We start from the raw sequence: 57,671 nt of genomic DNA on the forward strand, positions 1-57,671 counted from the left end.
CAACGGCGGTGGAGAGCCGACCGGCAAACTGGCCGAAGCCATTAGCCAGAAGTTTGGCTCGTTCGATGCCTTCAAAGAAGAATTTGCCAAAGCCGCTACGACCCGTTTTGGTTCAGGCTGGGCCTGGCTGATCGTTACGTCAACTGGTGAACTGGCCATTACGTCAACTCCAAACCAGGATAACCCGCTGATGGATGTTGCCGACCAAAAAGGAACGCCGATTCTCGGTCTGGACGTTTGGGAACACGCTTATTACCTGAAATACCAGAACAAACGGCCGGATTATGTGTCGGCCTGGTGGAACGTTGTTGACTGGAAAGGCGCCGACGAGCGGTATCAGCAAGCCGTTTAAGAATTAAGGAATTATGAACGATAAGCGAACTTCGTGAATAAAATTTCACTGTTTATCGTTCATAATTCACCATTCTTTATTACTTTTGCAATCCATACACGGAGGATGTAGCTCAGTTGGTTAGAGCGCCAGATTGTGGTTCTGGAGGTCGCGGGTTCGAGACCCGTCTTTCTCCCTCCCGATTGGCCCTGTCAAAAACAGGGCTTTTTTATTTTATCTCCTGCACCTTTTACTTCTCGCGTCATGCCCGACCGATTGTACCGCCCCGCGCTGACGATTCTGACGCTGGCTTATCTGGCCGGACTAATAGGTTTACAGGTACCGGCGTTGGCTCCGCTCTTTAAAAGTCTGGTGCCGTTCAATCTGCTGGCGTCTCTGGCCATCCTGTTGCTGTTTCATACCGACTGGAAACCTTCTTTTCTTTTCTACTGCCTTCTGGCGATTCTGCTGGGTTTTCTGGTCGAAGTGCTGGGCGTTCATACCGGTTTTGTCTTTGGCGTGTATGAATATGGCGCTACGCTCGGCTGGAAACTCTGGGATGTACCCATCATCATTGGCGTCAACTGGCTGATGCTGACGTACTGCTGTGGGGTAATTTGTGATCGGTTAAACGTACCGGTTTATCTCAAAACCATCCTGGCGGCCTTCCTGATGGTTTTGCTGGATTTATGGATTGAACCCGTTGCCATTCAACTCGACTTCTGGAACTGGCTGGAACCCGAGATTCCCATTCGAAATTACCTGGGCTGGTGGGTCGTTTCCCTGGTTATTCTGTCAATCTGGTACGGTCTGCCATTCCGCAAGCAGAACCGTCTGGCCATTCCGCTCCTCTTGCTTCAATTTGTATTTTTCATTCTTAACAATCTGGTATTCTTCTTCCTCACTAAACCATAACATTTTGGTTTAATAACTGTTAAAGTGGTTTAACCCTGCCTGAATGTTCTGAACTTAAATTGCCAGACATTCTCAGGTACCATCAGTGCCCTGTTCGGTAGCTTGTTCGCCTAGTTTTAATTGCCTAAAATTGTATGCAGAAGCCGTTTTACGTCTTTTTAACGTACCTGGCTCGGGACAAGTATACGTTTCAATATTCCCATGAGTACCTACTCGATTAGAGATCTTGAGCAACTTTCTGGAATCAAGGCGCATACGCTTCGAATCTGGGAGCAGCGGTACAACATTATTTCTCCCAAGCGGACAGATACAAACATTCGTACCTATGACGACCTGGATCTGAAGCTCGTCCTTAATATTTCCCTCCTGAAAGATCACGGCTTTAAAATATCGGAAATTTCGAAGATGTCGTTGGGCGAAATGGCGCAGGAAGTCATAAACCTATCCGACCGTAAACTAAATTATCCGGACCAGATTCATGCCCTGACAATTGCGATGATTGATTTGGACGAAGACCGCTTCGAAAAAATTATCAGTACCAACATTTTGCAGTTCGGCTTCGAATCTACCATGATTAACATCATTTATCCGTTTCTCAGCCGCATTGGTACGCTATGGGTAACGGGCTCCGTCGGCCCCGCTCAGGAGCATTTCATGTCCAATTTGATTCGCCAGAAAGTTATTGTCGCCATTGATGGGCAACTCAACAAACAGCGACCCACGGCTAAAAAATTCATGCTGTTTTTACCGGAAGGGGAATTACACGAAATTGGGTTGCTGTTTGCTAACTACGTCATTCGGGCGCGGCACCATAAGGTAATTTATCTGGGACAAAGCCTGCCCCTGAAAGAGCTGGAGTTTGCGTATGAGACTCATAAGCCGGATTATCTGTTTACGTCCATCACCTCCTCGCCCAGTAATCATGAGGTGCAGCCTTTTGTGGATAAACTGGCGAAACGGTTTCCAGATTCGCAATTATTATTAACGGGCTACCAGGTTGTGGGGCAGGACATTCAACTACCCGACAACGGCTTGATTATCAACACAACAGATGATCTGATCCGCGTAGCAACGTCATAAAACCAGGCCATTCGGCATTGAATGGCCTGGTTTTATGATAACTGACTCAACGATTCATCAACTCATCAAACGTCAGCGAAACATAATACATCCCGCCGACGCTTGGATTGCCCCACGCCTGGGTATAGAGTTTACCCAATACATTGGTCCCGCCTACTTTCAGAATCGATTTGATGCCCGGAATGCGCTTGCTCACCTGCGCATCCAGGGTGCTGAAAGCCGGAATGGTGGTTTGCTTTCGCAGCGTAGCCTCCGTATTTGCAAAACTTGATTCCCACAAGAACGCATCCTGATGCCGGAAAATGACGTTGAAGCCAAAACCGCTTCCGCGAATGTTGCGGTTGCTGAACGATAGGTTATAACGGTATTTGGGCGAATTGAAGAACGTCACAAATTCGCTCGGCAGCGAACCGCGATTAGCCAGATCATTATACGATACATTACCGCCGACAATAAAATTACCCGGCAGCAAATAGTCGGCGCTAACGGCCCAACCGTGGTTTTTAACCTGAACGGGCGCATTGACGTAGAAGCTATAAATGTTGCGGGTGGTACCGCTGATCAATTGCAGCAGCGACGCCGGGTTGGCGGGGGTTGCGGGCTGTGCACCCTGCACAACGACCTGAGCCCCTTCAAAATTCAGAAAACGGTTGTAATAGTAGTAGGCGTCGATAAACAGCTTATTGTTAATCAGCCCTTTGTAGCCCACTTCGTAGGTTTCAACCCGTTCGGGGTTCCATTGCTGGGGCTGGTATTGTTGCAGCGCCTGAGCCGCCTGAGGCAAAGCCGTACCGCCCTGTAACGCAGCCCCAAACGCCCGCACGGATTCGAGGGTATACACCGGGCTTCCGGAAAAATTAAACCGCTCCCGGAACAACGGCAAGCCACCGATCAGCCGGGCGCTCGGCGTATTCAGGTTAATATACTGCGCCTGCGTGGTCGGAATCCGGAAACCGCGCTGAAACGACGCCCGGATGTTGTGAACTTTGGCCAGCGTTAAAACCGCCGACAACCGGGGGCTGAATTGGCCCTTGAAGTTGTTGTTTTTATCGTACCGAACCGAACCCGTCAGTTTCAGAATGTCGGCCAGTGTTTTGGCAGCCTGAGCGTAGCCCCCGAACTCATTGATTTTAAACTCTTTGTTGTTTTCGTCCAGCGCAAAGATGGTTCCGCCGGAGTTCAGGGCGTATTGGCGCACATTCCCCCCTACGATAAGCTCCACAGTAGCGGGATCAATCAGCTTACTGAAGTTGTACATAAACTCGCCATGATACAGGTTCGTCCGATCCAGAAATTTGGCTCCCAGATTAGGCAGCGTTCCGGGCAGCGGCCGCCCCGTCACGGTAGCCAGCGCCTGATCGAATTGCGGGGTTCCCGGTAAAAACCGTCCCTGATCGGCGGCCGCGCGGGCGGCTGTGTGCAGATTACCGGCCATGGCATTTACCGCACCAAGCGCGGTCTGGTATGCCGTGGCCGGATTGGATGCTGCGGCCTGGGTAAAGGCCGTACCAAAGGTTTGCAAAGCCCCACCGGCATAGGTAAAGGCGTATTGCGGAAACCACGATCCCGTCAGGTTACTTTGATCGAGGCTGGGTTTCCAGGCTTCGTTGATTCCCTGCCCCAAAATTCCAATGGCGTACGAATCGCCGGAGCGTTCCTGCGTTGTGTAGGCCCGCACAAAGAAGTTGGAACCGCGTAGTTCGGCCTTGTACTGACCGATGCTGAAGCCTTTGATGTAGTAACGGTCCTGACCGGTGTAAGCCGTCGTACCCGTTCCCCAGTTGGCTTGCAGAATAGCTTCCAGATTATCGTTGATGCGGTAATGCAGCGCACCGTTCAGTTTCAGACTGCTGACTTTGTAGTCCACCAGTTCATTTTCGGCATAACCCGTCCGGGATACCGTTACGTTGGGCAGCAGAACATCGTTGATGATTTGCGTGGCCGGAATGTTGGTAGCCGCCGACAGTTGATTAATCCCCCCAATGATCTCGGCTAAAGGTGGCGAAATCAGGGCAATCTGAGCGGGAGGAACCGGTAAAAATTGCGCAACTGTACTTTGAAACGCACTTAAGTTTGCACTGGCATCCCCGTAAATGTTAATACCGTCGTAACCAGGATTGGCCGGGCGGGTGCCGTTAGCCATCGTAAAGCCGTTGGCAAAACCCTGATCCCGGTAATCGGTGGCCTGCCAGTCGGTGGCACTCAGGTAGGAAGCACTGGCTTTAAACGCCAGTCGGTTGTTGAAGGCTTTGGCGTACCGAATACCGGCGTCGTAGAACGGCGTGGTGGCCGTACTCCGGTTGCTGGCCGACATAATGCCGGTTTTGGCGTATGCACTCAGCCCCTGGTACTGAAACGGATTTTTGCTCGTCATCAGCAGCAGCCCGTTGATGGCGTTGGGGCCGTAGAGCGCCGAAGCAGCACCGGGCAGCAGTTCAACGCTTTCAACGTCCAGTTCCGAAATACCGGCAATATTGCCCACCGAAAAGTTAAGCCCGGGCGCCTGGTTGTCCATTCCATCGACCAGTTGCACCACCCGCGTATTACCGTTGGCGCTGAATCCGCGCACGTTGACCGACCGGAACGTCAGACTCTGCGTGCTCATGTCAACGCCTTTCAGGTTCAGCAGGGCGTCATAAAACGTAGCAGCCGGAGCCGACTGAATGGAACGAATGTCCATTTTTTCGACCGTAACCGGCGACTTCATAACGTTCTCTTCCACGCGCGATGCCGATACAACCACTTCCTGGCCCAGCATCACCTGTTCCCGTAATTCAATTGTCAAACCAGACGGATTTTCAACGGGGATTTCGCGGGTCTGAAAACCTACGGATGAAACCACAACGGTAAGGGGTGTGGGAACGGTAGTGGTCAGAGAAAACTGGCCTTTGTTGTCGGTAATGGTTCCGGCTACGGTTCCTTTTACGGTGATACTAACGCCCACTAGCGGATTTTGTGAGGTTTCTTCCGTAACCGTTCCGGTGATTCTTGTTTGGGCAAGGCACCATGTGGTTGTCATAAGCCAGAACCCAACGAACAGGGATAACCGCTTGTTGCTTTTTTTCATGAGCCAGTAATTATTTTAACATAGGGAATAGGTTAGCATTAAACTGCAAGAAAATTACAGCATTTACAATAAATTATTACCAAACGAGAAGTAAGTCTCAAAGTCCTGGGTCACCAACTCATAATTTGTTAATCGATAGCCCTCTCCGCCCACATTAATGGTTATAACCCGGAAGTTGGCCCGTAAGGATTTCCTTGCTGCGCTGCTTTTGCTGAATTTTGAATTAATCAAACCGTAATGTGCATTTATTCTTCTTCTTCAACACCGTTCCGTACTTTTGATACGGTCTCCCGTAGTTGGTGGCAGGGCAGTTGTCACTCCAATTTTTACGTGAGATTTTGAACCGACCAGTAACTATAAATCTGTTTCGTTATTAAAATCCTGTTTTAACCAAGCATTTTCAAAGAAAACGCAGACTTCACTAACTTTTTGACGCATTCCTTGTAGTTTAGAAGCCCCTTCTTCAATTTAAGGGATTAAATGTATATCCAGAGTTTTAAATTGCTATGAATCATACGTATGTAATTATTATGGCCGGAGGAGTCGGAACCCGTTTCTGGCCATTTAGCCGCACCAACTACCCCAAGCAGTTTCACGATGTTCTCGGAACCGGGAAATCGCTGCTCCAACAAACGGCGGAGCGTTTTGACGGTATTTGCCCGAACGAAAATATCTATATTGTAACCAGTGCCGAATACCATCAACTGGTCAAAGAACAACTTCCGTACCTCAGCGACGATCAGATTCTATGCGAACCCGTTCGTCGGAATACCGCTCCCTGCATCGCCTACGCTGCCTATAAAATCGCTCAGAAAGACCCGCAGGCCAACATGGTTGTGGCCCCTGCCGATCACATTATTCTGAAAGAAGAGGAATTTAAAAATACAATCCGCACGGCTCTGGAAGCCACGGCCAATCAGGACATTCTGGTTACGCTCGGCATTCAGCCCAGCCGCCCGGATACGGGTTACGGTTACATTCAGTATATTCCGGATGCGGATAGCCAGTCCATTAAGAAAGTAAAAACGTTCACTGAAAAACCGCATCTGGAGCTGGCCCAGCAGTTTCTGGAAAGTGGCGAATTTGTGTGGAACGCCGGTATTTTTGTCTGGAACGCCCAGGCCATCCGGAAAGCGTTTGAAGCCTATATGCACGAAACGGCTGAGATTTTTGCGGAAGGAGACGAGTGGTATTTTACCGAAAAGGAAGATGCCTTTATCAACAAGGCTTATTCGCTCTGCAAAAACATTTCCATTGACAACGGTATCATGGAAAAAGCCAAGAACGTTTATGTGGTGCTCAGTGACTTCGGCTGGTCAGATCTGGGAACGTGGAAATCGCTGTACGAAGTATCGGGAAAAGACGAAAACCAGAACGTTACCGACGGTACGCACCTCCTCTATAATACCAGCAACAACATCATCAAAACGCCCAAGAACAAGCTCGTCGTTATCAGCGGCCTGGAAGGTTTTATTGTGGCCGAATTCGACGGTGTACTCCTGATCTGCCCCAAAGAAGAAGAGCAGAAAGTGAAGGAATTCGTGGCTGACGCCAAAAACCACGGAACTCACTTCGTTTAAACATGATGTGATCTAACGGATAAACGATGAATCAGTAGCCGCAAAGCATGGGTTCATCGTTTATCCGTTTATTTTAAAAGTGTTTCCAGCCCTGCGCCTTGATGGGTGTATACTGTCCGGCTTTGGTTCCCAGCAGAATGGAATCCGGTTTGTCGGTCAGGTAGCCGATGGGCGTGATGCGGGCGTGATTTTTCAGCTTCTCAAATTCGTGCGGACGGATCGTAAACAGCAGTTCATAATCTTCTCCGCCATTCAGAGCCGCCGTCAGGGGGCTCAAATTCAACTCCGTTGCCACCAGATAGCTCACGTCGTCAATCGGGATGTTTTCGTCGAAAATAACGGCTCCCGTGCCCGACTGGGTGCAAATGTGCATGAGTTCGGAAGCCAGGCCGTCCGAAACGTCGATCATGGCCGCTGGTACCACGCCCAGATCCTGAAGTTCGTAGACAATGTCGGTGCGGGCCGATGGGCGGAGCTGCCGTTCGAGCACATACGACTTATCTTCGCTGATCTCCGGCTGCATATTGGGGTTTGCCATATACACCTGCTTTTCCCGCTCCAATAGCTGCAATCCCAGAAATGCCGCTCCCAGGTCGCCCGTTACACAGACCACGTCATTGGGCTTGGCGGTATTGCGGTACGTAATTTTATCCTTCGCTACCTTGCCAAATACCGTTACCGAAATAACCAGCCCGGACCGCGACGAGGTGGTATCTCCCCCGATCAGATCGACGCGGTACGCTTCACAGGCGGCTTTGATTCCGCTGTATAACTCTTCAACGGCTTCGACCGAAAACCGATTACTGAGGGCAATACTGACCGTAATTTGCAGCGGTGTTCCATTCATGGCCGCAATGTCTGAGACATTCACGGCAACGGCTTTAAAACCCAGGTGTTTCAGGGGCGAGTAGGCCAGGTCGAAATGGACGCCTTCGAGCAACATATCCGTCGAAATCAACCCGTAATCGGGTCCGCCGGTATCAATCACAGCCGCATCATCCCCGATACCGCGAACGGTTTCGGCGTGGGAGGTCGCGGCAAAACCCTGGCTAATGCGTTGAATCAGGGCGATTTCGCCAACCGATTCCAGTTCCGTGCGTGTATTCATACAGTTCTAAAGCAAAAAAGCCGCTTTCGGTTCGAAAACGGCAAAATAAAAAACAAACGGCTCCTGTCAGTATCCGCAACCTGATTCATTACGGATTTGACAGGGTATACTTGTTTGTTGTACCACCGGTTTTACGGTCTGCCGTTGTGCGGGTAATTTCCAATGAATTATCGGTTACCGCGCCAATATTAAATTCGATGGTCGGGCCGTCGGTTGGCGCCGGACTCAGGTTCTTCAGGATCAGTCGGGTGTCGCCCTGCAATTCGTACTGGCCCGTTGAGGTAAAGCCGTCCACCTGCTTGATCACTACGGTTGGCGGGTTGCTCAAATCCAGCGAATACTGCGAATAACCGGGTCTGACGTTGCTTGATGCGCCTTTGGTATAAACCACCACGTTGTTTTCTTCCACTTTCTGCGCCGACCAGTTTTTGGCAATCCGCTCCGAGAGTGGCTCGGTTTTGTTCTTACTGCAACCGGTCAGAACCGCAAACAAACCCAACACGGCCACAAAGGCGATAATAGCTGTTCTTTTCATAAAAAATTCAAAAATTAAAGTCTTTTCAGTGTTCATTAGTAGCGTTAAAGTTACGTGTTTTTAAGAAATCCTGCTCTAAACTTATCTGTAAAGTTGCATTTTTGCTGCCTGAACTGTCAGTATCCCTATGAACACTGGTCAACAGGATTCTTTGAAAGAATATACCCGCTCGCAACTGGCGCTCCGCAACGGCTCCGACCGCGACGAAGTCTGGTGTGCTTACCGGGGCATTATCTACGACGTTTCATCCAGCCGACTCTGGCGCCAGGGCAAGCATTATGAGCACTGGGCCGGTCAGGATCTAACCGACGAACTGGCCGATGCACCCCACGGCGAGTGGGTTTTTGGCCGGTTTCAGCCCGTCGGAAAACTAATTCATTAATCAGCAAATATCAGTCCGAAATGATTCTCATTGCCGACAGTGGCTCCACAAAAACCGACTGGCGTACCATCGATCCGCGGGGTCAGGTAAGCCAGGCCCGCACCATTGGCTTCAACCCGTATTATCAGGATAGTGCCGCCATCGCGACCGAACTGCAAACCAATCTGTTACCAGCCGTTCAGGAAACGGTAACAGACGTTTTTTATTATGGCACCGGCTGCAACAGCGAGGAATCGTGCGGGGTGGTGGAAAAAGCCATCCGAACGGTTTTCCCCGCCGTTAAAACCGTTGAAGTGAGCAGCGATCTGCTCGGGGCTGCCCGCGCGCTCTGCGGTCATGAAACCGGCATTGCCTGCATTCTGGGAACGGGTTCCAACGCCTGCCTGTACGACGGCCGTGATATTGCGCAGCTAAGCGGCACGCTGGGCTTCTGGCTGGGCGACGAAGGCAGCGGTGGGTATCTGGGCAAAACGCTGGTGACGCGGTTTCTGCACGGTCAGTTGCCGCAGGAATTAGCCGATAAATTCCAGAAACGGTACCCCAAAGTGGATCGGCTGACGGTCTTGGATCATGCCTACAAACAGCCTTTTCCAAACCGCTATTTCGCGGGTTTTTCAAAATTTCTGTTTGATAACCGCAGCCATCCGGTAGCGTACCAGATTGTGTACGACGCTTTTAGTCTTTTTTTCGACACCTATATCCGGAAGTTTTCCGACTCGGAGCAGACGCCGATTCACTTCGTGGGTTCGGTTGCTTTTTATTACAGCGATATTCTGCGGCAGGTAGCCAATGACAAAGGACTGACCGTCCGGCGTATTCTGGAAACCCCCATTGCCGGGCTCACGCTCTATCACCAGGATGCGGAGTCACTGTCATCCGAAACGTAATGCGTTCACCTCCCGCAAAAAAAGCCCCTGATGATCAGGGGCTTTTTTGATTCGTGATAGGAAAATCAAAAATTATTGCTTCAGAATCTTGATGACTTTCTGAACTCCTTCGTTGTTCTGAATCCGCAGGAAATACAGGCCCGTCGGCAATTGCAGCGTTTTCACGTCCAGCGTCACTTTACGACGGTTATTTTCAACGGTATTTCCCTGCAATTCCCACTGCGCCCCGCCGGTGGATGTCAGCGAAAATGTATACGGTATTGTTCCGGATTGAGCTGGCAAACTGGCAGGTAAGGTCAGGTTAATAACCTCCCGAACCGGGTTCGGGTAAACCTGCCAGACTTCACCGGCGGCTTCGGCGCTACCCGCAATACGTCCCCCGCCCGACACCAACTTAAACGTAACGTTTTTGGTGGTAATCAGCTCACCTGTTCCATTGGCACCCGTGAAGGCCGCTACCCGCAGCATATACGACCCCGTGGTAGGTTTCATCCCGTTATCGTCGCCAAATAAGCCGTACGGCCCGTCGTTATCGACGTTATTTTTAGACGATGTGCCGGTCAGTTCGAAGGCGATGCTGCCCACGGGTACGTTTGCCGTCGAGAAGAAATCAATTTTGTCGGGCAGATTCCGGACGCCGACGGCGTCGTTGTCATTTAACACCTGAATTACCTGACGCGAGGATTCATTACCGGCTTTCATCAACTGCACCGTTAATTCCGGTTCGCGGACGGTCAATTTAAACCGGATGCTGTAGCTCTTCTGATCTTTCGTGCTTTTTACCGTCACGGTATATTCACCGGCTTTCTGGGGCTTGCCGCTCACTTTCCGGTCAGCCGCGTTAAATGCGATGCCTTCCGGCAGGCCGGTCACCTCAAGCCGGGCGCCCGCTTCTACCTCTTCCAGCGTCGTGCTGTAGGATACGCCTTTGATAAGCACCTGATCCTTAATGGGCGCATAACCGTCTGCGCAAACCGTGGTATAGCTGGCGGTAGCGATTTTCTGGCTTTGTCGGGCTTCAATCACCAGGGTGCTTCCCTCCCGCATGGTGAGGTTCAGCGTATGCGTAGCCTGAGTGGTCCAGTCCGTTACACCAGCAACCCGGTATTCAATCCTGGTTTTATCGCCACCCCGGGTCTGGAACGTAATCTGTCCGGTTTGACAATTGTAGTCGGGTGCCAGCACCGCCAGAGGAGAATCAACCGGCGTCGTCGGCTCGGTGGGTTTCGTCGGCGTTGTCGGATTCGAGGGGGTATCGCCGTTGCAAGTTAACGTTTTGGGCGACCCTTTGAGCAGGTAATCGCTGCCTTTCACCCGACCCCAGATCGAATACGTCTGGTTGTTCTTTAACTCTTCGGGCGTATCCCACCGATAGCCGTGGCTGCCGTTGCCCTTGCCGTTATCTTTCAAATCCTGCCGGAACAGGTTGGCCTCAATCGTGCCCACCACCCGAGCCGATGACAGGCTGCTGCCCACCAGAAACTCAATGGTTACCGGTGTGTTGGGCTGATCGCGGTTCCACACCCAACCCGCAACGTTCAGACAGCTTACTAGGTCCAGATAACCGTCAAAGTTACCGCTCACCGGATTGGTGGGCGTTTCAGGTGTTGTTGGCGTTGTTCCATCCGATACCGTCAATCTAACTTCGACGCTGGTTTTTGCCCCCTGCTTATCGGTCGCCGTATACGTCAGTTTGTAGCTTCCAAGCGTTGTAACCGTTCCAGTCAATACTCGGCTAACCCGATCAAAATCCACGCCTTTGGGCATGTTGCTCATGGAATAGGTCAATGCGCCGTTCTCGGGGTCGGTAAACGCTGGTAAAGCCGTCTGAAAAGCCGTATTAACCGTGGCCGTCAAATCCGCTACATTCGGGGCTACCGGTGGCTGGTTAGCCGGTATTGGATCGGTAGGTCTTCCAGGATTTGAGGGCGTATCGCCATTACAGGTTAACGTTTTGGGTGACCCCTTGAGTAGATAGCTGGTTCCCTGAACCCGGCCCCAGATCAGGTAGGTTTTATTATTTTTCAGTTCCTCGGGCGTATTCCAGCGATAACCGTGGCTGCCATTACCTTTGTCGTGGTCTTTCAAGTCCTGCCGGAACAGGTTGGCTTCGATCGTACCAACTACCTTCGCATCGGCCAGGCTGCTGCCCACCAGAAACTCAATGGTTACCGGTGTGTTGGGCTGATCGCGGTTCCACACCCAGCCCGCAATGTCCAGACAGCTTACCAGATCCAGAAAACCTTCATAATTGCCACTCACCGGATTGGTGGGGTTAGTCGGTTCGTTGGGTGTGCTTCCATCCGATACCGTCAATCTAACCTCAACGCTGGTTTTTGCACCCTGCTTATCGGTCGCCGTATACGTCAGTTTATAACTTCCCGGCGTCGTAACCGTTCCGGTCAACACCCGGCTGACCCGATCAAAATCCACGCCTTTGGGCATATTACTCATGGAATAGGTCAACGCGCCGTTCTCGGGGTCAGTAAAAGCTGGTAAAGCCGTCTGAAAAGCCGTATTGACCGTGGCTGTCAAATCCGCTACATTCGGTGCTACCGGCGGTTGATTAGCCGGTGCTGGATCGGTAGGTTTCCCCGGATTTGAGGGCGTATCGCCATTACAACTTAACGTTTTGGGCGACCCCTTGAGCAGGTAATCACTGCCTTTCACCCGACCCCAGATCGAATACGTCTGGTTGTTTTTCAATTCCTCAGGGGTGTCCCACCGATAGCCGTGGCTGCCATTGCCTTTGCCGTTATCTTTCAAATCCTGCCGGAACAGGTTGGCTTCGATCGTGCCCACCACCCGAGCCGATGACAGGCTGCTGCCCACCAGAAACTCAATGGTTACCGGCGTGTTGGGCTGATCGCGGTTCCACACCCAGCCCGCAACGTTCAGGCAGCTTACCAGGTCCAGAAAACCTTCGTAATTGCCACTCACCGGATTGGTTGATTTCTCTACAACAATGAGCCTGAAGCTCAATTCGCCAATATCGTTACCTTTATCATCCACCGCTTTGAGACTGAGCGTCGTCACTCCCGTCTCGGTGGGCGTTCCGGAGATGGTGCGGTTTTCGGTGTTATACGATAACCCGGCTGGCAAACCGCTCACTTTATAGGTGATGCCAGCGCCCGGGTCCAGCAAGGTATAACTGTAGTACTGCCCAACAACAATCGTCTGGTCGTCCAGCGTAGACGATGGCGAACAGCTCGTTTTGTAGACATAGCTCACCTCCCGGTCGCCCTGGCGGGCCAGCAAGCGGAGTTCGGCGCCGTTCCGTTTGTCAAGGTCGATCGTAAAGGCAGAGTTGCTCGTCCAGTCGGCAATACCCTGAATCGAGTAGGTGATGGCGCTGCCGTTACCGCCTTCGGTACGGATGGTCAACTTACCCGTCTGGCAATTAAACGTCGGCGAAAGCATGGCCAGCGGCTTGGTGGTGTTATCCCGAATTGTCAGCAGGAATCCGTCTTCGGCCTTAGTGCCCCGCTCATCGGTAGCCGTGAGCGTAATGGTTGTCTCACCGGCTTTGGTGGCGGTACCCGATATGGCCCGCGTTACTTTATCGTACCAGATTCCTTCCGGCAAGGCGCTGACCGTAATCTCGTATGAAGTGGAAGCCCGGAACGTCTCAGCCGGAATTCGCAGGATAAAAAATTCTCCCACCCGGTACGATTGATCGCTCATCGGGTTGGCTACCACCGGCGGTTCGTATCCTTTACAGGGCGACGTATAGGAATATTTTACCTCTTTGCCATTCTGCCGGGCCTGAATTTCAAACGTCGTTCCATTCCGCAGCCAGGGTGCCACCGTAAAACTTGTTTCCGTCGTCCAGTCCTCCACAATACCAACTGCCCGGAATTCAATTCTGGAACCGTCTCCTCCGCTCGTCCGGAATTTGATTTCCCCGGTATTGCAATCCATTGTAGGCTCCAGCAGCACCAGTTGTTCCGACGAACCTGCGTTCTTGATCGTCAGCCGGAATTCGGTGGTTACGCTGGCTCCTTTGTTATCAGTAGCCTTTACCTTGACGGTAACGGTTGCAGGCTGGGTAGGCATCCCGCTAATTTTCCGGCTACCGGAGTCATACCCAAAACCGTCTGGCAGGCCCTCTAACTCAATGCTGGCAACCTCACCGTCCGGATCGGAGAACGTTTCCCCTGCCAGTGTATAGGTAAAATCCTTTCCAACCGTAGCCGTCTGGTCGGGAATCGTTTTGCTCACAACGGGCGGCCGGTTAACTTCTTCCTGTCTGGTGACGGTCAGCCTGAAGCTGGTCGAAACGCTGGTTCCCTTGTCGTCGGTGGCTTTCAGCGTAATGGTTGAAACGCCCTCGCTGGTTGGTTTCCCACTGATCAGACGCTGATCGGCATTGTACGACAGACCGCCCGGCAAATCGGATACCTCGATGCTCACAATCCGGCCGTCGGGATCTTTAAACGTCTCAGCGGGAATGGTAAACGCGTAGTCCAGCCCCACATTGGCGGTACGGTCGTCAATTGGTTTCGACACAACGGGGGCCTCGTTGGCGTTCTGGCCCAATACCTTGATCTGAAACTGCGTTGTTACGGGTGTATTCTTGTTGTCGATGGCCTGAACCGTAATGGTCAGTGTACCCGTTGCGTTGGGCGTACCGGAAATGGTCACGCCGTTGGCCGAAAGACCCAGCGCGGGCAGACCGGAAGTGATTTCTACTTTGGTGATCGAACCGTCCGGGTCTTCGAACGTACCGGAGGGAATGTTGTATTCAAACGGTCTTTCAACGTAGGCCGTCTGGTTCGGAATGGGCCGACTCACCCGCGGGTCCTGGTTGGCATTGTCTTCCAGCCAGTCTTCATCAATCACAATGTTGACGGGCCGACGACCGTTCTGGACGTACTGCCGCGACCACTGATCACTGGCACGGTATTCCAAATTACTCACATCGTCGCGGACCATGGCCGACAGCTTGTACGAGGTGTTGCTGGCGGGCTGAACCTGCGTAACCGGCTGGCTGAGCAGACCCCGGCTAACCACCCGCTGAATCAACTGGTTGAGTTTATCGCGGGCATCCCAACTGCCGAAGTTAGCGAGTGTCACCAGCTGCGCTCCGTGCTCAAAACTCTCTTCCACCTGCTCATAAAACCGCTGAACGGGTACGGTGCTGTAAAACATCCCATCCACTTCGTTACAAACCCAGCCACCCGGCCGGACGTTACTCCGCACCACATCCATCGAAAACCGGTGGTTGTATTCCGGGCCGTCGTTGATCTTCACCCCGTCCGCATTCTGGGCCAGATTCCGGAAGGCAAACGTACCCCGCAAACCGCTCTGGCGATCCCAGACGGACCCGTGCTGGTTGACCACCTGAATGGCTCCGTTTATTTCTTTGATTGTCCGGTTGGTTTCGTCAAGAAACCGCTTCAGCATCAGATGCCGGAACACGTACCAGTCTTCACCCCAGCGGCCACGGTTAAATGAAATGTACGGATCAGCCTGGTTGTAGGGGGGCGGGTTAACGGCTTCCCAGCGACTAAAGTCACTGCCCCAGCGTTTATTTAAAGATTCAAGCGAAAACCGTCCCTGTAACCACTGCCGAAACCCCTGTTTCATGGGTTCACCGTAATCAAACGGAATTGGATATGAACCGTTGGCACCGCCGTTACGGGGTGAATATTCGGCTTCCTGAATGGGCGATACCGTCACCGAAAAAAACAGCAACTGGTCCTGCTGCTGCAAATATTGGTACCGATGGGTCACCTGACGGATAAAGTCCTTCGCCAGATCGAGGGTGGGCTGGTGGGCAAAACTGAACTGAACCCCACTCGCGAAATTCATCTGGGTATTATCAGCCGCTTTCATGGACTCTTCGGCATTCCAGAAGCCGTTGAGCCGGTTGGGGTCGCGGGCCAGGTGAATCCGGAGGGCTACTTTCATGCCCATCCGCAGGGCCGTGTTGATGTGGGAATCGACCACGTGCCAGTTCGGAGCACTATTACGGGTTGGATAAACGTGATCCCAGTGTACGGAAATCTCGGCTGCGTTACAACCCATACGGCCCGCATTCTCAATCCGTTCATCGTCAATCTGGGCATCGGTCTCGTAGTTGAAAATTACAATGGCCAGATAACGCTGCCCACCCGGAATTTTAGGGGCAACGGTATACGTTGCTGACGGTTTGGCGCCGACCAGCGGCAGCGGTGCGATCAGGGCGAAGAAGAAAAGGCAGAATAACGTTGAGAGTAGTGTTCTGATCATCAGTGCAAAGGCTAAATTGAACGTACGAATAGCCTGATAAAGTCACACAAACCCGTACAGGCGCGGAGACGGCTCGCACACCTTCTGTTCTGCGGTACTCATTCAAAGCTATTTTTGGTTGGTTGAATTCGCAGCAGGAACGTTCCTGCCCGAACCCCGATTGGTCAGATTGGCAGCAGTCAGACCATCGAATAACTGCTATATTCGGTTTCGCACGTTTTTGTGGACAAAAATCATTCCAATATATGATGCTTTTGGAATGAAAAGTAGCTTAAAACCAATCGGAGTACTGTTGTCACGACGCAAATGAATAGACGTAGCTTTTATAATTCATAGAGTACGGGATTAAGCTGGCATTTGCCAGACATGACAGGCTTAACTAAAACCTGTAGCGAAGAAAGGTGTAAAATATTGTGCTTATGGTTACGAAATTTATTGACTGGTGCCGGAAAATTGCAATAATCCAATGAAATCCCAGCATAAATTAGTACATTATAGTGCCAGGATCGCTTCCTGCCAGTGTTTTGTCTGGATTCCAGCGTCAAACTGATGGCTTTTTTCAATCAATAGCTCCTTGTGGTAGGCCGCCGGATTTTGCATCACGTTCAGCATCGCTTTCCGGAATTCTTCGGGGGTCGGGTAGTCGATAAGTTCGCCCATTCCCTGACTGATAAATTCTCTGGCTCCTCCCGCATTCGGTGCAACCAGCGGTTTTCCGAGCGAGGCTGCTTCGGTCATGATCTTACCAAACGGTTCCTCGCGGGAGGTCATGACCAATCCGTCCGCCAGTTGCAGGTAGTTATAATAGTCGTCAGTCTGCACATCAACGAAGCTCACGTTGGGCAGGTTCAGCGCCTTGACCTGGCTATCGACCAGGTAGTTCAGACCCGTGGGTTTGGAGTTTCCCATCCAGATAAAATGACAGGATTGATCGGCCAGCGCCTGGGCAATGAACGGAAACAGATCAACGCCCTTGCGGTAAATGCGCGTACCAACCATCGTCCAGACGAATGCCCCCGGTGCAATCTTCAGTTGTTTCCGCAGTTCTTCAACCCGCTGGCTGGAGATCGTCTTTCGGCTTAAATCGACCACCGGATACAGCAAAGCCGTCTTTTTGGCCCCCATCACCGTGGCCAGCTCACAAATCTGTCCCGTCACGCCAATGACCAGATCCGAGTACGTCATGGCGTGCGCCATCTCCTGATAGCCAATGGATTCAAACGAGGAATGCAGTTCATGAATGTGCGAAATTGTCCTGACGCCCATCTGCTCGGCTAGTGACGACAGCGGAAACATCAGCACGGTATTCAAATACCAGTAGTCAGCCTGATACTGTTCCTGAATCCGCCGGATGTTGTTTTTATACACTTCGACCCCCATCGCGTTAGTTACTTTGGAATAGATCCGCTGAAGCCTTCCGCGGTCAAACGGCGAGGTAAACAGCGGAATATCAGCGGGCAACTGCTGGGTCAACGGCCCCTGCTGCTCGCTGTACAAAGCCGCCCGCAACTGGCCCCGGTCGAAATTCTGCAAGTAAGTCCACAACACCACTTCGGAGCCGGTAAACGAGCCATATGGCGTGAAGAATAAGATTTTTTTCATGGCTGGAATCACACTTCGGCTGCGAATATCCGCCGAAATACGCAGAGTACCGTTATATCAACGGAAATTTGCCACCGTCATCGGCAAACCGGAAGGCTCGACAATTTGTTACCCGAACGATTGGCAATTCAATTGTATATTGCGGCTTCGTTGGCTTAACGGTTTCCTTTTACGGTTTCCCGCCCTGCATACTCACCGCCGACAGATAATAGATGACTGGATCGCTCCGGCGATCGTTGGAATTATGGCAAATCGTTATTTTCTGAAAATAAAAGAAGTCGTCCGGCACACCCCGGACGCTGTTACCATTCACTTCTGGCACCCCATTAATGAAGTTATCCGGTACCAGCCCGGCCAGTATCTGACCTTTATTTTACCCATCGACGGCCAGAAAGTGCGCCGGTCATACTCCATGTCCAGTTCTCCGCATACTGATGTATCGCTGGCCGTTACGATCAAGCGATTGCCGGGCGGTACGGTTTCCAATTACCTCTGCGACCATGCCAAACCCGGCGACGTTCTGGAGACCCTCGAACCGCTGGGTACGTTTGTTCCGAAACTGGACCCCAGAAACCAGCGCCGGATTGTGCTGATCGGAGCCGGAAGCGGTATTACGCCCCTGATCTCGATGATCAAATCCATTCTGTACGTAGAACCCCGGACCGAGCTCTGGCTGCTGTACGGTAACCGGACCAAAGAATCGACTCTTTTTGAAAAAGAACTGAACGAACTGGCCCGGCAGTCGGGCGGACGGTTCCGGATCACGTATATGCTGAGCCAACCCGAAGCGGGCTGGAACGGCCTGGAAGGGCGCTTAAACCAGTCGAACATTCTCAAGATTCTGGAAGCCCTGCCGGTAGACGAACTCCGGCGGGCCGATTATTACATCTGCGGTCCCGACGGTTTGATGGACGAAGCCCGTGGGGCGCTCCGCATCCTGAACATACCGAACGAGCAGGTCCATAAAGAAAGTTTTGCCACGGCGGCTTCGCACGAAACGCACGGGCAGGTCGTTGAAGAAGAAACGGCCTCTCCGGCTTCGTCAACCCCGGAAGTAACCATCCTGTACGAAGGCAGCGAGTACAAATTTACCGTTGAGCCGCACCAGACCATTCTGGAAGCCGCGCTCGAACTGGACATTGACCTGCCTTACTCGTGTCAGGCCGGTATGTGTACGGCCTGCATGGGTCGTTGCCTGTCGGGCAAAGTGCATCTGGATGAAGAAGACGGTCTGGCCGAGTCCGAACTGCAAGCCGGTTACATTCTGACCTGCGTAGCGCACCCGTTAACCAATGATGTCGTAATTGAAATTGAATAATGGAACCCACTTTAGTCATTCCAACCCGTCCGGCCCGCCCGTTCATTGGCGAAGATTTTGTTCTGAACACCTGGGACGAAGTAAAACCGTTGTACGACAATCTCGTTGAGCGCCCGATTCATAACGCCGACGAACTGCGCCAGTGGTTTGCCGATCGCAGCGAACTGGAATCGTTCCTGTCCGAAAACTTCGCCTGGCGGTACATCCGGATGACCTGCGACACCTCCGACCCGGAGTTGATCAACCAGTTCAATTTTTTCATTACCGAGATTCAGCCGCAGTTATCGGCCTACGAAAACCGACTGGATAAGCTGGCTGTTGAAAGCCCGTATCTGGCTGAACTGCGGGACAAGGGCTTCGACATTACCGTTCGCGGAATGAAAAAAGCCATCGAAATTTTCCGGGACGAAAATATTCCGCTGCAAACCGACATCCAGACCGAGCAACGCAAATACGGCGCAATCGTTGGAGCGATGACCATTGAGATGCCAAATGCGGAAGGCGTTGTGGAGGAAATCACGCTTCCGCAGGCCAGCACCCTGCTGCAATCACCCGACCGGGCCGTGCGTGAGGAGGTCTGGCGGAAAATTCAGGAACGACGGTACGAAGATGCGGACTCGCTGGACGAACTCTACGACCGGCTGGTTGATCTGCGTCATCGGGTGGCTGTCAACGCCGGGTTTGCCAATTTCCGCGATTATATGTTTGCGGCCATGGGCCGGTTTGATTACACCCCGCAGGACTGCTTCAATTTCCACGCATCGGTGGCCAAAGCCGTGGTGCCGCTGCTGGATCAACTCGCTCAGGAACGGAAACAAAAGCTGGCGAAAGCTGATCCCTCCTTTGAGACCTTGCGGCCCTGGGATGCCAAAGTGGACCCCGACGGTCTGCCCGCGCTGAAGCCGTTTGAGACCGGCGACGAATTGCTGAATAAAACGATTACCTGCTTTGGTCGGCTCGATGCTGCTGCTGGCGGCACCTATCTGAGCGATTGCCTGCGCATTATGAAGGCAATGGGGCACCTGGACCTCGAATCGCGCAAGGGCAAGGCACCGGGTGGTTACAATTATCCGCTGGAAGAAATTGGCGTTCCGTTTATTTTCATGAATGCCACGTCGAGCCTGCGCGATCTGGTGACGATGGTTCACGAGGGTGGTCATGCCGTGCATTCGTTTCTGACCCGTGACCTGCCCCTGAAACCGTTCCGCAACCCGCCGATGGAAGTGGCCGAACTGGCGTCGATGGCGATGGAACTGCTCACAATGGATTACTGGGATGCCTTTTTCGAAAATCCCGAGGACTTAAAACGCGCCAAAATTCAACACCTGGAATCCATCATCGAAACCCTGCCGTGGGTGGCTACGGTCGATAAGTTTCAGCACTGGGTGTACGAAACAGCAGCCACCCCAGCGGCTTCTGCGACCGACCGTCCGGCGGCCTGGCTGCGCATCTTCGAAGAATTTTCAGACACCGTTACGAACTGGCAGGGACTCGAAAAATACGAAGCCTATAGCTGGCAAAAGCAATTACATTTATACGAAGTACCGTTTTATTACATTGAATACGGTATTGCGCAACTGGGAGCCATCGGGGTCTGGATGAATTTCCGCCAGGATCCGCAAAAGGGCCTTCAGGGGTATATGAACGCCCTGAAACTCGGCTATACGGCTCCGATCAACGAAATTTACCGGGCGGCCCATGTTCCGTTCGACTTCTCGGAGGAGCATATCGGACGGCTCATTCAGTTTGTCTGGAGTGAAATCGAGCGGCTGAAAAGCTGAACGGCGGCTCTCGATAAAAATTAGAGGGACTATTGGCTAATTGGCCGGTAGTCTATAGTTTTGTACTAAATTTTTGCAAAATGATTTGTATGAAAGGGCTTTTGAATAAAGGAGTATTTTTACTGGTTGTTGGTTTGCTGGCATCCTGTGATTATCAGAAATATAATACGATTCGCCAACGAGATTACCGGCAGGGCGATAAGTATGTATACGGTCCGGGCCTGGATTCACCCGCTGTGCAGACGAAGCGTCAATATCCTGCCCGTCCGGAACTGGCCGATCGCACCAATAAGATTCGTCAGAAATTGTTTAGTCAAGGTTCTCAGGGCAATTAATTGCCCTTTTCCTTATCCCTTTTCCACACCGTGCCTTTAATTAGAAAACAAGCCTTTCAAAGGTTAGCCCTATCTCATAAGCCTTTAATGTTGTACAAGAAAACTATCGTTTCGGCTTATGTATAATGGCAAAAAAGCAATCGTCGTACTGCCCGCATACCGGGCAGCATTAACGCTTGAACGCACCTTTCGTGAAATACCGTTTGACCTCATCGACGAGGTAATTCTGGTAGATGACGCCAGCCCCGACAATACCGTTGAAGAAGCCCGGCGGCTGGGCATCCGGCATATCATTCGCCACGAAAAAAACCGGGGTTACGGCGGCAACCAGAAATCCTGCTACGCCAAGGCAATTGAACTGGGCGGGGATATTGTGGTCATGCTCCATCCGGATTACCAGTACACGCCGAAGCTCATTACGGCGATGGTCAGCATCATTGGCAATGAACTGTACCCGGTGGTTTTCGGCTCACGGATTCTGGGAAAAGGTGCCCTGAAAGGCGGTATGCCCATGTATAAGTATATTGCCAACCGCTTCCTGACGTTTACCCAGAATCTGCTTCTGAACCAGAAGCTGTCGGAATATCATACCGGCTACCGGGCGTTTTCGGGCGAAGTACTTCGGAGTCTGGATTTTACGCATAACTCCGACGACTTCATTTTCGACAATGAGATGATCGCCCAGATCTTCTACAAAGGGTATGAGATTGCCGAAGTAACCTGCCCCACCAAATATTTCGAAGAAGCCTCCTCCATCAATTTCCGACGGAGCAGCATTTACGGTTTGGGTGTATTGAAAGTATCCCTGTTGTACCGGCTTACCAAGTGGGGCCTTATGAACTGGAAAGTGCTAAAATAACTCTAATAATCTTTTAATATCTTACAAGTCAGTATTTTCCATATATTGTGCGATAACAAGACCGTTTTTAGCCAGCGGGTCTTGCGCTTAGTTAAAATATACTAATTTTGCGTATCATTTTATTGTAAATCAAGCATTGGAAGCACTTGTCTGCCTTCAGACTCACTCATTTCAAGACGTGCTTATATTTCAAAATCTTGTACTTTTCCGTAAACATCAGAATTTATGAACATAGCCTTAGTGACGGGTTCCGCCGGATTGATTGGTAGTGAGTCTGTAGCCTTCTTCGCCGATAAGTTTGATTTAGTGATTGGTGTGGATAACAACCTGCGCCAATATTTTTTTGGAGCGGACGGCTCGACCGAATGGAATCGCAACCGCCTGAAGGAAGCGTATCCGAATTATGAGCACTACACCGCCGACATTCGTAAGGTAGAAGAGCTGGAGCCGATCTTCAAAAAATACGGTACCGACATTACGCTGATCGTTCATACAGCGGCTCAACCCAGCCACGACTGGGCAGCCCGTGAGCCCTTTACCGACTTTTCGGTAAACGCCACCGGTACGCTGAATCTGCTGGAAATGACGCGGCAAAACTGCCCGGAAGCGGTTTTCATTTTCACTTCGACCAACAAAGTCTACGGCGACAATCCGAACTACCTGCCGCTGATCGAAACGGAAACCCGCTGGGAAATTGACGAAAACCACCCCTACTTCACCAACGGTATCGATGAGTATATGTCGATTGACCATACCAAGCACTCGCTGTTTGGTGCGTCGAAAGTGGCTGCGGACGTTCTGGTGCAGGAGTACGGACGGTATTTTGGCATGAAAACCGGTATTTTCCGGGGCGGCTGTCTGACAGGGCCGAACCACTCGGGCGCTCAGTTACACGGTTTTCTGTCGTATCTGATGAAGTGTGCGATTACCGGCAACCACTACACCATCTTCGGTTACAAAGGCAAGCAGGTTCGCGACAACATTCACAGCTACGACCTGGTGAATATGTTCTGGCATTACTACCAGAATCCGCGGGCGGGCGAAGTCTATAACGCGGGCGGTGGCCGACACGCCAACTGTTCAATGCTGGAAGCCATTGCCATTTGCGAAGAGATTTCGGGTAATAAAATGAGCTACAGCTATTCGGAAACCAACCGCATCGGTGACCACATCTGGTATATTTCGGACCTGTCGAAATTCAAGGCGCATTATCCCGACTGGAACTGGACGTATGACCTGAAACAAACGCTGGTACAAATCCACGACAGCATGGCTCAGCGGATTCTGCTCCAGAAATAAAATAATGTCCTTAAAGGCAAGTGTATCAGGCCATTTCGGTATCTGATGCACTTGCTTTTTTCTAGGTATTCCCTCCAACTTGCCTCAGAGGGCATTCGGCTTCGGCTTTAAATCTTTACTATGCTTGCCGCAAATTTGTTAAAAAACCCCGTTTTCTGGGAAGTAGCAGGTTGGCTCGCGTTTCTGATTGTCGGCGGTTTATTCATTGCAAGTGATTTTCGACACCGGTTGTCCCGCTGGCAACAACTTGGCCTGCTGGTAGTATTGGTCGGTCTGCTGGTGACCAATCGGCTGCTTCTGCTCTTCTTCAACCGCGAACTCAATCCTGACGAAAGTCAGATGCTCTCGCAGGCTATCACCCTCTGGCATCACCCCGTCTACTGGCGATCGACCGACGGCGCGACGATGGGACCACTGAGTTCGTATTTCGCTTCTATCCCGGCCTATTGGGGTTCTGCACTCGACTACCTGGCCATTCGCCGGACAGGCTTTTTATGCCTGCTGGTCAGCGTCATCACCGGCTATTTTACTCTGGAGAACTTCTTCAGGCCCCGTACGGCCCGGCTCGCCCTTCTTCCGGGCGTTGCATTTCTGGCGTTTGCCTACCAACTCGACTTTCTCCACGCCACCAACGAACAACTCTCTCTGGCACTGCTGGGACTGGCTTTCTGGCAGTATTCCCGGCTCTGGAAACGGCAGTCGTTCGATTCCGTTAGCGGTCTGTTCGTTCTTGGTTTTATCTGTAGCCTGGTTCCTTTTGCCAAATTGCAGGGTGCTCCTCCGGCGCTGGTCATTGCTGCGGCTGCCTTAATCGGCTTGCTGGGTCTGCGCAAGCGGCTGGACCCCGCCCAGTTCTGGGTAGCTTTCGGCGGGTTGCTGGCGGGTGGTCTGGCCTTTCCGCTGCTGGTCGTGTTCCTGACCTGGCAATTCGAGGTCTTCGACGATTTCCTGCAATTTTATCTCTTCGGCAATCTTAACTACAGCGCCGGAGCCAGTTTCTGGGACTATCTGCTGCGGTTTCCGGTTTACGTCTATCACAACCTTGATTTTTTGTTTTTTCTGATCCAATCGTTCGCCCTGCTTCTGGGCTGGGTACTTTTTTCCGAAGGCAGAAAAAAACACAACGGTCTGCTCATTTTTGCTCTGGCTTCCATCATAACGGCAGGTTATGCCGTCATCAAGCCAGGCAACGAATTCGGCCACTATCTGCTGTACCTGATCTTTCCAGTCTGTCTCCTCAATGCCTGGCTTATTGACAGCTTACAGGCTCCTTTTCACACGCTGGTCTGGGTACTGCTGATTCTGGTTTCGATTGGCATAAAATCTGCACTGCAACGGGGAGACCTGGCCAAAGAGCCATTGAATGCATTGCGTCAGCAACCGTTCGGATTTCGTACACTTTTTGTTTCAACCCCGGCGCGTGAAATACTGAAATACGCCCGGCCGGGTGAAGATTTGGTGGTATGGGGCTGGGCACCCACGTACAACATTCAGACCCAGATGCCGCAGGGTGTTGCCGATAATCATACGATCCGGTGTATGCTGGGCAGCCCGGAAGCGCAAAGTCGGCACCGTGCCCGGTATCTGCGCAACATTCAGACCTCCCGGCCGCCGGTTTTTGCGGACGCCGTCGGCCCCAATTCGTTCTGGCTTAATAACCGGGCGACGCAGGGGTACGAGAACTTTCCGGAATTAAAACGTTTTATTGATGCTAATTATCGATATATAGGCGATGTGGAAAACACCCGGATTTACGTCCGCACCGACCGTTATCAACAACCATAGCCAATCTATGTGGACAAAAAAAGGACTGATTTACAAAACCGACGGCCAACGGCCGTTTAGCCGCACACACGCACAGGTTCCGTTTGCTTTTCCGCTCAATGAGGAACGGCTGCGGGTTTATTTTGCCACCCGCGATGAAAACCGGGCTTCGTCCACGTCGTTCGTCGAACTGGATGCCAACGATTTGTCGAAGGTGCTGTATGTACATGATAAACCCTGTCTGACCAAGGGAGCCGTCGGTATGTTTGACGAAACCGGCGCCATGCCATCGTGGTTCCTTAAACGGGGGGATGAGATCTGGCTGTACTACACGGGCTGGAATAAAAGCGAAACGGCCTGGTATCGGCTTGGAATTGGTCTGGCCATCAGCCGCGACGGGGGACTGACCTTCGAGCGGGCCTACGACGGACCGTTGCTTGACCGTTCGATTTACGATCAGGTCTGGGTAGCGCAGCCCTGCGTGATGGTCGAAACCAATACCGATGGCACCGAACGCTGGCGGATGTGGTATCTGTCCTGCACCAAAATTGAAATCATCAACAACCACCCCGAGCCGTTTTACGACGTAAAATACGCCGAGTCAAAAGACGGTATCACGTGGGAACGCAAAGGCATTGTCTGTGTTGGTTACAATGAATTTACGGATGCGATTGGCCGACCGGCGGTGGTGAAAGACAGGGATTTGTACAAAATGTACTATTCGTACCGCAGCGCCACCGACTTCCGGACCAGCGTTGAAAAAAGTTACCGAATTGGTTATGCCGAGTCTAAAGATGGAATTACCTGGGAGCGGAAGGACGAGCAGGCAGGCATCGAGCGTTCGGCGGACGGCTGGGATTCTGCTATGATGGATTATTGCCATTTGTTCCGGCATCAGGGCAAGTGGACAATGCTCTACAACGGTAACGGTTTCGGAGCGGCCGGCTTCGGGTACGCCGTTCAGGAAAGCAATTAATAACGGATTAGTCCATAATAACTTACGGTTGCAATTGATTACCAGGACATCCCGTTTATTAAAATACCCTTGAGTAAGTTGACATTACCAGTGGGGCAAGGTACCTTTGTTAAGGTATGTTCATACCTGCTTGAATTAGTTTAGTACTATTTTAGACACATTCATACCATTATGTCATCACTGCGCGACTCATACAAGCAGGAAGGTTATGTTCTGCTGAAAAATTTTCTGGATAAAGATCTGGTAACGGCCATTCACCGCGAAGGGCGTCAGATTTTTGCCTATCAGATTCAGCGGACACTGGGCAAATCGGTGGACATCGACGATCAGCCGGCGTTTGAAAAGGCGATGTACGAATTCTTTGCCGCCGACTTTACGGCGTTTGCCAATACCGGCAAGCAGGTTCAGCACATGGTTTCGCTGCACCGGCTCGGCACCGATTCCCGCATTACGGATACGCTGAAGGAACTGGGTCTGGATTATCCCGTCATCGGCGTTCGTCCGGCCATGCTTTTCAACAGCCGTCACCTCGCCAAACGCGATGATTACTGGCGCTTGGGCGCTCACCAGGACTGGCGCACGGGCCAGGGTTCGCTCGACAGTGTGGTGGTGTGGTTCCCGCTGGTTCCGGCCGGGGCCGATCTGGGGGCTCTTCAGGTTCTGCCGCGCAGCCACCGCAACGGCTTGTATGAATCGTCTTCAGTCGATTACATCGGCACCATTCCGGACGAGCTTTTACAGGACGAATGGCAGCAACTGGAGTTTGAAGTGGGTGATGTGCTGTTTTTCTCCGCTTTTCTGGTACACCGCTCCGGTATCAACTCGACGGAATCCATCCGGTGGTCGGTGCAGCTTCGTTATAATAACTTACTGGAAAACACATTCATTGAGCGCGGCTATCCGTTAGCCTATATATACAAGCCGCAGGCTGAACTGATTACCCCCGATTTTCCGGCGGTGAGTCAGATGAATGAAATTTTCAATTAAGATGAAAGTAAGCGTTTCAATCGTCACCTACAACCACGCCAAATTCGTTCGGCAAACGCTGGATAGTGTGCTAAGTCAGCAAACGAACTTCGACTTTGAAGTGATTGTGGGTGACGATTTGTCGAAAGATAATACCCGCGAAATTCTGCTCGAATACCAGGCCCGCTACCCCGACAAAATCCGGCTGCTGCTGCATCCAACCAATATGGGGAACAACGGCATGTACAACGCCCTCAGCACGTTTAAAGCCGCCCGGGGGGAGTACATTGCGCAAATGGACGGGGACGATTACTGGACCAGCCCCCATAAATTGCAGAAACAGGTAGAGATGCTCGATCAGCATCCGGAATATTCGGCCTGCTTCACGAATGCCCGGATTGTTTTTGATGACGAGCATTACGAGCCGGTCATTCTGGTTACCGACAAAAAACCGTTTTATACCGTCGATGATCTGATTGGTGAAGATGAGATTTTTTTCATGGCCACCTCCAGCATCATGTTCCGGAAAAATGCCATTCCCGAGTATCCCGAATGGTACTATAAATCCCAGAGTGGCGACATTCCGCGGAACATTCTGCTGGCAAAAGCCGGTCCAATTGGGTATATTGACGAGATTATGTCTGTTTACCGGAAAAACATCGCCGGAGTCAGTTACGCCGATAACGTGCTGGACAAGAAATTTCTGGACAACCGGATTCTGATGTATTCAAACATCAACCGCGAACTGGATTATAAATACGACAAAGTTCTTCGCAAAAACATCGCCCGGTATTATAAAATGATGCTGGAAGCGAAGCAGTACAAAGACAGTTATTTCCGGCGGGCGGGTGCCGCCTTAAAATTCCTCTACCTGGGAAGGCCCAAGGGACAGGTTGCCAAAGAAGTTATTCAGAAGTACGTTATGCCAGCGCCCGTATTCAAGTTGTACAGCGCCATCCGCTTAATGCCTTACCGACTAATGGACCGATCATGAAATTAAGCGTAGTTATTCCGGCCTACAACGAGCAGGAATCCATTCCAGAAACCTTGCGGTCCTTGTACCAGACCTTGTCGAAACACGGTATTCCGCACGAAATCTGCGTTACCAACGACAACTCCAAGGACCAGACCGCGCAGGTGCTGCAACAACTGACGTACGAAATTCCGACGCTGGTTTACTACACCAATCCGGGGCCAAACGGTTTTGGTTACGCTGTCCGCTACGGGCTGGAGCGGTTTACGGGCGACTGCGTGGCGATATTCATGGCCGATATGTCCGACGATCCGGAGGATCTGGTCAGGTTTTATAACAAAATGCTCGAAGGCGACTACGACTGCGTTTTCGGCAGCCGGTGGAACAAGGGCGGCAAGGTAGTCGACTACCCGGAGTTAAAAAAGGTGATCAACCGGGTGGCCAATTTCATCGTCCGGGTCCTGATGGGCATTCGGTATAACGATACCACCAATGCGTTCAAGCTCTACAAACGCGAAACGATGGAGGGATTGAAGCCGTTTTTGTCGCCCCACTTCAACCTGACGGTCGAATTACCCCTGAAAGCAATTGTACGGGGTTACAATTACGCCGTAGTGCCCAATAGCTGGACCAACCGGAAATACGGTGAATCGAAGCTGAAAATCAAGGAAATGGGCAGCCGGTATTTCTTTATTCTGCTTTATTGTCTGATTGAGAAATTCTTCTCGCGGGGCGATTTCCGGAAAAAGACAAAACCCGTGGCACCGGTCAGCCGATAAACCGAAAATCTTGCCAATCGTTCAAACAGTAACAGTCTTTGCTGGTTATCTATAAAACAAATTTCTTTTTCACCAGAAAAGATCAGAACCATGGCTGAGAAGAGCAAAGAGGAAATAGACGCGAAACAGGCAATCAGTCCGGCTGGTTTGGGGGATCAATCAGTCCGCGGAACCAGCGGCCCCGGTAGCCAGATTCCGGACGAGGAGATACAGGACATTGCACCGACCGACCTCGAAGATAAATACCTGGATGGCGAGGAAGATCAGGTTGCACCCAATGTGCGGGAAACGCATCCCAACCGAAACCGGGACGGAAAACCGCAACTCGATAAACCGTCGTACGGCGGAGGACACTAATTCAAAAAGGGCGCTTTCAGCGCCCTTTTTGATGGTTAACCGATACCCCTTATGGCGATTCGGCCACGGCCGATTCCGTCGAAAACTGTTGATACTTTCGGGAAAGAATACCGTATGACCTGGAACGCATGGCGAGCAGTGTAATAACCAGCCCGATCAGGCCGGTAACGGTAAACAACAGGGCCAGCCCCCGGTCTTTGCCCGTTCCAAACCAGCCTCCCAGTAGCTCCACACCTGCCCCCGAAGTCATAAACGGGATAAAAACCAACTCGGCAATCGGCCCAATGATAAAAGCCGTAATCGGCGAAGCCGCCTGTTCAACACTCTGGGCAAAGCCGAAAACCCGCCCTTGTCGTTCGGGCGAAATCAGTTTCTGAATGATGGTTTGCTCGGCAGCCTCCACTACCGGAATCAGGCACATATAGATGAATAAGCCCACCGAAAGCAGGATGATGGACGCCTGAATGGTGAAGAAAACACAGATGGCCCACATAATAATATTGGCCACAAAGAGCGTTTTCAACGGTTTAGCACCAAGCCCTTTCCGGGAAACCACTAGACCGCCAACGATAAAGCCCAGACTCAAAAAACCCCACAGCATTCCCCAGACCTGCACCGACACGAGCGACAAACCGTATGCATCCATCAGCGACATAAAAACACCACCCAGAAAGTTGTTCAGCGTGTTGAAAAAGATGAGCGCCAGTAGGCCCGGAATCTGCTGAATTGCTTTCAGCGTTCCCCAAATATCAATGCGCCGAGTGCTAGCCGACTGATCGGTTTCGGCTACCACAATTTCTGATTCCGGAACCGAAACCGTCCACAAGTGAACAACAACCAGGCCGGTGAGCGCAATAGCCAGTACCAGCATCCAGAAAACGCCCAGAAAAGCGATTGCTAAACCACTGAACAGGGAAGCCACCAGAAACGACACTCCGTTGGCCGTACCAACCAGCCCATTGGCCCGGTCCCGCTGGCCTTCTTCAATCAGCAGGGTTACCAGCGTTGAAATCGCGATGCTACGAACATTACCGACAATGGCCCCCAGAAGCCCCAGCAAAATAAACGCCCAGAGCGACAGACTGGTCGGGTTAGAAAAGACCGAAGAGGGCGTCACGCTGTACAGAAGCAGGGCGAGCAGATAGAACCCGAGCGAACACAGACTCGACCCCATCATGACAGTTTTCTTGCGGTAATGATCCACCAGCGACCCCAGAAAGAAACCGGAAAAGGCCACCGTTCCCAGGTAAATCCCGGCCATTACGGATGTCGCCACCACCGATTTGGTTTCCAGGTACAACCAGAAGGTAAGCGCATACCAGACGCACGAGTTGGTCAGGGAGGCCACCAGCGTGTTTGCCAGAAGAAGATAAAAGCGGTTGTTCATAAAAGGTTTTTACCACCCCGAGGCTCGGTAAAAAGTTATAGCATGATCCAGTACCAGACCATGCTATAACTTCTTCTCCTGGCAGAATAGTTTAAACCGTACGAAATGAATTTGGTTGCCAGAAACCCGTTCCGGACGATCCCAGTGCGACGGTTTCCTGTTTTTTGTGGTAGAAAAAGTACGATGCGGCTCCCAGGCCCAGAAAAACCAGCATGGGCAGCCAATCCGTCGGTGTTTTTCCGGCGCTGTAAACGCAGTACGTAGCGCCCACCAGATCGATCATTAAGCCGGCATAGGCCCACTCCTTAAGTCGGGGGAGACCCGGTATCAGCATGGCACCGACCCCGAAGAGCTTCGCCCAGCCTAAAAAAGGAACCAGATAAGCCGGGAGCCCCATTTCTTTAAAGCCTTGTACGGCCATTGGTACCACCAGAATATCAGGAATAGCCGAACCGAGCATGATAAACGCAAACAGACCCGTAAAAACCCAGTACAGAATTTTCGTCTTTTTCATGGTCGTAAAATTTGTTGTTTCGTTAGCATAACAGGACAAATGTACGACCCCGTCCAAACGTGGATGGTGTGTAAAAACGACATTCTGGGGGCGCATTGCGACAAGTTTCCGAACCTCTTTCAGGGCATGATAACTTCCGTCAGAACAAGCCCGGTGCGACGGGCCATACCGTCGAAAGCTGACAAAAAATAAGGTCAGGATTAGCAAAAATCCTGACCCAAAATTCGCTGTTCAGCCCGGCTTAACGTACCGTAAACAGTTTGAGACAAACCGGCGCAGGAACTTTTATCTGCGTACCGGTTGGCGTTAATCGACCGGTTTTGCCGTCAAGTTTGTAGACCACAATGTTGTCGGTATCCTGATTGGCGGCAAAGGCGTATTCTCCTTTGGGGTCGATCATGAAATTGCGGGGCGTTTTCCCCTCGGTCGGTTGCTGCCCAACCAGCGTTACTTTCCCGTCGTTGGCAATGGACAGAATCGCCAGCCCATCGTACCCCCGGTTCGACTGATAAAGGAATTTGCCTTTGGGGTCTGTATGAATATCGGCGCTGGTATTATTGCCCGTAAAATCGGCGGGCAGCGTTTTTACGTTATCCTGCAAGAGCGTCAGCGCACCCGTTTTGTTATCGATGGCGAAGGTGGCAACGCTCGAGTTAATCTCTTCCACCAGATACAGGTACTTGCCAGTAGGGTGAATGGCGATATGACGCGGTCCCGAGCCTGGTGCCACGCTGGCGTACGGAGTTACCGCCGGTTTTACTTTGCCGCTGGTTTTGTCAAACTCGTAGATATACACCTTGTCGGTACCCAGGTCGCAGACGTACACGAAACGGTTGTTAGGCGAAACGGTGGCCGAGTGAATGTGCGGTTTGTCCTGCCGCTGGGGGTGAGCCCCTTTCCCTTCGTATTTCAGCGTATCGGTGGCGGCTCCCAGCCTACCATCGTTCTGAATGGGCAGAACCGTGAACGTGCCCCCGCCGTAGTTCGAGACAAAGGCCAGCTTGCCGGTCTGATCGACGGCAATGTGGCAAGGCCCGCGTCCGTGCGACGATTGTTGGTTCATCATGGTCAGTTTGCCGGTTTTGGGCTCGATGGAATACGAACTCACCCCACCGGAGTTGGCCGCAGCTTCGTTGACGGAATACAGATACTTGCCGCTGGGGTGAATCGCAAGAAACGAGGGGCTTTTGGCGTTCGAAACCGTCTGGAGCTGCTTCAGTGAACCGGAAGCACGGTCGAATTCCAGCACGTAGATTCCTTCGCTGCCCCGGGTCGAGTAGGTCCCGACGTAAAGGATTTCTTTGGGCGATTGAGCCTTTGCCAGAGAACTCATGAGCAGGGCAATTAATAAAACCAGTTTTTTCATAGTCAAGGGAAATGAGTCGGTCACAAAACTAACAAAAAGGACAAGCCAGCGGGCCTATGCCGGTTGTTTCTTTCGATATGGGCTGTCCTCCTTCGGCTTCAGCACGGGGAAGGGAGCGGTTTGGACGCGAAAAGCAACTGTTTGCCGACCTTTTTTTGGAGCTGAACGACAAAGCCTCCGCCGGGTGCCAGATGCACAGACAACGGAACCGTCTGGGTAGAGGATGGCTTGACATGGCTACAGAACGGGTATTGATACGTTCTGAAAGTTGCTGGCGGATTGCCTGCATAGTCTTGGTTTTGTGGCCGAAAAAAGTAACTTTTGCCAGCCTGAAAAAACCGGTCCACTCATCAACCTAAACAATTTATTGACTCCATGCGCTTTAAACTTTTACTTTTTTTCCTGCTGTCCATCGGTATCGGATACGCTCAAAAACAACCGTTTACCCCTGCGCAGCTATTTAAAAACGAAAAAACCAACCTTCTTCAAGCCCTGCCGACCATCCGGGACTGGGCCGACGATTCGCATTACCTGCTCGTTAAAAATGAGAAAGAATATTCGGTAGACGTAAAAACCGGTCAGGGGAGTGAATTTAGACTAAAAGGCGGCTGGACGATCCATCCGCCCATGTCCGCACTCACCGGAGAAGGGGGCCAAAACCCAACTTTTTCGCCCGATGGAAAATGGCTGGCGTTTACCCGCGACAGTAAGAATCTTTACCTGAAAGACCTCACCCAATACCAGGAAAAACAACTGACCACCGACGGCTCCGAGACGGTTTACAACGGTTACGCAGCCTGGCTGTACTGGGAGGAAGTACTGGGCCGGAATACACAGCACAAGGCATTCTGGTGGTCGCCGGACAGCAAATACCTGGCGTTCATGCGGTTCGACGAAACCCGGGTACCGGTTTTTCCGATTGCCGGAGCTACAGGACAGCACGGTTATCTGGAACGTCAGCGGTATCCAAAACCGGGCGATCCGAACCCGCTGGTAAAAATGGCTATTGTAGAAGTCGCTACCGGTAAAATGGTGTGGGCGGACTACGACGCCAATGCCGATCACTATTTCGGTACGCCCTTCTGGACGCCAGATTCCAAAGCACTCTGGATGCAGTGGAAAAGCCGGGGACAGGATACGCTGAAACTGGTGGCTATCCATCCGGAGACAGGCAACAAAACCGAACTGGTGAGTGAAACCCAGAAAACCTGGGTCGACTGGCTATCGGATGTCCATTTTGTCAAAGACGGTAAGCATTTTATTCGCATGAGCGACGAATCGGGCTGGATGCACCTCTACCTGCACACGATGGATGGCAAGCTGAAAAACCCGATCACCAGCGGAAATTATACCGTAACGGGCGTTTCGCACGTGGATGCCAAAAACGGGCTGGTGTACTTTACAGCCCGCAAGGAAAACTCGGCCCGCATCGATCTCTATAAGGTAAAACTGGACGGCAAAGGACTCCAGCGCCTGACGTTCGGAGAATTCAGCCATCAGGTGCAGGTATCGCCCGGCGGCAGTTATTTTATCACGACGTATTCCAACCTTCAGACTCCGGCGAAGATGGCGCTGCTCGACAAAAACGGCAAACTCATCCGGGAACTGGGCGACGCGAAAGGTACGGGTTTTGACAAGTTTACGGTCGCTCGCACGGAACTGGTGCGCGTGCCCACCGCCGACGGTTTCCAACTTCCGGTGGTGATTAAATACCCGGCCAATTACGACCCCGGCAAACGGTATCCGGTGATGATCAGCATCTACGGCGGTCCCAATGCCGGGCGCGTATACGACCGCTGGAGTTACTCACCCCAGGAACAGTGGTACGCTCAGGAAGGCTTGCTGCAAGTCGGAATTGACCACCGGGGATCGGGGCATTTTGGCAAAGTGGGCCAGAACTTCATGCACCGGAATCTGGGCAAATGGGAAATGGAGGACTACCAGACTGCCGTGAAATGGCTGGTTGACAAAGGCCTGGCTGACCCGAAGAAGGTCGCCATTACGGGTGGCAGCTACGGCGGTTACGTAACGGCCCTGGCCCTGACGCGGGGCGCCGATGTGTTCACGCACGGTATTGCCAACTTCGGGGTTATGGACTGGCAACTGTACGATACCGAATACACCGAACGTTTCATGGACACCCCCGCCGAGAATCCCGAAGGGTACAAGGAAAGCTCCGTACTGACCTACGCCGACCGGCTGAAAGGTACACTCCGGATTGTGCACGGAACGATGGACGACAACGTTCATATGCAGAATTCCATCCAGCTCGTTGATCAACTGGAAAATCTGGGCAAGCACTTCGAATTTATGGTTTATCCCGGTGCGCGGCACGGCTTCGGCACCACCGCCAAGGGCAAACACGCACAGGCCGAAACCGCGCGGTTTATTTACCGGTATTTGCTGGAAAAACCGTTTCCGACGGAAGTGTGGCCGTAGCCGAATCGGATTATGGACGGTTTAGCGGTAAGCACCCATCACATAGCCATCAACAGGGACACCGGCTCAGACCAGGCCGGTGTTCCTGTTTTATCCACTGACTTGCCTTCAGGCTCCAACCCGCTCCGCCTGCCGCATCCGTTCCCGGTATTCCCGGGGCGAATGGCCGACCTGCTTCCTGAAGAACTTATTGAGGTGGCTTTCGTCGGTAAAGTAGAACTCGCTGGCAATCCCGTTGATGCGTTTGTCGCTGTATTGCAGCCAGTGGGCAATCAGTTTGGTTTTGTAACTGGCGATATACTGCTGCATGGTTTCTCTGGCGTGGAGCTTAAAATACCGTCCCAACTAAGCCGTCGAAATATTGAAATGCTCGCTCAGGTGTTCGGTTCGGAGCTTTTCGGGTTCGTAAATTTTATCCTGAAAGTAGTGTCGTATATCCATTGCCTTCTGCTCGGTATGTTCCGAAACATCCAGTTCCTGATACTTCTGCTATATCCGGTATAATTTTGCCTCATCGAACTTTTTAAAACCATGAAAGCAATCGTCTTAAAGCAGCCTGGGGCTCCCGGGAACCTGCAAATTGAAGAAGTAGCCACGCCAATCCTGAAAGAAGGTGACGTACTGATCGCGGTAAAAGCCATCAGTATCAACCCGGTTGACGTGAAAAGCCGCGCCGGAAAAGGTGTTTATGGCCGAATCAAGGAAGAAAGTCCGCTTATTCTAGGCTGGGATATTTCCGGCGTAGTCACCGAAAGCAAATCTCCCCTGTTCAAAACCGGCGACGCGGTATTCGGTATGGTCAATTTTCCGGGACACGGCAAAGCCTACGCCGAATACGTAGCCGCACCGGCCAGCCAACTGGCCCTGAAGCCCGCCAATATTTCGCACGAAGAAGCTGCCGCAGCCACGCTGGCGGCCCTGACGGCTTACCAGGCGCTGGCCAAACACGCCAACGTCCAGCCCGGGCAGAAGGTGTTGGTTCATGCGGCTGCTGGTGGCGTGGGGCATTTTACCGTGCAACTGGCCAAACACCTCGGAGCCTACGTAGTGGGAACGTCTTCCGTTAAAAACAGGGATTTCGTTCAGCAGCTGGGTGCGGATGAGCACATTGATTACCACACCTTTGACTGGGAACAGGCAACACCGCAATTCGACTTCGTGCTCGACACCGTTGGGGGCGACAACATCGACCGTTCGCTGCACGTGACCAAACCGGGCAGTACGCTGATCAGCATTCCGTCGGGGCTTAACGAAACCGTTACTGAAAAAGCGAAAGCCAAAGGCGTAAACGGTTATTTCTTCCTGGTTAGCTCGAACGGCGACGACATGAAAGCCCTCGCCGACTATCTGGAACAGGGCACCCTGAAAGCCCACGTGTCCGAGTCGTTTGCGTTTGCCGACATGGCCAAAGCCCACGAGCAGGTAGAAAGCGGCCGGACAGTCGGCAAAGTCGTCGTGGTCTTGTAACCCGTTTTCACCGCATCGGAAAGGCCCGGCTTCCGGCGGCAGTCAGATACCGTGAACTGACTGCCGCCGGTTCTGGTCTTACCCCAGCACTGGCAACTGTTGTTCAATCCGGCTCCGGCGGGCTTCGTACTGCTCCGGTAATTTCAGGTGGGTTCCCAGTTCGGTCAGCGGTTCATCGACCGTAAAGCCGGGGTTGTCGGTGGCAATTTCAAATAACACCCCGCCCGGTTCGCGGAAATAGATGGAATAAAAGTAATTCCGGTCAATCTGCCCGGTCACCTGCAACCCCCGATCCGCGAGCTTTTCGCGAAAACTTTCCTGAACAGTTTCATCCTTCACCCGGAACGCCACGTGGTGGATGGTTCCGCCAGCGACCAGCCCGTTGGCTTCTCCGCGCACTTCGACCAGATCCACAATGGCTGCGTTCGCGACGGCGCTGGTCGCAAAGCGGTACCGATTGACATGCTGCTCAACGAGCTGATAGCCAAACACCTCGGTCAGGATATCGGCCGTATCCTTAATGTTCTGGAGCGTCAGTGTGACGTTGTGAAATCCCTTGGTGGCCATGTCTGCTTTCACCTCCCCGGTTTCCCAGGGCTGGCGGAGGTCGGCGGTTTTGGGCACGATCAACTCCAGCTTCAGGCCGTCCGGGTCGAGAAAAGGCAGGTACCGTTCGCCAAACCGTTCCGAAGGCTTGTTGTAGATCACATTGTATTTATCAAACCGTTTCAGCCAGAAATCAAGGCTTCCTTCCGGTACGGAATAGCCGATTTCGGTTGCCATCCCCGTGCCCCGGCGACCGGGAGCGATGCCTTCCCAGGGAAAAAAGGTCAGAATAGTGCCCGGTGCGCCATTTTCGTTTCCGAAATAAAAATGATAGGTATTCGGATCGTCGAAATTGACCGTCTTTTTGACGAACCGCAAACCCAGCACATTCGTGTAAAAGCGGTGATTACGCTGCGCACTCGTGGCAATGGCGGTGATGTGGTGAAGACCTAAAAGTTGCTCTTCCATAGGATAGTGTGAGGTTGATCAGGTGAAGTAAAGGCTTCGGCCCTGGTTATGAATAAGCACCCTTTCAGAACCAGGAAAATTGTATTTTTAGCCGTAAAAATGGCCCGTTAACGATCTAAATGTCAACTGATTTTGTTTTATTAATGTAACCGGGGCCTGGTTTTTAGTCCGATTTGCCGCTCCGGTAAAAATTGGACAGAATGCGGTTTCCCCCATTCATTTTATTGGCAACAGATACATGAAAAAACAAATTGCACTTGAGTTGACTGAAAGCGAAGCGCAGATGCTGGCGTTTTTACTCCATACCGCTACCGATCAATTTTACGCCAGCAAGGTTCTTCGGGATCGGGCTAAAATTAGTCTGAAAGATTTACGAACGGCTGAAACGGTCAGAAGAAAATTATCACATCAGCGATAATTCAGGCGCCAAACGCCCTAAACGGTTTTCGCTGGTTTCTGATACCGAATAAACGGGATGTATCCTGTTTCACCCATTTGGTAACGTATGGCCATCTTTTGTTTAATAAAAGATGGCCAGCCAGATGGTTTCCTCCTCTTCGGTGGTCCATTCTACGCGGTGTTTGACGTGAGCGGGCAGGTTGATGTAACTTCCCGCCGACAACGTAACCGGTTCGTCCTCACCCCAGAGCCTGAGTTTGGCCGCTCCTTTTACCACCAGTACCCATTCATTCTCGGGTTGATCATACCAGAATCCTTCCGGCGACGCGTGGCCTTTGGAGACAATCCGTTCTATTTTGATCCCCTGACCTGCCATCAATTCCTCAAACAACTCCTCGGGCAAAGAGCCCGGAATTGCCGAAAACAGATTCCCGCTATTGTTCATCTCTATTGTTAACTGAGTTTTAAAGGTTATCCGTGCTTTTCAAGGCCCAATAAACCAGGACGGGCTGAAAAAACAGCCGGATAAACCGTTTCCGGTCGGTGTCCAGCCCAAAGGCATCCCGTTTATTGACGTACTGAGACACATTGCCGGGAAATACCGCCGTAAAAAAGGCAGCGGCAATTTTTCCAACGGTTTGCTGATGTTCCCGATCGGTCAATACCAGACTGCTGCCCAGCGCCACCTCAGCGATGCCTGAATAAACAACGGTATCGTCTTTGGGTAACGGTACCCAATCCGGAACCTGAGCCTGAAATTCTTTGCGGGCAAAAGTCAGGTGGCTGATACCGGCATAAATCAAACTGGAACCCAGAAAGATACGGGCTATTTTTTTAGCAGTCTTTTCGTTCATTGCGTCGTACGTTGATGTTTTTAATAAAAGCAGAAGTAACCCGTTTTGTTACGATTCCCCTTACTTTCCGGTATGTAGTTGCAGGTACTTACGCAGCAGATTACTTTTTCAATAGATTTTCGGTTCAAAAACTCACATTTTTGCGCCAAAGCAGTTGAATACCCGAACGCGTGAAAAAATTGATACCGGACAAACTTTTCAGCCCAACCGCATTATTTCATCCTGAAGTTTCTGCCATCCTTCACGCATTACTCAACGCAACTCATTAAATACATCCATATGATAGCAACAAAAGGCTATGCCGCCCAAACCAAAGATTCGGGCCTGGCCCCCTGGAATTTTGACAGACGTGAAGTTGGCCCGCACGATGTTCAGTTCGATATTACCTATTGTGGGGTTTGCCATTCAGACCTCCACCAGATCAACGGCGAATGGGGCGGAGAGATTTTCCCGATGGTGCCCGGACACGAGATAGTTGGCCGGGTTGTGGCGGTGGGCAGCGAGGTAACCAGGTTTAAAGTCGGCGATCTGGCGGGTACCGGCTGCATGGTTGACTCCTGCCGTAACTGTGAGTCTTGTCAGAAGGGACTGGAGCAATATTGCCTCAACGGCAACACGCTCACGTACAATAGCCTGGAGCAGGACCACAAAACCCCCACCTACGGCGGCTACTCCAACACCATCGTGGTGAACGAAGATTTCGTTCTTCATATCTCCGAAAAACTGGATTTGGCGGCCACCGCTCCCCTGCTCTGCGCCGGGATCACAACCTACTCCCCGCTGAGACACTGGAAAGTGGGCAAAGGCCATAAACTGGCGGTGTTGGGTCTGGGCGGCCTGGGACACATGGGGATCAAATTTGGTGTCGCGTTTGGAGCGGAGGTAACCGTTCTCAGCACATCGCCGAAAAAAGAGGAAGATGCCCGAAAATTGGGAGCCCATAACTTTATTGTTACGAGCGATCCGGCCCAGTTGAAATCCGCAATGGGTTATTTTGATTTTATTTTGGACACGGTTTCCGCCGAACACGATTACAACCAGTATCTGGCCCTCTTGAAAACCGACGGTGTCCACATCTGCGTAGGTGCTCCGCCAACGCCTTCCGCCCTGACGGCCTTCAGCCTGATTCCCGGTCGAAAAAGCATTGCTGGTTCCAACATTGGCGGTATTGCCGAAACGCAGGAAATGCTGGATTTCTGTGCGGAAAACAACATTGTGTCGGACATTGAACTGATCGACATCAAAGACATTCACCCGGCCTACGAACGGATGCTGAAAGGCGATGTGCGGTACCGGTTTGTCATTGACATGGCTACGTTAAAATAAGCCGGGCAACAAACGGAGGACAGGCGGGTTAGTTATCTTCAAACCAAGTTTATACGCGTATGGATTACATCCGATTGGGTAATACCGGCATGATGGTTTCCCGGATCTGTCTGGGTACGATGACCTATGGCACCCCTACCGAACGCTGGCCCTGGGCTCTGAATGAAGAGAAAAGCCGGCCTTTCCTCCAAAAAGCCCTGGAACTGGGAATCAATTTTTTCGACACCGCCGACGTGTATTCGGGCGGTGTAAGTGAGGAAGTAGTAGGCCGGGCGCTTCGGGACTTTGCCCGGCGCGACGAGATCGTACTGGCTACCAAAGTCTACAACCCGATGGGCCCCGGCCCGAACGACCGGGGTTTGTCCCGCAAGCATATCATGAGCGCCATTGATGCCAGCCTCAGAAGACTAGGTACGGACTATGTGGACCTCTACCAGATTCACCGTTGGGACGCCAACACGCCCATTGAGGAAACGATGGAAGCCCTGCATGACGTGGTAAAGGCCGGTAAAGCCCGCTACATTGGCGCGTCGTCCATGTATAGCTGGCAGTTTGCCAAAGCCCAATACACCGCCGATCTGCGCGGCTGGACCCGGTTCGTATCCATGCAGCCGCATTACAATCTAGTTTATCGGGAAGAGGAACGGGAAATGTTACCCTTCTGTGCCGACCAAAAAATTGCCGTTATTCCCTGGTCGCCCCTGGCGCGGGGACTGCTGACGGGTGGCCGTAGCAAGGAACGGAACGAAACCGAACGGGCGCGTACCGACGCGTTTGGCAAATCGCTGTATAGCGAAGCCGACTTCCGCATCGCCGACCGGGTAACGGAAATGGCCCAGCAGCGCGGCATTCCTGCGGCCCAGATTGCCCTGGCCTGGATGCTGAGCAAACCCGTTATTACGTCCCCCATTGTGGGAGCCAGCAAACCGGGCCATATCGAGGACGCGGTTGGGGCGATATCGGTCAAGTTGTCGGACGAAGAAATCCGGTATCTGGAAGATCCCTACCAGCCCCACCCGGTATTGGGTATGTAACCGGCTAAGGGAAAGAGAACATCCGCATGGTTTCGACAGCTTATGGACAGGCACAAATTGCCTAACTTTATCCATCCGCCACTGGATTGCTTTGTTTAAAATGGCAACTTTGTCCACGTCAAACGTCTGATTAATATGCCCAAAACCCTTCTACTCAGCCTTGCCCTTACGTTTACTGGTTTTTTGTGTCTGGCACAGCAGGAAATACCGTTGTATCCCGGCTCCGTACCGAACGCAAAAACATCGGATGTCAAAGAAACCAAACGGTCGGACCAGGTCGTATTGAATGTGGTTCAGCCCACGCTGTCGATCTTTCTGCCACCGAAGGAAAAAGCCACCGGAGCCGCCGTGGTTATCTGTCCGGGCGGAGGCTACGGGGTTCTGGTGATGAAGCGCGAAGGGTACGATGTGGCCGAAGCGTTCACGAAAATGGGCGTAGCGGCTTTTGTCCTGAAATACCGGCTGCCCAATGAGAAAACCATGATCGACCCCTCCATCGGACCGTTGCAGGACGCCCAGCAGGCGCTGAAAACCGTTCGGCAGCGCGCCAAGGAATGGGGAGTCGATTCAAAAAAAATCGGCATTATGGGCTTTTCGGCAGGTGGTCACCTGGCAGCTACCGCCGGAACCCATTTCAAAAAACCGGTGATCGACAACCCCGAAACCGTCAGCGTCCGGCCGGATTTTATGATTCTGATTTATCCAGTTATTAGTTTTCGGGACGAAATTGGGCATAGTGGCAGCCGAAAAAATTTGCTGGGCGCTTCGCCAAAACCGGAGCAGGTCACCTTATTTTCCAACGAATTGCAGGTCGATGAATCGACACCACCGGCCTTTCTCACCCATGCCGGAGACGATACCGTGGTCCCGGTCAAAAATAGCCTTATTTTTTACGAAGCCCTCCAGAAAAAGGGCGTTTCGGCTGATCTGCACCTGTACACGAAAGGGGAACACGGTTATCTGAAAACCCCGGCTTTTGAAGAGTGGTTTGGCAGAATCCGGCATTGGATGAACCAAAGCGGTCTGTTAACTCCCTGATTCCGCATCCCGTTTCAGCGAATGAACCGTAATAAAATATAAAAAAGCGATAATCTTATTATCAGGAGTTCCAGTAACTCATAATTAGCACAGAATTTAGACGATTAGCAGTAAATTAGCAGATTATTTGCCTTGTTGGCATAGTACCTCCTTTTTATTTGCCCGAATTCCTTTACCGTAGTATGAAAAAAATCCTACTCCCGCTCCTCTTGTGTTTTGCTCTGTACACCCGGGCACAAAATCCGGCAACGATGCCGCAACTGCCCGGTATTCAGGCAAACATTAAAGCCAGCCTGAAAGCAAAAATCAGCGGGACGGTGATGGATGCTGCGCAGAACAAACCCGTCGAATTTGCCACAGTTGCCCTGCTGAATCCGCAAACGGAAAAAATCATCGGCGGAACTACCACCAACGAATCCGGAAAATTCCTGATCAGTGGGGTGGATGAAGGCACGTACCGGATCGTCATCAGCTTCATCGGCTTCGAAAACAAAACCATCAACAATGTCCACGTGGGTTCCGAAGGAGGTGAAGTCACGCTGGGTATCGTGCAAATGCAAACCGACTCGCGCACGCTGAACGAAGTGATTGTTACGGCGGAAAAACCGCTGGTGGAGGACAAGGACGACCGCATCGTTTACAACGCCGATAAAGACGCGACCAACGCCGGAGGCTCGGCCATCGATGTTCTGAAAAAAGTGCCACTGCTGACGGTTGATCCGGACGGAACGGTAACGCTCAAAGGCAGCAGCAGCATCAAGGTTCTGATCAACAACAAACCGTCAAGCATCATGGCCCGCAGCATCAGCGAAGCCCTGCAAATGATTCCGGCGGAACTGATTAAATCGGTGGAGGTTGTGACGGCACCCTCGGCCAAATACGACGCCGAAGGCACGGCGGGCGTGATCAACATCATTACAAAAAATCAGTTACAGGGCCTGACGGGCGGCCTGAATGCTTCCGTTGGCAGCCGTCGGAATAATCTCGGCGGTAATTTCAATTTCAAACGGGATAAACTCAGCATTACGGGTTACGGGGGCGGCAACGTGAACAACTATTACGGAGGATCGGAGTCCGTCCGGCAGAATCTGCTGGGTGATCAGGTAATAAGCACCATCGAGCAGATAAACGCCTATAAGAACAAAGGCCGTTCTGGTTTCGGCTCCTTCAGCATTGATTATGATCTGGATTCCCTGAACCGCGTTGGCATCGACGCCAGTTTTGGTGGGGAAGCCCGGAATACCAACTCGACGCGCGACACGCGGGTTACGTCCGACGATCCGCAGTATTTCCGGCGGTATAATCATACCCAGAACCGCAATCGGAACATGGACCTCAATTTCAATTATACGCGGACCTTCAAACGCAGCAAGGAGCAGGAATACACGTTTCTGGCCCAGTATAACCGCAACAACAACCACAGCAACTATTCGCTCTATCAGATGCCGCTGCCGGAAAGCGAGGTAATCGACTACCGCGAGCGCAACAACAACGATAACCAGCAGAACGAATTTACGCTGCAAACCGACTTCACCTATCCGCTTTCAACCGTTAAACGGCGAATGCTGGAAGTAGGCACCAAGGCGATTCTGCGCGACGTGGGCAGCGATTACCGGCTGGAAAATGCGTCCGATGGTTCACTGAACTTTCAGGACGATCCGCGCCGGGCCAATATGTTTGATTACCAGCAGTGGGTATGGTCGTCGTATGCATCGTTTCGGATGCGTACCGGCAACATGTGGGGCTTCAACGTGGGCGGGCGTTTGGAAATGACCAACATTACCGCTGATTTTGTGTCAACCAGCACAAAATTCAGCGACCGCTACCAGAATTTCCTGCCGAATGTGACGATTTCAAAGCGGTTTGGCGAAGAACGTCGGCTGAAACTGAACTACAGCCAGCGGATTCAGCGGCCATCCATTTTCTTCCTGAACCCGTACGTGAACTACGCCGATCCGAAAAATATTTCGTCGGGTAACCCGTACCTCAACCCTGAACTGGCCCACTCGGTCGAGTTGTCGTTCAGCACGTTTACGAAAAAAGGAACGACCATCAACGCGATGCTGTTCGGGCGGCAAACCAACAACGCCATCGAGCGCATCACCACGGTGGATACGAGCGGGGTGTCGAGCAGCACCTACCGGAACATTGCCCAGAATGCAACCTACGGCATGAATCTGTTCGGATCGGCGCGCCCGGTGAAGCAGTGGACCATCAGCGGCTCGTTCGGTCTAAATTACAATATTCTGAACAGTACGGCCTTGCAGATTCATAACGAGAACTGGAGCTACCAGTTCAATATGAACACTTCGCTGCAACTGCCCAATAACTTCAGTGTTCAGGCCAACGGCTCCTACCGTTCGCGCCGGATTCAGTTGCAGGGTCAGTCGTCGGGCTTTTATTACTACGCTTTTTCGGGCCGAAAGGAGTTCAAAAAACAAAAAGTTACCATAACGGCCAATTTCGAGAACCCCTTCCGTCGTTATAATACCATCGAGACGCTGTTACGAACGCCCACATTTAGGTCGGACGGCTCCAATTATAACGTGATCCGGAACATTCGTTTGTCGGTCAACTGGCGGTTCGGCAAAATGGATGCGGGTCAGAACCGCGAAAAGAAAAGAATTTCAAACGACGACGGCAAACGCGGATAACAGCCTGGCGACTGTCAGGGCGCGGCTTGTTTCTGTCGATAAAATGCGTACCTTATTCAACGTTTTATTGTAACCTGTTCACTAATGAGAGTGCTTCCGGCTATTCAAGATCCAACTTCTGTCGCCCAACCTTCAAACGCTTTTGACCGCTTTTTACTGCAATTCATCCGTGATCCGCGCGATTTGCCGTTTATTTATCTAACACTGCGGATCTCGTTTACATTAATACCGCTGGGGATTCTGCTGTTTATTCCGGCCATTTCCGGCGCCGTCTGGTGGGTCATAGCGGCCGCTTATCTGATTACGTATTTTATTTATAAAGGCCCCTTTGGACTCATGGGGCACTGTGCGGCCCACCGGCCTTTGTTTAAACGGGAATACCGCTGGATGAGTTATTATATGCCAACGGTTATGGCGCTGTTCTTCGGCATGACGCCGGAAACGTACGTGGGGCACCACATCGGAATGCACCACCCCGAAAACAACATGCCCGAAGACTTAAGCACGACGATGCCGTACCAGCGCGACAGCGTGCGTGGTTTTTTGCATTACCTGACCACCTTCCTGTTTACGGGCGTTTTTACGCTGGTGGGCTATCTTTTCCGAAAAAACCGTCAGAAAATGGCTCTCAAAGCCATGAGCGGAGAAATTTCCTTCGCGGTGATGTGCGGTCTACTCCTCTGGCTAAACGCTCCGGCAACCATTGTGGTGTTCCTGATTCCGTTTGTGTTCACACGGATTATCAGCATGATTGGCAACTGGACCCAGCACGCGTTTGTCGATAGCACCGATCCGGCCAATGCCTATAAAAACAGCATCACCTGCATCAATGTAAAGTACAACCGCCTGTGCTGGAACGACGGCTACCACATCAGCCACCACTGCCGCCCGGCCATGCACTGGAGCGAACACCCGCACTTTTTCATGAAAACCCTCGATAAATACGCATCCAACAAAGCGATTATTTTCGACGGGCTCGATTTCGGCCAGGTCTTTTTTCTGCTGATGAGAAAACGCCACGACCGGCTGGCCAAACACGTGGTCAACCTAAATGGTACCTTTCAGAACGAGCAGGAAATCATTGAGTTGATGAAGTACCGGCTGCAACCCATTCACGAATGGAGCGAAGTGCCCGCGAAAAAAGCCGTTACAGTCTAACAAAATCAGGACAGCCATTTCGCAAGTTGGCCCGACCTGCCAGATCGTTACGTCTGACAGATCGGGCCGCTACTTTACAGCTCCATCGAGAGCCTGACCATTGGTTAATGGCTAACCCGCAGCGAAACGGCTGGTGCCGTCGTTCGGTTGTTGGCCCATAACAGTACCACCGCCAGAACGAAAAGCACGGTTTCGGTTACAATCCACTGCCGCCCAAAATCGCCCAGCGCCCCTTCGGCAAAGATCGTGATGGCGCGCGACAAGGCGTAGAAACCCCACAGCAGACTCAGAAAAGCCAGTCCCTTGTTCACGTCTTTCACCATCAGGTACAGCAGGCTGATGAACATGGTCAGGCCAACGCCCCCGTATACCCCCCGAATTGAACTGAACGCATCGGTATTGTTTAGTTGCACGTGGACCAGATCCATAACGGATTGCGGATTAGAAAAGGCAATGACGCTGACCGACAGCAGCGCCAGCGCCGAAATAAGAATGAACCCCTGAGCGGCCCGTTTGACAAATTGTTGTGTTTTCATGTGCTTCGTAGTTGTTGTTTACGGAGCAAAATTGCTGAGTTTTTTTAGACAAATTGTTGGTGTTGGCCAAGATTTAAGACCGTTGTAGAAATACCGGGCCATCAGAAAGAGAATTTTTACGGTACGCTTATTCATAGAATTCGGCTTTGGCGGGTTTATTTGTAAGCCGGTAACGCTTAAATTTATTAGCCGCTGCAACAACGCTCCCATGACACCTACACCACAGCATATTATTCAAATCGGGAGTGCTAAAGACAAGGCCCATCTTTCCAAATCCCAGAAGGAGTTTAACCGCCTGACCCGGAAAATTGAAGCCCTGGAAAAAGCACTTACGGAATACCGTGCGGCTTCAACCCGGATTCACCAACGGGTCCAGACGGAACTGCTGCCCCTGCAAACCGAATACCACCGACAGCGGGCCAGCCTGGTACATCTGCTCGACCGGGCTTATGAATCCGGTGATTTTAAGGCGAACGAACGCAAAAAGCTGGCGGATATCATCCTGAATCTGACCTTCAACCTGATCTCCGAACACGGCCTTGACGACCTGAAACCCATCTACGACAAGTATGATCCGGACGGCTTCGATGCGGCCAATGCCGAAGCCGATGGGCTGACGGCCGAGGTGATGAAACAAATGTACGGTGCCATGTTCGGCGTTGAGTTTGATGAGGATGCCGACATCCGTTCACCGGAAGAACTGGAGGATCAACTCCGGCAAAAACTGGAAGAACAACAACGCCAGGCCGACGAACAGCGCGCCCAACGCCCCAAATCGCAGAAGCAACGGGAGCGGGAAGCCAAAAAGCAACTCGAAGAACGCAACATCACCAAAGCCGTACGAACGGTTTACATGGATCTGGTGAAAGCCTTCCACCCCGACCGGGAACCGGACGAAGCCGAAAAGGAGCGAAAAACCGAGATCATGCACCGCATCACGGAAGCGTACGAAAAAAGCGACCTGCTGGCGCTCCTGCGGCTGCAACTGGAATTTAACCGGATTGATCAGGACCACCTGGAAGCACTGGCCGAAGAGCAATTAAAATATTACAACAAAATCCTGAAACAGCAGACGCAGGAACTGGAGGAACAATTATACGATTTGCAATCGCAGCTTTCACCAATGAGCAGCAAGGCGCTGGTGGATTCGCCCGCCCACCTCGAATACGGGTTGAAAGCCGATGTGCAGGAACTGAAACGAGCCATCAAGAACCTTAAAAGCGACCTTGCGGCTTTCCAGAATAGAGGGGTTTTGAAACAATGGCTGAAATCGTACCGGATTCAGAAAGCCGATGATTTCAACGAATTTTAGTCCTTATCGCCCAGATACCGCTTCAGATCCGAAATAGACCGGATTCCCAGCCGGTCGGCCTGCGCCCGGCGCATCATCAGGGCATACGTGTTGTTGAATCCCATCGGAGCCAGCCAGCTTACCTTGTAACGGCTCTGAAATTCGCGGCTCACATACCGATAAACCGCTTCCCGGTCGGCTTTCAGCGAGTCGGCCAGCGCCGGAGGGGGCTGTAAAATAACCAGCAAACCCGTGCCGGTATACTCCGGATATAAATCGATCTGCCCGGTAGTCAGCGCATTGAAACAGATTTGCGTACCGCCCAGACCGGTTTTGGTGACGACTTCGAGCGTCGTGCGGTTGTCGAGCAACTGGCGCAGTATTTCGGCCAGAATGTATTGTTCTGTGAAGATTTTCGTCCCGATCACAATCCGTCCCTGGCGTTGCTTTCGGGTCGGCGGGAGGAGTAGCTTTTGTTCCGTTAAAAACCGTCGGGCCACGGCTTCGGGCGATTCATGCCGGAAATCGGCACGGTAATTCAACTCGGTCATCACCGCATCCGAAAGCCGCCCGTCCAGCAAATGCAGCGTTTTTGACAACTCCGGATACTGATTCAAAACCGCCTGCCGAACCACTAACGCGGCTTCGTAGGGCGGAAAGGCATTTTTGTTATCATCCAAAACCCGTAAGTCAAACGCCTTGATCCGCCCGTCGGTCGAATAGCCGCTGATGAGATCGACCTGCCCGCGGTAAATGGCTTCGTACATTAGATTCTGGTCAATCAGCCGCGGTGTCACCCGCAAGCCATACGTCCGGGCCAAACCCGGATACCCGTCGGCCCGACCGTAAAATTCATGCGCAAACCCGACCATTAATCCACCCGAAATACCGCCCGGCAACCAGTAAAAAGCCGACAAGGCGGGTGTTATCAGCAAAAAAACCAGAGCAACCCGACGCAACCGCAACCCACGCAAATGTTGCAGACGGGCCAGCAAAAAGTCGAACAGAACCGCCAGCAAAGCCGCCGGAATGGCACCCGCCAGCACCATATTCGGGTTGTTGAGCGCAATACCGCCAAATATAAACTCTCCCAGCCCACCGGCTGCTACATAGGCCGCCAGCGTGGCTACACCCACGTTAATCACCGTCGCCGTACGAATTCCGGCAAAAATAACTGGCAGCGCCAGCGGCAGTTCGAGCCGGGTCAGCACCTGGCGGGTGGTCATGCCCATACCGCGGGCGGTTTCTTTCAGGGCCGGACTCACTTCCCGAATCCCGACGTAGGTATTCCGGACAATCGGCAGCAGCGCGTACAGAAACAGGGCCACGATGGCGGGCCAGCTACCAATGCCCAGAATCGGAATCAGGAAACCCAGTAGCGCAATGCTCGGAATGGTTTGCAAAACGCCGACCACAGCCAGCACCACAGCCGCGATTTTCGGGCGATACGTAATCAGAATACCCGTCGGAAGCCCAATCAGTAAGGCCAGGCAAAGCGACAGAAATGTCAGGCCAATGTGCGTCAGCGTTTGCTCAGCCAGCTTGTCGCCCTGCTGCACTATAAAATCGAAAAACTCCTGCATGATTACGGCGATTTAGGAACGAGTTGATGCAGGGCCGACCAAATATCAACCGCCCGGATTCGGATAGGCCAATCGCCAACCCGCAACACCCCCGATTCGGTTTTTGTCAACAGTGTCAATGCATCATTTAGACTCATATCAGGCTGTAAGTCAATCGCTTCGGGGCCGGGCGATTCGGGAAGAATATACGGCATTACGTCCTGCAACGTGAATACCTGCAACTGAAACGCCAGCACCTGATCGCCAAAAAACCGCTGAACGAAGGCACTAGCCGGTTGCATCAGCAATTCCTTCGGTGTACCAATTTGCAGAAGCCGTCCGTTATCCATCACACCGACGCGGTCGCCTAGTTCCAGAGCTTCCCGAACATCATGGGTCACCAGCACCACGGTTTTCCGGCGCAGTTCGTCCAGATTCCGAAACTCTTGGCGGATCTCGGCGCGGGTAATCGGGTCGAGGGCCCCCAACGGTTCGTCCATGAGCAGAATCGGCGGGTTTGCGGCCAGGGCCCGGGCCAGCCCCACGCGCTGCCGTTGTCCTCCGCTGAGCTGATCGGGGTAAGCGTTTAACTGCTTTTCGGGTAAGCGAAGCATAGCCAGCAGCTCGTGCGTGCGGTTGCGGATCCGGTCTTTGTCCCAGTGCAGCAGCCGGGGCACGATGGCAATGTTCTCGCCAACCGTATAATGCGGAAACAAACCCGTTTCCTGTACCACGTAGCCAATGGAGCGGCTCAACTCGTGCGGGGCCTGCTGTTGCGTGTCAATACCGTTGATTTCGACCGTGCCGGAGGTCGGTTCAATCAGGCGGTTGATCATCTTGAGCGTGGTTGTTTTGCCCGAACCACTCGTGCCCAGCAACACCAGCGTTTCCTGCTCCCTGACGGCAAACGAAACGTCCTCCACAGCCGTATGGTTTGGATAGCGTTTGGTCAGGTGCCGGACGTTGATCATACCGTTAGATGGGGTTAAAATAGACGCCAATACCGAACCAGCGGGTTTTCTGCTGCTCGTAGACGCTGTAAGGCCGGAAACCCGTGTACCCTTCGAGCAGAAACGTCAGGTTGTTGGCCGTATGGCCCAGCTCCAGCCCAATACCGGCTTTAATACCGGGTCGGAAATCGGTTTGCTGCCACACTTTCAGGTCTGCTCCACCGGCCAGCCGGGCAAAGGCGGGCGACGGTTTGCGGTAAAAGAAACCCGCTTCGGCACTCAGCCGTTTGCGTTCTTCGGGTTTTCGCAGGCCGATGCCAACGCCGACGTACTTCCGCAAACCGCTTCGTTGGTGGTTGTACGTCACGTCCACCACTTCGTAGTTGACCGGGTTGGGCAGGTAATAATTGATCTGATTCCGAATCAGGTAATCGTCGCCGAGGTGCGACGACAGGTGATAAAGCCGAAACCGCCAGCTATGGTGCCGGACTTTAACGTTGTAAAGAAAGCTCAGCCGGTAATCGGTGTTCATCAACTGACGGCGCTGCTTGTTCTGGACCGGATCATGATAAACCTCAAACTGCGTAAACGACGCCACATCAAACGACACCTCACTACTGCGTTCGGCGGATTTGTACCAGCGAAAAACGGGTTTCCGCAGCCCAAACGTAAAAGGCACAAAGGAACCGTCGTATTTTTTGCCGTCCATCCAGTAGCCCGGCAGTACACTCACGCTGGTCTGGGCTTCGATGGGGTCGAGCATAATCGGTTCGAAAAGGTGGCCTTTGGGCAGAAACTCCCGGCGCGGATAAGTGGCCCGGATCGGCATAGACTGGCGAATCACCACCGTATCGGGTACCTCCTGCGCCAGCGCACCCAACGCCCAGAAGATGGCAAAAAAAGACAGTAAAGTAGGGTTCATTGCGTAAAAAAACCTCCGGTTTCGGGCCGGAGGTATAGTAACGGAAAAGGTATGCTTAGGCATCAACAACCGTCTGCTTCAATTCGGCGTAGTGCTTGTAGAAATACGGAATTGTCTCGATTCCCTTGTAGAAATTAAACAACCCGTAGCTTTCGTTCGGTGAGTGCAGGGCGTCGATGTCCAGCCCAAAACCCATCAGAATGGATTTTACGCCCAGTTCTTTTTCAAACAAGGCAACGATGGGAATGCTGCCCCCGCCCCGGGTCGGAATGGCGTCTTTGCCCCAGGCTTCGCGGAAGGCCCGCCGGGCGGCTTCAAATTCAACCGAATCGGTAGGCGTCACGTACGGCTGACCGCCGTGGTGTGGAGTCACCGTCACCGTAACGGTCGGCGGTGCAATGGCCTTAAAATGCCGGGCAAAGAGTTCGGTAATCTCGTCGGGGTCCTGATTCGGCACAAGCCGCATACTGATTTTAGCCTGCGCTTTGCTCGGCAGGACGGTTTTGGCCCCCTCGCCGGTATAACCGCCCCAGATACCGTTTACGTCCAGTGTGGGCCGGATGGAAGCCCGTTCAGGTGTCGAGTAGCCTTCTTCGCCGAAAACCGAATTCAGGTTCAGGTCGCGTTTGTATTCTTCCTCGTCAAACGGCGCTTCGGCCAGCGCGGCCCGTTCGTCAGAACTTAGTTCGTCTACCTTGTCGTAAAAACCAGGTATCGTAATGCGGCCTTTCTCGTCGTGCAGCGACGCAATCATCTGGCAGAGCACATTGACCGGATTGTGTACGGCACCCCCGTACACGCCCGAATGCAAATCGCGGTTCGGGCCAACCACCTGCACTTCAACGTACGACAAGCCTCGCAAACCGGTTTCAATCGACGGCACATCGTTGGCAATGATGCTCGTATCGGAGATCAGAATAACGTCGCACTTGAGTTTTTCACGGTTATTGGTTACAAACGCACCCAGGTGTTCCGAGCCGGTTTCTTCTTCCCCTTCAATCATCACCTTGACGTTGCAGGGCAGATTTCCGGTGGCCAGCATGGCTTCAATGGCCTTTACGTGCATGTAAAACTGGCCTTTGTCGTCGCAGGAGCCACGGGCGTAGATGCGTTCGTTACGGATGGTCGGCTCAAACGGCGGGGTATTCCAGAGCTCGTACGGATCGGCGGGCTGTACGTCGTAATGACCGTAGACCAAAACCGTCGGCAGCGTGTCGTCGATCAGCTTTTCGGCGTAGACCACCGGATGGCCTTCAGTTTCGTGTACCTCGGCATTATCCATACCGGCTACAGCCAGTTTCTCTTTCACAAACTCGGCCGCCCGGAGCATATCCGGTTTGAATTTCGAATCGGCGCTGACGGACGGAATCCGCAGCAGGTCAAACAGTTCGTTCAGAAACCGTTCTTTATGTTCCGCAAAATAGGTTGATAGCATAGTATTACCGGTTTTTCGTCGGAGTGACGAAGAAAAGTCCACAAAAACAACGCCCCGAAGTTAATCACTTCGGGGCGTCCTGCAATCGCTATATACTTGAAACTTATTCCTCGTCTTCTTTCTTACGAAATTTAATCAGACGCGTCCGGTTTTCCTCACCGTTCAGGAGTCGGGTGATGTTTTTCTGGTGAGTCAGCACCACGAACAGGAAAACGACCACGCCAAAGACGATCAGCAACGGGTGTTCTTTCTGCCCAAATACCTGGAGCAGCAACAGCACCGGAAAAGCCAGAGCCGCCATCATAGAGCCCAGCGAAACGTATTGAGAAGCAATAACGACAACCAGAAAAATACCGATGCAAACCGCGGCCACTTCCGGGTGGATGGCCAGTACCATGCCCAGCAGGGACGCCACACCTTTACCCCCTTTAAAATCGGCCAGAATTGGGAAGCAGTGCCCGATGACGGCCACCAATCCAAAAACCAGCTTGAAAGTCAGAATTTCGTGGGTGCCGATGACATCAAAATACCACAGCAGTGAAGATAAAATGGTGGCGGTATAGCCTTTCAGCACATCAATCAGCATCACGATGGTTCCGGCCCGTTTGCCCAGCACCCGAAAGGTATTCGTAGCGCCGGCATTACCACTTCCGTAATTGCGAATGTCTAATCCAAAAAACCCCTCTCCATACCAAACGGCGGTCGGAATCGAACCCAGCAAGTAAGCTAATAACGTCGTTGCAATAATCAATAATACGTTCATTCAAGAAATCTACCGCTTCGGCGGTGCGACTGACATTGAGTAATAATTAATACAGAACCACCCGGAAACCAGGTGCGCAAAGACTTATAATGTAGAAATTCTTGGTGGGCGGTAACAGCTACCGAACGACAAATTTAACTAAAAATAGAACGCTGTTACCTTTTAATAACACACAAACAATGAAAAATATTCGTTTAATACCAACTAATTCACATGAAAAAATTGACGTTTATCGGTAAAAACCATACTCAGTACAACTTTTCAGATAAGAATTGGACGAAATAAAGGCAGCCTTCCTGACCCATTTCCATCTGAAACGTGCGGAAGGTTCATGAATAACTCCAGAATTTGCGAAGTGTTTGGTGCCGTCTATCGTCCGCTAACCCCACCCAATAAGGCAAAATGGGCCAAATTAACCGGTTTTAAGTCATTTCAGACGTATTTCTTACCCGCGCATTGATCCCAGTAAGAGGTTGACTGAGGGCTTGAAAATACCCCCAGGTTCATTCTCTACAACTTGTTTTTTTATGAAAAAGCCTGGGGTGGCGGTGACGATCCGGCGGGTCGGGAGTGGTCTTCCGGTAATGGTACAAACTCTTTGTCGTCGTTGGGCGGCAGGGCAATGCGGCCCGCCTGCCAATCGGCTTTAGCCTGCTCAATCCGTTCCTTGCGGGATGAAACAAAATTCCACCAGATAAACCGTTCGCCCAGTGGCTCTCCGCCGAGCAACATGAGGGTGGTGGCTTCGCGGGCGACCAGGATGGGGTCGATACCGGGCGTAAAGACCAGCAACTGCCCAACGCCGTAGACTTGCCCGTTTACCTCCACACTGCCTTTGGCTACATAAGCGCCCCGTTCCGGGTAACCCTGCGGCAAGCCGAAGCGTGTACCGGGCTGGAGAACAACGTGGACATAAAATAAGGGAGAATGCGTTTTCACGTCGTTTTGCAAACCGAAGGCATTTCCCGCAATGAGTCGCAGCCAGACGCCCTTGTCGGTAAAAATCGGCAGTTCCTGCGGCTGGTAATTCTCGAAGGTCGGGGCGCTTTCCTCGGCCGCTTCGGGCAGGGCTACCCAGGTCTGAATCATTTCCAGCGATCCACCCGCCAGCGTGGCCGGGTCCTCAAACCGTTCGGAGTGCGCAATTCCCCGCCCTGCCGTCATCCAGTTGACCTCGCCGGGACGAATAATTTGCTGAACACCCAGGCTATCGCGGTGCGTGACCTGCCCGTCGAACAGATAACTCACCGTGGACAAACCAATGTGCGGATGGGGTAATACATCCATGCTGGGCACCTGATCGGCAGAAAAGCTCACCGGGCCGCCGTGATCCATGAAAATAAACGGCCCAAGCATCCGGCGCAGCCGGTACGGCAGAATCCGTCGGACATGAAACCCGTTTCCAAGAGAAGCCGCCCGGGCGTCGATGATCTGATCTAGCATAAGAGAGTGGTTCAGCAGTGAGCGTTTGAGTAAGACTAAGATAGGCAAATTGACCCTTTCCGGCGTAATTTAGTCACAAAAACGTATCTTGTCATCCTCCACCTACCTCCTGACGTATGTTCACCACCAAACGTGTTCCATTCACCATTCTTTTTCCCTTTACCTGGCGGGCCGTCCTGCTTTTTCTGACTTACTCCTTCCTGATCTGCTTTCTGTACGACGTAATGGACTGGAAATTTCTGGCTATTCCGTTTGTTCCCGTCGCCACAATCGGTACGGCGGTGGCCTTTTATGTGGGTTTCAAAAACAATTCATCGTACGACCGGCTCTGGGAAGCCCGCCGAATCTGGGGGAGCATTACCAACGCCAGCCGGTCGTGGGCCATCATGGTACTGGATTACCTCTCTACCCAACAGGCGGCTCATCCACTCACAGACAACGAGTTACAGCAAATCCGGAAAGATTTAATTTACCGGCATCTGGCGTATATTACGGCGCTGCGGGTACAGCTTCGCCAGAAACCGGTTTGGGAACTGCACCACAACCCGGCGCACGAAGTTGTTGAACGCATTGAAGCCTTCCGGCAGTGTAGTCTGGACCAGGAACTGAGCCGGTTTTTACCTGTGACTGAGATTGAAAGCCTGATCCGGCACCCGAATCCGGCAACGTTTCTGATGCGCCAGCAGTCGGCCCAAATCCGTGATCTGCGCGAAAACGGTTTGCTCAGCGATTTTCACCATGTTGACCTGGAGCGGATGTTGGTCGAATTCTACAACCAGCAGGGTGCCTGCGAACGGATCAAATCCTTCCCGTTTCCGCGCCAGTACGCCTTTTTCAGCTACGTGTTTACCTGGCTGTTCATCTTCGTGCTGCCTTACGGTTTACTGACCGAAATGGCGAAAGTGGGTAACTGGCACGTCTGGCTAACGATACCGTTTTTCACCATCATCGCCTGGATTTTTAACACGATGGAAATTGTGGGCGACACCAGCGAAAACCCGTTCGAGAACAGCATCAACGATGTTCCGATGACGGCCATCTGCCGCAACATCGAAATCGACCTGCGCGATATGCTGGAAGAAACCGACTTACCCAAACGGGTTCAGGCCATCAACAACATTCTGATGTAAAAGCACAAAACCCGGCCAGCGCCGGGTTTTGTACAAGATTTTCAGGATTTATTTGGGATGACCATACGGCACATTGATGTCCATTTTGCCTTTCCATTTTTTCGGAACCGGCTTGTTCAGCGCCCAGTGAATACTGTTGACTACCAGACGCTGGAAGGACTCAATCTGAAAATCTTCCGGGTGGCCCATCGTAGTCATGAACGCCCGACCGCCCCACTGGTTTTTCCAGGTCCAGGCTACAGGGTTATCAACCGCGGCTTTGTCGGGGTTAACGGATTTACCCATCAGCAGGGGCGTTGACCCTGCAGCCGGATAATCGGGCTTAACCCGGTAGAGCCATGACGCAACGTGAAACGACGGCTCCACACCGTTCAGAATCGGATTTTTGGCCGCTTCCGGAACGATCGTTACGTCGGTGGTGCTGTTGTGGCCGTAGTGCGTGTGTTTAGCCGCCCCACCCCAGCCCGGAGGACTCCCGAACGCAAACTCACCGAAGGCGTTCCAGCGTTGGCGCGGATCACCGTTGGGATAATTAAAGGCGTGTGTCGTCGTCCGGAAGCCGATGACGGGTTTGCCGGATTTCAGGTATTCGTCGATGTAATTCAACTGTTCCTGCGGAAGCAGCCGCCAGCGCAGGTAAAAAACCGCCAGATCGGCTTCACGCAGGGATTCCAGACCGGGAATGTCTTTTTCGCTGGTATAATCGGGCACGGATTTCAGGACCTTCGTCCGCATACCGTAGTTTTTTTCCAGTTCGGCGGCAAGTAGCGGCAAGGTTAGCTCACTGCTGTATTCGTGGTCGCCCGTGACAAAAACAACATACGGTTTGTCAGCCCTGGCGGAAAGAGCGGTCAGATGGCTGGCGAGGACTTCGTTTCCCGTCAGACTCAGCAGGCCGGAAAAGCCCAGCAAGCCGGAGGTCTGTTGCAAAAAAGCTCTGCGTTTGGTTTTCATGAAACGTCGGTTTTGGGTCACGGAAAATTCTTACTGATAAGTCGAATGAGCGCCGAATATACCCATTAATTTATTGCAAACTCATTTTTAGCGTAGCCAACCGGGTTTCGTCACCATGAAAATACTGCGCATGGTAACAAAACCCGGTCTGGCAAAAGCGGTTTACTAATACCCCGGATTCTGAACCAGCTTATTGTTGTTCCGGATTTCCGCCGTTGGAATCGGGAAGAGCAACTCGCGTTCTTTCAGGACCGGACCGTACGAAAACTTGTGGCCGACGTAGTTTTCAAAAGTCTTCGTGGTCACGTTGAACGCCTTCCGAAGCCGGACCATGTCAAACCAGGTTTTATTTTCAAAGCTCAGTTCATACCAGCGTTCTTTCCAGACGGCTTCCCGCAGTTGCTCCTTGGTCAGCCCGGTCAGGTTGGGCAAATTCGCCCGCCGACGGATTTTATTGACGGCTTCGTAGGCTTCCGCCGTGGGGCCGCCCACTTCGTTCTGGGCTTCAGCATAAATAAGCAGGACTTCGGCGTAGCGCATCAGCGGCCAGTTCAGATCGCTGCTGGTGGTGGTTAGCTGGGCCGCCGTATCGAAGTGCTTATAAATGTAATACCCGCCCAGATCGACGGTTTGCGAACGGTTATCGCTCAGCGTATAGGTCCGGTAATAAAACTGCTTTTCCTCGGCCCGCTTGTCGCCTTTGGCATACGACTCCACAAACTCCTTGTTGGCAAAAATAGCCCCGGTTTCGTCGGAATAGGCCGAAATGCCCTGGTTGTACGGAATAATGGACGTTTGCCAGTTGGACGGTTGAATGTTGGCGGCAAACTGAACCATAAAGATGTTTTCGCCAATGTTCTTCTTGCTCGGGTCGTGCAGATCGTCATACGACGGAAACAGGCTATAC

At 52.2% G+C, this 57,671-nt stretch carries 48 protein-coding genes and 1 tRNA gene (2 of these 49 running past the window's edge); 28 read left to right on the forward strand and 21 right to left on the reverse strand.

Going from position 1 to position 57,671, the window contains the following annotated elements:
• The 4 genes from LX87_RS13285 to LX87_RS13300 form a co-directional block, all read left to right on the forward strand.
• Positions 1–352, forward strand: partial view of a superoxide dismutase gene (locus LX87_RS13285; protein ID WP_111628725.1) — the 3' portion only. Its footprint begins 257 nt before the window's first position; only the last 352 of its 609 coding nucleotides appear in the window; its start codon lies off the left edge, out of view; it ends in the stop codon at positions 350–352.
• Between the two features lie 100 nt (positions 353–452).
• A tRNA-His gene (locus LX87_RS13290) sits at positions 453–528 on the forward strand.
• A gap of 67 nt (positions 529–595) precedes the next feature.
• Positions 596–1,246: a carotenoid biosynthesis protein gene (locus tag LX87_RS13295; RefSeq protein WP_111628726.1), complete on the forward strand. Its 651-nt coding sequence runs from the start codon at positions 596–598 to the stop codon at positions 1,244–1,246.
• A 201-nt stretch (positions 1,247–1,447) separates the two neighbouring features.
• The gene (locus tag LX87_RS13300; protein ID WP_111628727.1) at positions 1,448–2,326 is read left to right on the forward strand and encodes a MerR family transcriptional regulator; all 879 of its coding nucleotides are present in this window, start codon (positions 1,448–1,450) and stop codon (positions 2,324–2,326) included.
• Positions 2,327–2,372: 46 nt separating this feature from the next.
• Here LX87_RS13300 and LX87_RS13305 read toward each other — a convergent pair whose 3' ends face one another.
• The gene (locus LX87_RS13305; RefSeq protein ID WP_229310651.1) at positions 2,373–5,345 is read right to left on the reverse strand and encodes a TonB-dependent receptor; all 2,973 of its coding nucleotides are present in this window, start codon (positions 5,343–5,345) and stop codon (positions 2,373–2,375) included.
• A gap of 554 nt (positions 5,346–5,899) precedes the next feature.
• Here LX87_RS13305 and LX87_RS13310 point away from each other — a divergent pair.
• Positions 5,900–6,973 carry a mannose-1-phosphate guanylyltransferase gene (locus LX87_RS13310; RefSeq protein ID WP_111628729.1) on the forward strand — a complete coding sequence of 358 codons (1,074 nt, stop codon included), beginning with the start codon at positions 5,900–5,902 and terminating at the stop codon, positions 6,971–6,973.
• A 73-nt stretch (positions 6,974–7,046) separates the two neighbouring features.
• On the opposite strand, the gene thiL is transcribed toward LX87_RS13310, so the two are convergent.
• Positions 7,047–8,081: a thiamine-phosphate kinase gene (gene thiL / locus LX87_RS13315; protein WP_111628730.1), complete on the reverse strand. Its 1,035-nt coding sequence runs from the start codon at positions 8,079–8,081 to the stop codon at positions 7,047–7,049.
• A gap of 88 nt (positions 8,082–8,169) precedes the next feature.
• Positions 8,170–8,616, reverse strand: coding sequence for a hypothetical protein (locus tag LX87_RS13320; protein WP_111629192.1), 447 nt, complete (start codon positions 8,614–8,616; stop codon positions 8,170–8,172).
• A gap of 127 nt (positions 8,617–8,743) precedes the next feature.
• On the opposite strand from LX87_RS13320, the gene LX87_RS13325 reads away from it, so the two are divergent.
• Together LX87_RS13325 and LX87_RS13330 are read left to right on the forward strand one after the other, a co-directional pair.
• Positions 8,744–8,998, forward strand: coding sequence for a cytochrome b5 domain-containing protein (locus LX87_RS13325; protein ID WP_211325308.1), 255 nt, complete (start codon positions 8,744–8,746; stop codon positions 8,996–8,998).
• Positions 8,999–9,018: 20 nt separating this feature from the next.
• Positions 9,019–9,885 (forward strand): N-acetylglucosamine kinase, encoded by an 867-nt coding sequence (locus LX87_RS13330; protein ID WP_111628731.1) that lies wholly within the window; start codon positions 9,019–9,021, stop codon positions 9,883–9,885.
• Between the two features lie 72 nt (positions 9,886–9,957).
• Here LX87_RS13330 and LX87_RS13335 read toward each other — a convergent pair whose 3' ends face one another.
• Together LX87_RS13335 and LX87_RS13340 are read right to left on the reverse strand one after the other, a co-directional pair.
• Entirely contained in the window at positions 9,958–16,119 is a 6,162-nt protein-coding gene (locus tag LX87_RS13335) for a putative Ig domain-containing protein (RefSeq protein ID WP_111628732.1), read from the reverse strand.
• Positions 16,120–16,611: 492 nt separating this feature from the next.
• Entirely contained in the window at positions 16,612–17,721 is a 1,110-nt protein-coding gene (locus LX87_RS13340) for a glycosyltransferase family 4 protein (RefSeq protein WP_111628733.1), read from the reverse strand.
• Between the two features lie 244 nt (positions 17,722–17,965).
• On the opposite strand from LX87_RS13340, the gene LX87_RS13345 reads away from it, so the two are divergent.
• From LX87_RS13345 to LX87_RS13395, 11 genes are all read left to right on the forward strand, one after another.
• Complete coding sequence (locus LX87_RS13345; protein ID WP_111628734.1) at positions 17,966–19,039, forward strand: ferredoxin--NADP reductase; 1,074 nt, start codon at positions 17,966–17,968, stop codon at positions 19,037–19,039.
• On the forward strand, positions 19,039–20,820 hold the full coding sequence (locus tag LX87_RS13350; RefSeq protein WP_111628735.1) for a M3 family oligoendopeptidase: 1,782 nt from the start codon (positions 19,039–19,041) through the stop codon (positions 20,818–20,820). The genes LX87_RS13345 and LX87_RS13350 overlap by 1 nt, the downstream gene beginning before the upstream one ends.
• An 89-nt stretch (positions 20,821–20,909) precedes the next feature.
• A complete protein-coding gene (locus tag LX87_RS13355; RefSeq protein WP_111628736.1) occupies positions 20,910–21,155 on the forward strand; it encodes a hypothetical protein in 246 nt (81 codons plus the stop codon).
• A gap of 118 nt (positions 21,156–21,273) precedes the next feature.
• Positions 21,274–22,014, forward strand: a complete 741-nt coding sequence (locus LX87_RS13360) for a glycosyltransferase family 2 protein (RefSeq protein WP_111628737.1) — start codon at positions 21,274–21,276, stop codon at positions 22,012–22,014.
• 225 nt (positions 22,015–22,239) lie between these two features.
• The gene (locus LX87_RS13365; protein WP_111628738.1) at positions 22,240–23,313 is read left to right on the forward strand and encodes an NAD-dependent epimerase/dehydratase family protein; all 1,074 of its coding nucleotides are present in this window, start codon (positions 22,240–22,242) and stop codon (positions 23,311–23,313) included.
• Positions 23,314–23,433: 120 nt separating this feature from the next.
• Positions 23,434–25,098: a hypothetical protein gene (locus tag LX87_RS13370; RefSeq protein ID WP_111628739.1), complete on the forward strand. Its 1,665-nt coding sequence runs from the start codon at positions 23,434–23,436 to the stop codon at positions 25,096–25,098.
• Positions 25,099–25,105: 7 nt separating this feature from the next.
• Entirely contained in the window at positions 25,106–26,053 is a 948-nt protein-coding gene (locus LX87_RS13375) for a glycoside hydrolase family protein (RefSeq protein WP_111628740.1), read from the forward strand.
• 171 nt (positions 26,054–26,224) lie between these two features.
• Complete coding sequence (locus LX87_RS13380; protein WP_111628741.1) at positions 26,225–27,040, forward strand: phytanoyl-CoA dioxygenase family protein; 816 nt, start codon at positions 26,225–26,227, stop codon at positions 27,038–27,040.
• 1 nt (position 27,041) lies between these two features.
• A complete protein-coding gene (locus LX87_RS13385; protein WP_111628742.1) occupies positions 27,042–28,013 on the forward strand; it encodes a glycosyltransferase family 2 protein in 972 nt (323 codons plus the stop codon).
• On the forward strand, positions 28,010–28,771 hold the full coding sequence (locus LX87_RS13390; protein ID WP_111628743.1) for a glycosyltransferase family 2 protein: 762 nt from the start codon (positions 28,010–28,012) through the stop codon (positions 28,769–28,771). The genes LX87_RS13385 and LX87_RS13390 overlap by 4 nt, the downstream gene beginning before the upstream one ends.
• A gap of 90 nt (positions 28,772–28,861) precedes the next feature.
• On the forward strand, positions 28,862–29,128 hold the full coding sequence (locus LX87_RS13395) for a hypothetical protein (protein ID WP_111628744.1): 267 nt from the start codon (positions 28,862–28,864) through the stop codon (positions 29,126–29,128).
• 49 nt (positions 29,129–29,177) lie between these two features.
• Here the strand turns inward: LX87_RS13395 and LX87_RS13400 are convergent, their stop codons facing one another.
• The 3 genes from LX87_RS13400 to LX87_RS13410 all read right to left on the reverse strand — a co-directional run bounded on the left by LX87_RS13400 (position 29,178) and on the right by LX87_RS13410 (position 32,395).
• Positions 29,178–30,515 carry an MFS transporter gene (locus tag LX87_RS13400; protein WP_111628745.1) on the reverse strand — a complete coding sequence of 446 codons (1,338 nt, stop codon included), beginning with the start codon at positions 30,513–30,515 and terminating at the stop codon, positions 29,178–29,180.
• A 91-nt stretch (positions 30,516–30,606) separates the two neighbouring features.
• Positions 30,607–31,029: a DoxX family protein gene (locus LX87_RS13405; RefSeq protein WP_111628746.1), complete on the reverse strand. Its 423-nt coding sequence runs from the start codon at positions 31,027–31,029 to the stop codon at positions 30,607–30,609.
• Between the two features lie 241 nt (positions 31,030–31,270).
• Positions 31,271–32,395, reverse strand: coding sequence for a lactonase family protein (locus LX87_RS13410; protein WP_111628747.1), 1,125 nt, complete (start codon positions 32,393–32,395; stop codon positions 31,271–31,273).
• A 375-nt stretch (positions 32,396–32,770) separates the two neighbouring features.
• On the opposite strand from LX87_RS13410, the gene LX87_RS13415 reads away from it, so the two are divergent.
• Positions 32,771–34,834, forward strand: coding sequence for a S9 family peptidase (locus tag LX87_RS13415; RefSeq protein ID WP_111628748.1), 2,064 nt, complete (start codon positions 32,771–32,773; stop codon positions 34,832–34,834).
• Between the two features lie 108 nt (positions 34,835–34,942).
• Here the strand turns inward: LX87_RS13415 and LX87_RS28965 are convergent, their stop codons facing one another.
• Positions 34,943–35,179, reverse strand: a complete 237-nt coding sequence (locus tag LX87_RS28965) for a helix-turn-helix domain-containing protein (protein WP_262511077.1) — start codon at positions 35,177–35,179, stop codon at positions 34,943–34,945.
• 186 nt (positions 35,180–35,365) lie between these two features.
• Here LX87_RS28965 and LX87_RS13425 point away from each other — a divergent pair, with 186 nt between their 5' ends.
• Complete coding sequence (locus LX87_RS13425) at positions 35,366–36,301, forward strand: NADP-dependent oxidoreductase (protein WP_111628749.1); 936 nt, start codon at positions 35,366–35,368, stop codon at positions 36,299–36,301.
• A 78-nt stretch (positions 36,302–36,379) separates the two neighbouring features.
• Here the strand turns inward: LX87_RS13425 and LX87_RS13430 are convergent, their stop codons facing one another.
• Complete coding sequence (locus tag LX87_RS13430; protein ID WP_111628750.1) at positions 36,380–37,315, reverse strand: ring-cleaving dioxygenase; 936 nt, start codon at positions 37,313–37,315, stop codon at positions 36,380–36,382.
• A 238-nt stretch (positions 37,316–37,553) separates the two neighbouring features.
• Here LX87_RS13430 and LX87_RS13435 point away from each other — a divergent pair, with 238 nt between their 5' ends.
• Positions 37,554–37,733, forward strand: coding sequence for a hypothetical protein (locus LX87_RS13435; RefSeq protein WP_111628751.1), 180 nt, complete (start codon positions 37,554–37,556; stop codon positions 37,731–37,733).
• Between the two features lie 102 nt (positions 37,734–37,835).
• Here LX87_RS13435 and LX87_RS13440 read toward each other — a convergent pair whose 3' ends face one another.
• Both LX87_RS13440 and LX87_RS13445 read right to left on the reverse strand, forming a co-directional pair.
• Positions 37,836–38,159, reverse strand: coding sequence for a cupin domain-containing protein (locus LX87_RS13440; RefSeq protein ID WP_111628752.1), 324 nt, complete (start codon positions 38,157–38,159; stop codon positions 37,836–37,838).
• A 19-nt stretch (positions 38,160–38,178) separates the two neighbouring features.
• Positions 38,179–38,568, reverse strand: a complete 390-nt coding sequence (locus tag LX87_RS13445; protein WP_111628753.1) for a DoxX family protein — start codon at positions 38,566–38,568, stop codon at positions 38,179–38,181.
• A 279-nt stretch (positions 38,569–38,847) separates the two neighbouring features.
• Between LX87_RS13445 and LX87_RS13450 the strand changes: the two genes are divergently transcribed.
• The 5 genes from LX87_RS13450 (at position 38,848) to LX87_RS13470 (ending at position 45,778) form a co-directional block, all read left to right on the forward strand.
• The gene (locus LX87_RS13450) at positions 38,848–39,894 is read left to right on the forward strand and encodes an NAD(P)-dependent alcohol dehydrogenase (protein ID WP_111628754.1); all 1,047 of its coding nucleotides are present in this window, start codon (positions 38,848–38,850) and stop codon (positions 39,892–39,894) included.
• 59 nt (positions 39,895–39,953) lie between these two features.
• A complete protein-coding gene (locus tag LX87_RS13455; protein WP_111628755.1) occupies positions 39,954–40,928 on the forward strand; it encodes an aldo/keto reductase in 975 nt (324 codons plus the stop codon).
• A gap of 135 nt (positions 40,929–41,063) precedes the next feature.
• Positions 41,064–41,966 carry an alpha/beta hydrolase gene (locus LX87_RS13460; RefSeq protein WP_111628756.1) on the forward strand — a complete coding sequence of 301 codons (903 nt, stop codon included), beginning with the start codon at positions 41,064–41,066 and terminating at the stop codon, positions 41,964–41,966.
• A gap of 182 nt (positions 41,967–42,148) precedes the next feature.
• On the forward strand, positions 42,149–44,620 hold the full coding sequence (locus LX87_RS13465; protein WP_111628757.1) for a TonB-dependent receptor: 2,472 nt from the start codon (positions 42,149–42,151) through the stop codon (positions 44,618–44,620).
• Positions 44,621–44,704: 84 nt separating this feature from the next.
• Entirely contained in the window at positions 44,705–45,778 is a 1,074-nt protein-coding gene (locus LX87_RS13470; RefSeq protein WP_111628758.1) for a fatty acid desaturase family protein, read from the forward strand.
• 104 nt (positions 45,779–45,882) lie between these two features.
• On the opposite strand, the gene LX87_RS13475 is transcribed toward LX87_RS13470, so the two are convergent.
• Complete coding sequence (locus tag LX87_RS13475) at positions 45,883–46,314, reverse strand: DUF4345 domain-containing protein (protein WP_111628759.1); 432 nt, start codon at positions 46,312–46,314, stop codon at positions 45,883–45,885.
• Positions 46,315–46,522: 208 nt separating this feature from the next.
• Between LX87_RS13475 and LX87_RS13480 the strand changes: the two genes are divergently transcribed.
• Positions 46,523–47,626 (forward strand): hypothetical protein, encoded by a 1,104-nt coding sequence (locus LX87_RS13480; RefSeq protein WP_111628760.1) that lies wholly within the window; start codon positions 46,523–46,525, stop codon positions 47,624–47,626.
• Here the strand turns inward: LX87_RS13480 and LX87_RS13485 are convergent.
• The 6 genes from LX87_RS13485 to LX87_RS13510 form a co-directional block, all read right to left on the reverse strand.
• Positions 47,623–49,188 carry an ABC transporter permease/substrate-binding protein gene (locus LX87_RS13485; RefSeq protein ID WP_111628761.1) on the reverse strand — a complete coding sequence of 522 codons (1,566 nt, stop codon included), beginning with the start codon at positions 49,186–49,188 and terminating at the stop codon, positions 47,623–47,625. The two genes, LX87_RS13480 and LX87_RS13485, sit on opposite strands and share 4 nt — an antisense overlap.
• A 2-nt stretch (positions 49,189–49,190) precedes the next feature.
• The gene (locus tag LX87_RS13490; RefSeq protein WP_111628762.1) at positions 49,191–50,138 is read right to left on the reverse strand and encodes an ABC transporter ATP-binding protein; all 948 of its coding nucleotides are present in this window, start codon (positions 50,136–50,138) and stop codon (positions 49,191–49,193) included.
• Positions 50,139–50,142: 4 nt separating this feature from the next.
• Positions 50,143–51,039 carry a DUF1207 domain-containing protein gene (locus tag LX87_RS13495; protein ID WP_229310652.1) on the reverse strand — a complete coding sequence of 299 codons (897 nt, stop codon included), beginning with the start codon at positions 51,037–51,039 and terminating at the stop codon, positions 50,143–50,145.
• 55 nt (positions 51,040–51,094) lie between these two features.
• Positions 51,095–52,474 carry a dipeptidase gene (locus tag LX87_RS13500; protein WP_111628764.1) on the reverse strand — a complete coding sequence of 460 codons (1,380 nt, stop codon included), beginning with the start codon at positions 52,472–52,474 and terminating at the stop codon, positions 51,095–51,097.
• Between the two features lie 103 nt (positions 52,475–52,577).
• Positions 52,578–53,237 (reverse strand): glycerol-3-phosphate 1-O-acyltransferase PlsY, encoded by a 660-nt coding sequence (gene plsY, locus LX87_RS13505; protein ID WP_111628765.1) that lies wholly within the window; start codon positions 53,235–53,237, stop codon positions 52,578–52,580.
• Between the two features lie 525 nt (positions 53,238–53,762).
• Positions 53,763–54,680 carry a pirin family protein gene (locus LX87_RS13510; protein ID WP_111628766.1) on the reverse strand — a complete coding sequence of 306 codons (918 nt, stop codon included), beginning with the start codon at positions 54,678–54,680 and terminating at the stop codon, positions 53,763–53,765.
• 116 nt (positions 54,681–54,796) lie between these two features.
• Between LX87_RS13510 and LX87_RS13515 the strand changes: the two genes are divergently transcribed.
• Positions 54,797–55,810: a bestrophin family protein gene (locus LX87_RS13515; protein ID WP_111628767.1), complete on the forward strand. Its 1,014-nt coding sequence runs from the start codon at positions 54,797–54,799 to the stop codon at positions 55,808–55,810.
• A 48-nt stretch (positions 55,811–55,858) separates the two neighbouring features.
• On the opposite strand, the gene LX87_RS13520 is transcribed toward LX87_RS13515, so the two are convergent.
• A complete protein-coding gene (locus LX87_RS13520) occupies positions 55,859–56,764 on the reverse strand; it encodes a ThuA domain-containing protein (protein ID WP_111628768.1) in 906 nt (301 codons plus the stop codon).
• A gap of 165 nt (positions 56,765–56,929) precedes the next feature.
• A protein-coding gene (locus tag LX87_RS13525) for a RagB/SusD family nutrient uptake outer membrane protein (protein ID WP_111628769.1) crosses the window boundary here: on the reverse strand, positions 56,930–57,671 show its 3' end. 764 nt of this gene lie beyond the right edge of the window; only the last 742 of its 1,506 coding nucleotides appear in the window; the start codon falls outside the window, past its right edge — the gene reads right to left on this strand; its stop codon occupies positions 56,930–56,932.

This window comes from Larkinella arboricola (assembly GCF_003259745.1).
In the GTDB taxonomy this organism is placed as follows: Bacteria; Bacteroidota; Bacteroidia; order Cytophagales; family Spirosomataceae; genus Larkinella; species Larkinella arboricola.

What these genes read in the sequence shown, in the direction of transcription:
- LX87_RS13295 (WP_111628726.1), top strand. Translation starts at nt 596, where the DNA reads ATGCCCGACCGATTGTACCGCCCCGCGCTGACGATTCTGACGCTGGCT.
- LX87_RS13300 (WP_111628727.1), top strand. Translation starts at nt 1,448, where the DNA reads ATGAGTACCTACTCGATTAGAGATCTTGAGCAACTTTCTGGAATCAAG.
- LX87_RS13305 (WP_229310651.1), bottom strand. Translation starts at nt 5,345, where the DNA reads ATGACAACCACATGGTGCCTTGCCCAAACAAGAATCACCGGAACGGTT.
- LX87_RS13310 (WP_111628729.1), top strand. Translation starts at nt 5,900, where the DNA reads ATGAATCATACGTATGTAATTATTATGGCCGGAGGAGTCGGAACCCGT.
- thiL (WP_111628730.1), bottom strand. Translation starts at nt 8,081, where the DNA reads ATGAATACACGCACGGAACTGGAATCGGTTGGCGAAATCGCCCTGATT.
- LX87_RS13320 (WP_111629192.1), bottom strand. Translation starts at nt 8,616, where the DNA reads ATGAAAAGAACAGCTATTATCGCCTTTGTGGCCGTGTTGGGTTTGTTT.
- LX87_RS13325 (WP_211325308.1), top strand. Translation starts at nt 8,744, where the DNA reads ATGAACACTGGTCAACAGGATTCTTTGAAAGAATATACCCGCTCGCAA.
- LX87_RS13330 (WP_111628731.1), top strand. Translation starts at nt 9,019, where the DNA reads ATGATTCTCATTGCCGACAGTGGCTCCACAAAAACCGACTGGCGTACC.
- LX87_RS13335 (WP_111628732.1), bottom strand. Translation starts at nt 16,119, where the DNA reads ATGATCAGAACACTACTCTCAACGTTATTCTGCCTTTTCTTCTTCGCC.
- LX87_RS13340 (WP_111628733.1), bottom strand. Translation starts at nt 17,721, where the DNA reads ATGAAAAAAATCTTATTCTTCACGCCATATGGCTCGTTTACCGGCTCC.
- LX87_RS13345 (WP_111628734.1), top strand. Translation starts at nt 17,966, where the DNA reads ATGGCAAATCGTTATTTTCTGAAAATAAAAGAAGTCGTCCGGCACACC.
- LX87_RS13350 (WP_111628735.1), top strand. Translation starts at nt 19,039, where the DNA reads ATGGAACCCACTTTAGTCATTCCAACCCGTCCGGCCCGCCCGTTCATT.
- LX87_RS13355 (WP_111628736.1), top strand. Translation starts at nt 20,910, where the DNA reads ATGAAAGGGCTTTTGAATAAAGGAGTATTTTTACTGGTTGTTGGTTTG.
- LX87_RS13360 (WP_111628737.1), top strand. Translation starts at nt 21,274, where the DNA reads ATGTATAATGGCAAAAAAGCAATCGTCGTACTGCCCGCATACCGGGCA.
- LX87_RS13365 (WP_111628738.1), top strand. Translation starts at nt 22,240, where the DNA reads ATGAACATAGCCTTAGTGACGGGTTCCGCCGGATTGATTGGTAGTGAG.
- LX87_RS13370 (WP_111628739.1), top strand. Translation starts at nt 23,434, where the DNA reads ATGCTTGCCGCAAATTTGTTAAAAAACCCCGTTTTCTGGGAAGTAGCA.
- LX87_RS13375 (WP_111628740.1), top strand. Translation starts at nt 25,106, where the DNA reads ATGTGGACAAAAAAAGGACTGATTTACAAAACCGACGGCCAACGGCCG.
- LX87_RS13380 (WP_111628741.1), top strand. Translation starts at nt 26,225, where the DNA reads ATGTCATCACTGCGCGACTCATACAAGCAGGAAGGTTATGTTCTGCTG.
- LX87_RS13385 (WP_111628742.1), top strand. Translation starts at nt 27,042, where the DNA reads ATGAAAGTAAGCGTTTCAATCGTCACCTACAACCACGCCAAATTCGTT.
- LX87_RS13390 (WP_111628743.1), top strand. Translation starts at nt 28,010, where the DNA reads ATGAAATTAAGCGTAGTTATTCCGGCCTACAACGAGCAGGAATCCATT.
- LX87_RS13395 (WP_111628744.1), top strand. Translation starts at nt 28,862, where the DNA reads ATGGCTGAGAAGAGCAAAGAGGAAATAGACGCGAAACAGGCAATCAGT.
- LX87_RS13400 (WP_111628745.1), bottom strand. Translation starts at nt 30,515, where the DNA reads ATGAACAACCGCTTTTATCTTCTTCTGGCAAACACGCTGGTGGCCTCC.
- LX87_RS13405 (WP_111628746.1), bottom strand. Translation starts at nt 31,029, where the DNA reads ATGAAAAAGACGAAAATTCTGTACTGGGTTTTTACGGGTCTGTTTGCG.
- LX87_RS13410 (WP_111628747.1), bottom strand. Translation starts at nt 32,395, where the DNA reads ATGAAAAAACTGGTTTTATTAATTGCCCTGCTCATGAGTTCTCTGGCA.
- LX87_RS13415 (WP_111628748.1), top strand. Translation starts at nt 32,771, where the DNA reads ATGCGCTTTAAACTTTTACTTTTTTTCCTGCTGTCCATCGGTATCGGA.
- LX87_RS13425 (WP_111628749.1), top strand. Translation starts at nt 35,366, where the DNA reads ATGAAAGCAATCGTCTTAAAGCAGCCTGGGGCTCCCGGGAACCTGCAA.
- LX87_RS13430 (WP_111628750.1), bottom strand. Translation starts at nt 37,315, where the DNA reads ATGGAAGAGCAACTTTTAGGTCTTCACCACATCACCGCCATTGCCACG.
- LX87_RS13435 (WP_111628751.1), top strand. Translation starts at nt 37,554, where the DNA reads ATGAAAAAACAAATTGCACTTGAGTTGACTGAAAGCGAAGCGCAGATG.
- LX87_RS13440 (WP_111628752.1), bottom strand. Translation starts at nt 38,159, where the DNA reads ATGAACAATAGCGGGAATCTGTTTTCGGCAATTCCGGGCTCTTTGCCC.
- LX87_RS13445 (WP_111628753.1), bottom strand. Translation starts at nt 38,568, where the DNA reads ATGAACGAAAAGACTGCTAAAAAAATAGCCCGTATCTTTCTGGGTTCC.
- LX87_RS13450 (WP_111628754.1), top strand. Translation starts at nt 38,848, where the DNA reads ATGATAGCAACAAAAGGCTATGCCGCCCAAACCAAAGATTCGGGCCTG.
- LX87_RS13455 (WP_111628755.1), top strand. Translation starts at nt 39,954, where the DNA reads ATGGATTACATCCGATTGGGTAATACCGGCATGATGGTTTCCCGGATC.
- LX87_RS13460 (WP_111628756.1), top strand. Translation starts at nt 41,064, where the DNA reads ATGCCCAAAACCCTTCTACTCAGCCTTGCCCTTACGTTTACTGGTTTT.
- LX87_RS13465 (WP_111628757.1), top strand. Translation starts at nt 42,149, where the DNA reads ATGAAAAAAATCCTACTCCCGCTCCTCTTGTGTTTTGCTCTGTACACC.
- LX87_RS13470 (WP_111628758.1), top strand. Translation starts at nt 44,705, where the DNA reads ATGAGAGTGCTTCCGGCTATTCAAGATCCAACTTCTGTCGCCCAACCT.
- LX87_RS13475 (WP_111628759.1), bottom strand. Translation starts at nt 46,314, where the DNA reads ATGAAAACACAACAATTTGTCAAACGGGCCGCTCAGGGGTTCATTCTT.
- LX87_RS13480 (WP_111628760.1), top strand. Translation starts at nt 46,523, where the DNA reads ATGACACCTACACCACAGCATATTATTCAAATCGGGAGTGCTAAAGAC.
- LX87_RS13485 (WP_111628761.1), bottom strand. Translation starts at nt 49,188, where the DNA reads ATGCAGGAGTTTTTCGATTTTATAGTGCAGCAGGGCGACAAGCTGGCT.
- LX87_RS13490 (WP_111628762.1), bottom strand. Translation starts at nt 50,138, where the DNA reads ATGATCAACGTCCGGCACCTGACCAAACGCTATCCAAACCATACGGCT.
- LX87_RS13495 (WP_229310652.1), bottom strand. Translation starts at nt 51,039, where the DNA reads ATGAACCCTACTTTACTGTCTTTTTTTGCCATCTTCTGGGCGTTGGGT.
- LX87_RS13500 (WP_111628764.1), bottom strand. Translation starts at nt 52,474, where the DNA reads ATGCTATCAACCTATTTTGCGGAACATAAAGAACGGTTTCTGAACGAA.
- plsY (WP_111628765.1), bottom strand. Translation starts at nt 53,237, where the DNA reads ATGAACGTATTATTGATTATTGCAACGACGTTATTAGCTTACTTGCTG.
- LX87_RS13510 (WP_111628766.1), bottom strand. Translation starts at nt 54,680, where the DNA reads ATGCTAGATCAGATCATCGACGCCCGGGCGGCTTCTCTTGGAAACGGG.
- LX87_RS13515 (WP_111628767.1), top strand. Translation starts at nt 54,797, where the DNA reads ATGTTCACCACCAAACGTGTTCCATTCACCATTCTTTTTCCCTTTACC.
- LX87_RS13520 (WP_111628768.1), bottom strand. Translation starts at nt 56,764, where the DNA reads ATGAAAACCAAACGCAGAGCTTTTTTGCAACAGACCTCCGGCTTGCTG.